At 69.2% G+C, this 54,663-nt stretch carries 56 protein-coding genes (2 of these 56 running past the window's edge); 36 read left to right on the top strand and 20 right to left on the bottom strand.

The annotated features are described in order from the left end of the window. The 4 genes in view from AC5RV6_RS13335 to AC5RV6_RS13320 are tightly spaced (at most 2 nt apart) and all read left to right on the top strand, a layout consistent with a single transcriptional unit that may run on beyond the window. A protein-coding gene (locus tag AC5RV6_RS13335) for an ABC transporter substrate-binding protein (protein WP_494007804.1) crosses the window boundary here: on the top strand, nt 1-450 show its end. The gene continues 765 nt to the left of window position 1, outside the view; 450 of the gene's 1,215 nt are visible here — the last part of the coding sequence; its start codon lies off the left edge, out of view; the stop codon is at nt 448-450. Then, complete coding sequence (locus AC5RV6_RS13330; RefSeq protein ID WP_494007803.1) at nt 450-1,598, top strand: ABC transporter ATP-binding protein; 1,149 nt, start codon at nt 450-452, stop codon at nt 1,596-1,598. The genes AC5RV6_RS13335 and AC5RV6_RS13330 overlap by 1 nt, the downstream gene beginning before the upstream one ends. Continuing rightward, entirely contained in the window at nt 1,598-2,527 is a 930-nt protein-coding gene (locus tag AC5RV6_RS13325) for an ABC transporter permease (RefSeq protein WP_494007802.1), read from the top strand. The genes AC5RV6_RS13330 and AC5RV6_RS13325 overlap by 1 nt, the downstream gene beginning before the upstream one ends. A gap of 2 nt (nt 2,528-2,529) precedes the next feature. Beyond that, a complete protein-coding gene (locus AC5RV6_RS13320) occupies nt 2,530-3,333 on the top strand; it encodes an ABC transporter permease (RefSeq protein WP_494007801.1) in 804 nt (267 codons plus the stop codon). Nucleotides 3,334-3,343: 10 nt separating this feature from the next. Here the strand turns inward: AC5RV6_RS13320 and AC5RV6_RS13315 are convergent, their stop codons facing one another. Further along, on the bottom strand, nt 3,344-3,805 hold the full coding sequence (locus AC5RV6_RS13315) for a universal stress protein (protein WP_494007800.1): 462 nt from the start codon (nt 3,803-3,805) through the stop codon (nt 3,344-3,346). Between the two features lie 242 nt (nt 3,806-4,047). Between AC5RV6_RS13315 and AC5RV6_RS13310 the strand changes: the two genes are divergently transcribed. The 14 genes from AC5RV6_RS13310 (at nt 4,048) to AC5RV6_RS13245 (ending at nt 17,805) form a co-directional block, all read left to right on the top strand. Continuing rightward, nucleotides 4,048-5,595: a DUF4389 domain-containing protein gene (locus tag AC5RV6_RS13310; protein ID WP_494007799.1), complete on the top strand. Its 1,548-nt coding sequence runs from the start codon at nt 4,048-4,050 to the stop codon at nt 5,593-5,595. Between the two features lie 38 nt (nt 5,596-5,633). Further along, the gene (locus AC5RV6_RS13305) at nt 5,634-6,131 is read left to right on the top strand and encodes an SRPBCC family protein (protein WP_494007798.1); all 498 of its coding nucleotides are present in this window, start codon (nt 5,634-5,636) and stop codon (nt 6,129-6,131) included. Nucleotides 6,132-6,278: 147 nt separating this feature from the next. Next, nucleotides 6,279-7,268, top strand: coding sequence for an LLM class flavin-dependent oxidoreductase (locus AC5RV6_RS13300; protein ID WP_494007797.1), 990 nt, complete (start codon nt 6,279-6,281; stop codon nt 7,266-7,268). An 85-nt stretch (nt 7,269-7,353) separates the two neighbouring features. Further along, nucleotides 7,354-7,824: an acyl-CoA thioesterase gene (locus AC5RV6_RS13295; RefSeq protein WP_494007796.1), complete on the top strand. Its 471-nt coding sequence runs from the start codon at nt 7,354-7,356 to the stop codon at nt 7,822-7,824. A gap of 142 nt (nt 7,825-7,966) precedes the next feature. Beyond that, a complete protein-coding gene (locus AC5RV6_RS13290; protein WP_494007795.1) occupies nt 7,967-8,512 on the top strand; it encodes a DUF421 domain-containing protein in 546 nt (181 codons plus the stop codon). Between the two features lie 224 nt (nt 8,513-8,736). Continuing rightward, on the top strand, nt 8,737-8,940 hold the full coding sequence (locus AC5RV6_RS13285; protein ID WP_494007794.1) for a cold-shock protein: 204 nt from the start codon (nt 8,737-8,739) through the stop codon (nt 8,938-8,940). A 383-nt stretch (nt 8,941-9,323) separates the two neighbouring features. Continuing rightward, a complete protein-coding gene (locus tag AC5RV6_RS13280) occupies nt 9,324-9,527 on the top strand; it encodes a cold-shock protein (RefSeq protein ID WP_494007793.1) in 204 nt (67 codons plus the stop codon). Between the two features lie 112 nt (nt 9,528-9,639). Then, nucleotides 9,640-10,092 (top strand): HhH-GDP family DNA glycosylase, encoded by a 453-nt coding sequence (locus AC5RV6_RS13275; protein WP_494007792.1) that lies wholly within the window; start codon nt 9,640-9,642, stop codon nt 10,090-10,092. A gap of 208 nt (nt 10,093-10,300) precedes the next feature. Then, nucleotides 10,301-11,611 (top strand): Nramp family divalent metal transporter, encoded by a 1,311-nt coding sequence (locus AC5RV6_RS13270; protein WP_494007791.1) that lies wholly within the window; start codon nt 10,301-10,303, stop codon nt 11,609-11,611. Nucleotides 11,612-11,806: 195 nt separating this feature from the next. Continuing rightward, nucleotides 11,807-13,192, top strand: a complete 1,386-nt coding sequence (locus AC5RV6_RS13265; RefSeq protein ID WP_494007790.1) for a serine/threonine-protein kinase — start codon at nt 11,807-11,809, stop codon at nt 13,190-13,192. Between the two features lie 41 nt (nt 13,193-13,233). After that, the gene (locus tag AC5RV6_RS13260; RefSeq protein ID WP_494007789.1) at nt 13,234-13,641 is read left to right on the top strand and encodes a YchJ family protein; all 408 of its coding nucleotides are present in this window, start codon (nt 13,234-13,236) and stop codon (nt 13,639-13,641) included. 176 nt (nt 13,642-13,817) lie between these two features. Further along, on the top strand, nt 13,818-14,873 hold the full coding sequence (locus AC5RV6_RS13255; protein WP_494007788.1) for a zinc-dependent alcohol dehydrogenase family protein: 1,056 nt from the start codon (nt 13,818-13,820) through the stop codon (nt 14,871-14,873). Between the two features lie 277 nt (nt 14,874-15,150). Then, nucleotides 15,151-16,170, top strand: a complete 1,020-nt coding sequence (locus AC5RV6_RS13250; RefSeq protein WP_494007787.1) for a zinc-binding dehydrogenase — start codon at nt 15,151-15,153, stop codon at nt 16,168-16,170. Nucleotides 16,171-16,344: 174 nt separating this feature from the next. After that, the gene (locus tag AC5RV6_RS13245) at nt 16,345-17,805 is read left to right on the top strand and encodes an SLC13 family permease (protein ID WP_494008094.1); all 1,461 of its coding nucleotides are present in this window, start codon (nt 16,345-16,347) and stop codon (nt 17,803-17,805) included. A gap of 32 nt (nt 17,806-17,837) precedes the next feature. On the opposite strand, the gene AC5RV6_RS13240 is transcribed toward AC5RV6_RS13245, so the two are convergent. Next, nucleotides 17,838-18,776: an alpha/beta fold hydrolase gene (locus AC5RV6_RS13240; RefSeq protein WP_494007786.1), complete on the bottom strand. Its 939-nt coding sequence runs from the start codon at nt 18,774-18,776 to the stop codon at nt 17,838-17,840. Nucleotides 18,777-18,915: 139 nt separating this feature from the next. On the opposite strand from AC5RV6_RS13240, the gene AC5RV6_RS13235 reads away from it, so the two are divergent. Continuing rightward, nucleotides 18,916-19,737 (top strand): hypothetical protein, encoded by an 822-nt coding sequence (locus AC5RV6_RS13235; RefSeq protein WP_494007785.1) that lies wholly within the window; start codon nt 18,916-18,918, stop codon nt 19,735-19,737. Here AC5RV6_RS13235 and AC5RV6_RS13230 read toward each other — a convergent pair. From AC5RV6_RS13230 to AC5RV6_RS13195, 8 genes are all read right to left on the bottom strand, one after another. Continuing rightward, nucleotides 19,734-21,014, bottom strand: coding sequence for an MFS transporter (locus tag AC5RV6_RS13230; RefSeq protein ID WP_494007784.1), 1,281 nt, complete (start codon nt 21,012-21,014; stop codon nt 19,734-19,736). The genes AC5RV6_RS13235 and AC5RV6_RS13230 overlap by 4 nt on opposite strands. A 137-nt stretch (nt 21,015-21,151) precedes the next feature. After that, on the bottom strand, nt 21,152-22,087 hold the full coding sequence (locus AC5RV6_RS13225; RefSeq protein ID WP_494007783.1) for an urease accessory protein UreD: 936 nt from the start codon (nt 22,085-22,087) through the stop codon (nt 21,152-21,154). Then, nucleotides 22,068-22,808, bottom strand: a complete 741-nt coding sequence (ureG, locus tag AC5RV6_RS13220) for an urease accessory protein UreG (RefSeq protein WP_494007782.1) — start codon at nt 22,806-22,808, stop codon at nt 22,068-22,070. The genes AC5RV6_RS13225 and ureG overlap by 20 nt, the downstream gene beginning before the upstream one ends. Then, nucleotides 22,801-23,496, bottom strand: a complete 696-nt coding sequence (locus AC5RV6_RS13215) for an urease accessory protein UreF (RefSeq protein ID WP_494007781.1) — start codon at nt 23,494-23,496, stop codon at nt 22,801-22,803. Before AC5RV6_RS13215 ends, ureG begins: the two co-directional genes overlap by 8 nt. Nucleotides 23,497-23,498: 2 nt before the next feature. Next, on the bottom strand, nt 23,499-25,205 hold the full coding sequence (locus AC5RV6_RS13210) for an urease subunit alpha (protein WP_494007780.1): 1,707 nt from the start codon (nt 25,203-25,205) through the stop codon (nt 23,499-23,501). A gap of 3 nt (nt 25,206-25,208) precedes the next feature. Further along, nucleotides 25,209-25,553 (bottom strand): urease subunit beta, encoded by a 345-nt coding sequence (locus AC5RV6_RS13205; RefSeq protein ID WP_494007779.1) that lies wholly within the window; start codon nt 25,551-25,553, stop codon nt 25,209-25,211. Continuing rightward, complete coding sequence (locus tag AC5RV6_RS13200) at nt 25,550-25,852, bottom strand: urease subunit gamma (RefSeq protein ID WP_494007778.1); 303 nt, start codon at nt 25,850-25,852, stop codon at nt 25,550-25,552. The genes AC5RV6_RS13205 and AC5RV6_RS13200 overlap by 4 nt, the downstream gene beginning before the upstream one ends. Before the next feature lie 71 nt (nt 25,853-25,923). Continuing rightward, complete coding sequence (locus AC5RV6_RS13195) at nt 25,924-26,973, bottom strand: LacI family DNA-binding transcriptional regulator (RefSeq protein WP_494007777.1); 1,050 nt, start codon at nt 26,971-26,973, stop codon at nt 25,924-25,926. Nucleotides 26,974-27,145: 172 nt separating this feature from the next. Here AC5RV6_RS13195 and AC5RV6_RS13190 point away from each other — a divergent pair, with 172 nt between their 5' ends. The 4 genes from AC5RV6_RS13190 to AC5RV6_RS13175 are packed head-to-tail and all read left to right on the top strand — an operon-like array spanning nt 27,146 to nt 31,905. Next, nucleotides 27,146-28,474: an ABC transporter substrate-binding protein gene (locus AC5RV6_RS13190; protein WP_494007776.1), complete on the top strand. Its 1,329-nt coding sequence runs from the start codon at nt 27,146-27,148 to the stop codon at nt 28,472-28,474. Next, the gene (locus AC5RV6_RS13185) at nt 28,474-29,427 is read left to right on the top strand and encodes a carbohydrate ABC transporter permease (RefSeq protein WP_494007775.1); all 954 of its coding nucleotides are present in this window, start codon (nt 28,474-28,476) and stop codon (nt 29,425-29,427) included. Before AC5RV6_RS13190 ends, AC5RV6_RS13185 begins: the two co-directional genes overlap by 1 nt. After that, nucleotides 29,424-30,269, top strand: coding sequence for a carbohydrate ABC transporter permease (locus AC5RV6_RS13180; protein ID WP_494007774.1), 846 nt, complete (start codon nt 29,424-29,426; stop codon nt 30,267-30,269). Before AC5RV6_RS13185 ends, AC5RV6_RS13180 begins: the two co-directional genes overlap by 4 nt. Nucleotides 30,270-30,279: 10 nt before the next feature. After that, a complete protein-coding gene (locus tag AC5RV6_RS13175) occupies nt 30,280-31,905 on the top strand; it encodes a glycoside hydrolase family 13 protein (RefSeq protein ID WP_494007773.1) in 1,626 nt (541 codons plus the stop codon). Between the two features lie 110 nt (nt 31,906-32,015). On the opposite strand, the gene AC5RV6_RS13170 is transcribed toward AC5RV6_RS13175, so the two are convergent. Beyond that, nucleotides 32,016-32,585, bottom strand: coding sequence for a hypothetical protein (locus tag AC5RV6_RS13170; protein WP_494007772.1), 570 nt, complete (start codon nt 32,583-32,585; stop codon nt 32,016-32,018). A gap of 181 nt (nt 32,586-32,766) precedes the next feature. Here AC5RV6_RS13170 and AC5RV6_RS13165 point away from each other — a divergent pair, with 181 nt between their 5' ends. After that, nucleotides 32,767-33,687, top strand: a complete 921-nt coding sequence (locus AC5RV6_RS13165) for a phosphodiesterase (protein ID WP_494007771.1) — start codon at nt 32,767-32,769, stop codon at nt 33,685-33,687. On the opposite strand, the gene AC5RV6_RS13160 is transcribed toward AC5RV6_RS13165, so the two are convergent. Continuing rightward, on the bottom strand, nt 33,675-34,106 hold the full coding sequence (locus tag AC5RV6_RS13160) for a pyridoxamine 5'-phosphate oxidase family protein (protein ID WP_494007770.1): 432 nt from the start codon (nt 34,104-34,106) through the stop codon (nt 33,675-33,677). The genes AC5RV6_RS13165 and AC5RV6_RS13160 overlap by 13 nt on opposite strands. A 141-nt stretch (nt 34,107-34,247) precedes the next feature. On the opposite strand from AC5RV6_RS13160, the gene AC5RV6_RS13155 reads away from it, so the two are divergent. Together AC5RV6_RS13155 and AC5RV6_RS13150 are read left to right on the top strand one after the other, a co-directional pair. Then, nucleotides 34,248-35,921: a catalase gene (locus AC5RV6_RS13155; protein ID WP_494007769.1), complete on the top strand. Its 1,674-nt coding sequence runs from the start codon at nt 34,248-34,250 to the stop codon at nt 35,919-35,921. A gap of 142 nt (nt 35,922-36,063) precedes the next feature. Further along, nucleotides 36,064-36,843, top strand: coding sequence for a gamma-glutamyl-gamma-aminobutyrate hydrolase family protein (locus AC5RV6_RS13150; protein WP_494007768.1), 780 nt, complete (start codon nt 36,064-36,066; stop codon nt 36,841-36,843). Here the strand turns inward: AC5RV6_RS13150 and AC5RV6_RS13145 are convergent. Continuing rightward, complete coding sequence (locus AC5RV6_RS13145) at nt 36,821-38,422, bottom strand: stealth family protein (protein WP_494007767.1); 1,602 nt, start codon at nt 38,420-38,422, stop codon at nt 36,821-36,823. The two genes, AC5RV6_RS13150 and AC5RV6_RS13145, sit on opposite strands and share 23 nt — an antisense overlap. A 279-nt stretch (nt 38,423-38,701) precedes the next feature. Here AC5RV6_RS13145 and AC5RV6_RS13140 point away from each other — a divergent pair, with 279 nt between their 5' ends. From AC5RV6_RS13140 to AC5RV6_RS13120, 5 genes are all read left to right on the top strand, one after another. Next, complete coding sequence (locus AC5RV6_RS13140) at nt 38,702-39,226, top strand: hypothetical protein (protein WP_494007766.1); 525 nt, start codon at nt 38,702-38,704, stop codon at nt 39,224-39,226. Between the two features lie 231 nt (nt 39,227-39,457). Further along, nucleotides 39,458-40,123: a DUF6318 family protein gene (locus AC5RV6_RS13135; protein ID WP_494007765.1), complete on the top strand. Its 666-nt coding sequence runs from the start codon at nt 39,458-39,460 to the stop codon at nt 40,121-40,123. A 482-nt stretch (nt 40,124-40,605) separates the two neighbouring features. Further along, a complete protein-coding gene (locus AC5RV6_RS13130) occupies nt 40,606-41,001 on the top strand; it encodes a PKD domain-containing protein (protein ID WP_494007764.1) in 396 nt (131 codons plus the stop codon). A gap of 200 nt (nt 41,002-41,201) precedes the next feature. After that, nucleotides 41,202-41,693, top strand: coding sequence for a DUF6318 family protein (locus AC5RV6_RS13125; protein ID WP_494007763.1), 492 nt, complete (start codon nt 41,202-41,204; stop codon nt 41,691-41,693). A gap of 12 nt (nt 41,694-41,705) precedes the next feature. After that, entirely contained in the window at nt 41,706-42,380 is a 675-nt protein-coding gene (locus AC5RV6_RS13120) for a DUF6318 family protein (RefSeq protein ID WP_494007762.1), read from the top strand. A 114-nt stretch (nt 42,381-42,494) separates the two neighbouring features. On the opposite strand, the gene AC5RV6_RS13115 is transcribed toward AC5RV6_RS13120, so the two are convergent. From AC5RV6_RS13115 to AC5RV6_RS13105, 3 genes are all read right to left on the bottom strand, one after another. Continuing rightward, on the bottom strand, nt 42,495-43,412 hold the full coding sequence (locus AC5RV6_RS13115) for a sugar ABC transporter permease (protein ID WP_494007761.1): 918 nt from the start codon (nt 43,410-43,412) through the stop codon (nt 42,495-42,497). Beyond that, nucleotides 43,409-45,016 carry an ABC transporter permease subunit gene (locus AC5RV6_RS13110; protein ID WP_494007760.1) on the bottom strand — a complete coding sequence of 536 codons (1,608 nt, stop codon included), beginning with the start codon at nt 45,014-45,016 and terminating at the stop codon, nt 43,409-43,411. Before AC5RV6_RS13110 ends, AC5RV6_RS13115 begins: the two co-directional genes overlap by 4 nt. 72 nt (nt 45,017-45,088) lie before the next feature. Beyond that, nucleotides 45,089-46,378, bottom strand: a complete 1,290-nt coding sequence (locus AC5RV6_RS13105) for a sugar ABC transporter substrate-binding protein (RefSeq protein ID WP_494007759.1) — start codon at nt 46,376-46,378, stop codon at nt 45,089-45,091. A gap of 281 nt (nt 46,379-46,659) precedes the next feature. Between AC5RV6_RS13105 and AC5RV6_RS13100 the strand changes: the two genes are divergently transcribed. Next, nucleotides 46,660-48,384: a glycoside hydrolase family 13 protein gene (locus AC5RV6_RS13100; protein WP_494007758.1), complete on the top strand. Its 1,725-nt coding sequence runs from the start codon at nt 46,660-46,662 to the stop codon at nt 48,382-48,384. 5 nt (nt 48,385-48,389) lie between these two features. After that, nucleotides 48,390-49,445, top strand: coding sequence for a LacI family DNA-binding transcriptional regulator (locus tag AC5RV6_RS13095; RefSeq protein WP_494007757.1), 1,056 nt, complete (start codon nt 48,390-48,392; stop codon nt 49,443-49,445). 13 nt (nt 49,446-49,458) lie between these two features. Here AC5RV6_RS13095 and AC5RV6_RS13090 read toward each other — a convergent pair whose 3' ends face one another. Beyond that, entirely contained in the window at nt 49,459-50,262 is an 804-nt protein-coding gene (locus AC5RV6_RS13090; protein ID WP_494007756.1) for an MSMEG_6728 family protein, read from the bottom strand. A gap of 36 nt (nt 50,263-50,298) precedes the next feature. Next, nucleotides 50,299-50,940 carry a DUF1684 domain-containing protein gene (locus AC5RV6_RS13085; RefSeq protein ID WP_494007755.1) on the bottom strand — a complete coding sequence of 214 codons (642 nt, stop codon included), beginning with the start codon at nt 50,938-50,940 and terminating at the stop codon, nt 50,299-50,301. 22 nt (nt 50,941-50,962) lie between these two features. On the opposite strand from AC5RV6_RS13085, the gene AC5RV6_RS13080 reads away from it, so the two are divergent. Further along, on the top strand, nt 50,963-51,715 hold the full coding sequence (locus AC5RV6_RS13080; RefSeq protein ID WP_494007754.1) for a TSUP family transporter: 753 nt from the start codon (nt 50,963-50,965) through the stop codon (nt 51,713-51,715). Between the two features lie 124 nt (nt 51,716-51,839). Further along, entirely contained in the window at nt 51,840-53,123 is a 1,284-nt protein-coding gene (locus AC5RV6_RS13075; protein ID WP_494007753.1) for a cell division protein PerM, read from the top strand. A 42-nt stretch (nt 53,124-53,165) separates the two neighbouring features. Here AC5RV6_RS13075 and AC5RV6_RS13070 read toward each other — a convergent pair whose 3' ends face one another. After that, nucleotides 53,166-53,594 carry a hypothetical protein gene (locus AC5RV6_RS13070; RefSeq protein WP_494007752.1) on the bottom strand — a complete coding sequence of 143 codons (429 nt, stop codon included), beginning with the start codon at nt 53,592-53,594 and terminating at the stop codon, nt 53,166-53,168. Nucleotides 53,595-53,633: 39 nt separating this feature from the next. Here AC5RV6_RS13070 and purN point away from each other — a divergent pair, with 39 nt between their 5' ends. After that, a complete protein-coding gene (purN, locus tag AC5RV6_RS13065) occupies nt 53,634-54,212 on the top strand; it encodes a phosphoribosylglycinamide formyltransferase (protein ID WP_494007751.1) in 579 nt (192 codons plus the stop codon). Between the two features lie 30 nt (nt 54,213-54,242). On the opposite strand, the gene AC5RV6_RS13060 is transcribed toward purN, so the two are convergent. Next, nucleotides 54,243-54,663 carry the final stretch of an MFS transporter gene (locus tag AC5RV6_RS13060; RefSeq protein ID WP_494007750.1) on the bottom strand. It continues 932 nt past the right edge of the window, so the window shows 421 of its 1,353 coding nt (coding positions 933-1,353); the start codon falls outside the window, past its right edge — the gene reads right to left on this strand; its stop codon occupies nt 54,243-54,245.

Here is a 54,663-nt window from a genome sequence, read left to right as displayed (position 1 = left end):
GGGCAGATCCGCCAGGTCAAGGGCAACTCCTACAAGGAGGACCTGATCTCGGGCGACGCACTGGCGGTGATCGGCTGGTCCGGGGACATCACGCAGCTGAATTTCGAGGAAGGCGACAAGTGGGAGTTCGCCCTCCCCGACGCCGGCGGCACGCTGTGGTCCGACAACCTCATGGTTCCGGTGGGCGCCCGGCACAAGGCCAATGCCGAGAAGCTGATGGACTACTACTTCGACCCGGTCAACGCGGCCACCGTGGCCGCCTACGTGAACTATGTCTGCCCGGTGGAGGGGGCCCGCGAGGCGATGGCCGACATCGATCCCGAGCTCGTGGACAACCCGCTGATCTTCCCCGACGAGGAGTTCCTGGCCAAGGCACACGTGGTGCGCACCCTGACTCCCGACGAGGAAACCGACTTCAGCGACCGCTTCCAGACGGCGATCGGCAACTGATGAGCACCGCGGCCATCACCCGGGATCCCGGGGCGGCATCCGGGTCCGCGGGCGCGGACCTGGTGCTCTCCGGCGTCACCAAGCGGTTCGGCGACTTCACCGCCGTCGACAACCTCGACCTGGTCATTCCCTCCGGTTCCTTCTTCGCCCTCCTGGGCCCCTCCGGCTGCGGCAAGACCACCACCCTGCGGATGGTCGCGGGCCTGGAGGCCCCGACGTCGGGCACGCTCAGCATCGGCGGGAAGGACATCACCGGCACCGCCCCGCACCAGCGGCCGGTGAACACGGTGTTCCAGAACTACGCCCTGTTCCCGCACATGAGCGTGCTGGACAACGTGGCGTTCGGGCTGAAGCGGCGCAAGGTCCGCGACGCCGAGGCGCAGGCCCGTGCCGCCCTGGACCTCGTGGAGCTCGGGCACCTCGGCGCCCGCCGGCCGGCGCAGCTCTCCGGCGGCCAGCAGCAGCGCGTGGCGCTGGCCCGGGCCGTGGTGAACCGGCCCGCGGTGCTGCTGCTGGACGAGCCGCTGGGCGCCCTGGACATGAAGCTGCGCCGGCAGATGCAGGTGGAGCTGAAGAAGATCCAGACGGAGGTCGGCCTGACCTTCGTGCACGTCACGCATGACCAGGAGGAGGCCATGACCATGGCCGACACGGTCGCCGTGATGAACAACGGGTGCGTGGAACAGATGGGCCCGCCGCAGGAACTGTACGAACTTCCGCGAACCGCCTTCGTCGCGAACTTCCTGGGCAAGTCCAATCTGATGCAGGCCCGCGTCACCGGCGCGGCGGGGGAGTACCTGGAGCTGGACATCGCCGGCAACACGGTGGCCCTGCGCAGGGACCGCGCCACCGACCACACGGGCAGGGTACTGGTCGGCATCCGGCCCGAAAAGCTGCGGATGGAGGCCCCCGCAGCCGCCGGCACGGGCATCCGCGGCGTCGTCCTGGATGTCTCCTTCACCGGAGCCAGCACCGAATACCTGGTCGAGGCCGAGGGGATCGGCACCGTGGGCGTCTTCGCGCAGAACCACGGCGGCACACTGTTCGCCGACGGTGACCGGGTGCAGCTGGCCTGGGACGCCGAACACGCCTTCGGGCTGCGCGGCGACGAGGATTCCCGGGCCGGGGCCACGGACGGAGGCAGCTGATGGCGCTGCTCACCGGCCGCACCCGGGAGAGCACCAATCCGATCAGCGCCACCGAGGACGACGCCGCCAAGCGCCGCTCCCGGGTGGGCTACCTGCTGATCCTGCCCGGCTTCCTCTTCATGCTGCTGTTCTTCGTGCTGCCGGTGTTCTCGCTGCTGGCCACCTCGCTGTACACCAAGCCCGAGGGCGCCGACGTCGGCCAGTTCGTTCCGGCGCTGGAGTTCGGCAACTACCTCCGCGTGCTGACCGACTACTGGCCCGACGTCGCCCGCTCCTTCGGGTTCGCGCTGATCGCCACCGTCGCGGCGCTGCTGATCGGCTACCCGATGGCCTACCTGGTGGCGGTCCGGCTGCGCGAGCGCCGGCTGCTCAAGGGCATCCTGCTGGTGCTGATCATCGCTCCGTTCTTCACCTCCTTCATCCTGCGCACGCAGGCCTGGAAGCAGATCCTGGCCGACGAGGGGCCGGTGGTCGGGGTGCTGCGGGCGGTGTCCCTGCTGCCGGAGGACGGGCGTCTCACGGCCACCGCCTTCGCCGTGGTGTGCGGGCTGACCTACAACTTCCTGCCGTTCATGACGCTGCCCATCTACGCGTCGCTGGAACGGCTGGACACCCGGCTGATCGAGGCCGGCAGCGACCTGTACGCCTCGCCGTTCACCACCTTCCGCAAGGTCACCCTGCCGCTGTCACTGCCCGGCGTCACGGCGGGCACCCTGCTGACCTTCATCCCGGCCACCGGCGACTACGTCAACGCCGCGCTGCTGGGCAACAACCAGAACACCACCATGATCGGGCAGGTGATCGACTCGCGGTTCTTCCGGGTGGTCGACTACCCGGGCGCCTCGGCCCTGTCCTTCGTCCTGATGCTGGCCATCCTGGCCCTGGTGATCCTCTACGTCCGCCGGTTCGGCACCAAGGAGCTGATGTAGCCATGGCAGGAGCAACCCGGTTCGGACGCTGGCTGGTCCCCGCCTTCGGAGCGCTGGCCTTCCTTTTCCTGCTGGTGCCCATCGGCTACGTCTTCGCGTTTTCCTTCAACGACGCCGGCCGGACCAACCTCAGCTGGCGCGGTTTCACCCTGGACAACTGGGCGAATCCCTGCGGTGCGCCGGCGGTCTGCGAGGCACTGGGCAACAGCCTGCGGATCGGAGCCGTGGCCACCATCCTGGCCACCGTGCTCGGCACCCTCATCGCCATCGGCCTGGTCCGCTACCGGTTCCGGTTCAACGCCACCGCGAACATGCTGATCTTCCTGCCCCTGGCCACTCCCGAGGTGGTCCTGGGCGCCTCGCTGCTGGCCCAGTTCCTCAACGTGGGCGCCCAGCTGGGCATGGGCACGGTGATCCTGGCGCACACCATGTTCTGCATCTCGTTCGTCGTCGTCACCGTCAAGGCCCGGGTCGCCGGGCTGGATCCCAAGCTGGAGGAGGCCGCGGCGGATCTGTATGCCTCACCGCTGCAGGCGTTCTGGCGGGTGACGTTTCCGCTGCTGCTGCCGGGGATCACGGCCGCGGCCCTGCTGGCCTTCGCCATGAGCTTCGACGACTTCATCATCACGAACTTCAACTCCGGCAACGTCGACACGTTCCCCAAGTTCATCTATGTCTCGGCCACCCGCGGCATCCCGGCGCAGGCCAACGTCATCGGTTCGGCCATGTTCATCGTCTCGCTGCTGATCGTGATCGGCGGCCAGCTGCTCGCCCACCGGCGGCGGAAGATGCTGGCCGCTCGGTAGCAGGGGGGGCTCAGTCTTCCCCCGAGCCTGCCTGGTCGACGTCGCCGGGTACGTGCGTGACCAGCACGGAGGTGCCTGCATGGGCCGCGACCGCCGAGCTGACCGAGCCCAGCAGCAGCCCGGAGAACCCGCCGCGCCCGCGTGAGCCCACCACCACCAGGTCTGCGTCCCGTCCCGCATCCAGCAGCGCCCGGGCCGCCTGGCCCCGGACCACGGTCTGCTCCAGGTCCGGAGGAACGCCCTCCGGCCAGACCCGGTCCACGGCCTGCTTCACCGCCTCCCAGGCTGCTTCCTCAGGGTCCCAGGTCATGTCGTAGGCTCCGAGCAGGGCCGGGTACTGCCAGGCGATGACCGCCTGCACCCGTGCGTTCATCGTTTCGGCGGCCCGCCGTGCCATCCGAAGCGCGTGCACCGCGTTGTCGGAGCCGTCCACTCCGACCACGACCTTCGCCCTGCCCGTGTCCGTGCTCATGGGGTCTTCCTTTCGGTTGGCGTCCCTCGTTGCCGCTGCTCCGGGACCGCATCCCTTCCCTGCCTGCCGTCATAGCACGGCGCCCGGCCGGTGGGCCAGACACCGGCGCCGAGCCGGGCGGCAACAGCAGACGATCGCGATGCCCGCGCGTCGGCGGTAATTGGCAGCAGCCCTTCCCGGCGGGCCGACGCCGTCACTAGATTGGTTGCGCACGGCCCGGTCCGCGGTCGAAAGGACAGGACATGGCTGAATACCCGGCGTCCGCTTCCGCCTACGTCCCCCCTGCCCGGATGAAGCCGGGGCACTGGGTGCTGCTGGTCCTTGGGGTGCTCCTTGCCCTCACCGGCTCCGGTCTTGCCGCCGCCGGGGCCGCGCTGCTGGCCGGGAACGCCGCCCAGGGGGACAACGCCTACATCACCGCACCCCGGGAACGCTACGAAAGCACCGGCTACGCCCTGCTCAGCGGACCGGTGCTCTTCGAGTCCGGTCCGACGTCGGCCGTTCCCGCCGGGGAACCGGCAGGAGTGCAGGTCCGGGCCCGGCCGGTGATTCCCGGCCAGGAGGTCTTCGTCGGGATCGGGGACGCCGACGCGGTGGACGACTACCTGCAGGGCGTGCCGACGACGCCGTTCAGCCGGGCGGACAGGCCGCAGCCGGGGCCGTACTGGAATGACCCGTGGTCGGAGGACGACGACGTGGTCACCGGGGGCAGCCGGGTTCCCGCTCCGCCGGGGGAGCAGGACTTCTGGGTGGTCTCCGGCTCGGGTGCCGGGCAGCAGGAGCTGACCTGGGACCTGGAGCCGGGTGACTGGTCGCTGGTGGTGATGAACGCCGACGGCAGCCGGCCGGTCTGGATGGATGTTCAGGTCGGGGGCCGCTCGGACCTCCTCGGGCCGCTGGGGTCCGGCCTGCTGACCGGGGGATTGATCGCCCTGGTCATCGGTCTTCCACTGCTGCTGTTCGGAACGGCCGGGCTGGGGCGCGACGTGGACCCGGCGCGGGCCGCCCCCTCCGGCGGCGGCCCCGACGCTTCCGGATGGCCGTATCCCGCCCGCCTGGCGGGATACCTTGATGCCCGGCTCTCCCGCGGGCTGTGGCTCGTGAAATGGCTGCTGGCCATACCTCACTACTTCATCCTGGCGCTGCTGTGGGTAGGGCTGGCGGTCACCAGCGTGGCCGCCGGGGTGGCCATCCTGTTCACCGGGCGCTATCCCCGGCCCTGGTTCTGGTACACGGCGGGAGTGCTGCGCTGGTCCTGGCGGGTCGGCTTCTACGGCTACTCGGCCCTCGGCACGGACCGGTACCCGCCGTTCACCCTGGCCGCGGCCGACTACCCCGCGTCCTTCGACGTGGTCCGGCCCGAGCGGCTCTCCCGTGGGCTGGTCCTGGTCAAATGGTGGCTGCTTGCCATCCCGCATCTGCTGGTGATCGGCATCTTCACCGGAGGCACCGGGTTCGGCTGGCGGAACGGATGGGACGGCGGAGAGGACGTCTGGGAGGGTCGGGGCGGCGGCCCGGGCGGCTGGTCCGGGGGATGGGGCTGGTCGCTGCTTGGCCTGCTGGTGCTGATCGCCGCCGTGATCCTGCTGTTCACCGGCCGCTACCGGCATGAGCTGTTCAACCTGATCATCGGCATCAACCGATGGATCTACCGGGTGGCCGCCTACGTGCTGCTGCTGCGCGATGAATACCCGCCGTTCCGGCTGGACCAGGGGCCGGAGGAACCGCAGGCCCGCCCGGTTGCGGCACCCGCTCCGCCCGGTTCCGGCGGCGTCGAACCGCCGGGCTGAGCCGAGGCACAAGGAGAGGCACAAGGAAAGGAACCGGCATGGAGGACCGGAGCGGAAGCCCGGGAGAGACCCCCGGCGGCCTGGACCTGGAGATCACCAGGTCCCTCGCCGCTTCGCCCGGGGACGTCTACGCCGCCTGGGCCAGCCTGCAGGGCCTGGCCGGCTGGTGGGCGCCGGAGGGCTTCGTTGTTCCCGCGGACCGGGCCAGCTTCCAGCCGGTTCCCGGCGGCAGCTACCGCGCCTGCATGGTGGATCCCGCAACCGGCACCGAGCTGTGGTGGACCGGCAGCTTCGGGGCCGTGCGGCCGCCGTCGCACCTGTCCTTCAGCCTGCTCTGGGAGGCCGACGACGGGCCGGCCGGGCCGCGCAGCCAGGTGGAGGTGGACTTCAGGGAGCACGACGGCGGCACCCGCCAGGAGTTCCGGCAGGGCACCTTTCCATCCCGGAGCGCCCGGGACGGCGCCGCCGCCCAGTGGCAGGATGCCTTCGACCGGCTCGCCCTCTATCTGGCCCGGCAGCCGGGGGTGCGCCGCTGAGGGGCCGGAGGAGAAGCCCGGTCCGGGCCGGACGCCGGCGGCCGGGCGGGAGGGACACCGGAAATAACTGCCGGTCAGCTGTCGTTGCAGAAGGCACAGCGGCTCGACGGGCCGCCCTTGCTTCGCTACGAAAGGCCGCCACAGCAGATGAGTGTTCCCCTGTCCATCCTCGATCTCGCCACCATTGACGAGGGCAGGACGGCCCGTGATTCCTTCCAGGCCAGTGTCGAACTGGCGCAGCTGGCCGAGCGGCTGGGCTACCGGCGGATCTGGTACGCCGAGCACCACAACATGCCGACCATCGCCTCCTCCGCCACAAGCGTGCTGATCAGCCACATCGCCGCGCACACCGAACGGATCCGGCTGGGTGCCGGCGGGGTGATGCTGCCCAACCACTCGCCGCTGACCATCGCCGAGCAGTTCGGCACCCTGGAAACGCTGTACCCCGGGCGCATCGACCTCGGCCTCGGCCGGGCACCGGGCAGCGACCAGAAGACCTTCCGGGCCCTGCGCCGGGATCCGATGTCCGCCGACTCCTTCCCGCAGGACGTGCTGGAGCTGCAGGGCTACCTGACCGGTGAATCCCGGATCCCCGGCGTCGACGCCACCCCCGGCAAGGGCACCAACGTGCCGCTCTACATCCTCGGCTCCTCGCTCTTCGGCGCCCGGCTGGCGGCGGCACTCGGGCTGCCCTATTCCTTTGCCTCGCACTTCGCCCCGCAGGCGCTGCAGGACGCCGTCGCCCTCTACCGCCGTGACTTCAAGCCCAGCGCACAGCTGCAGGAGCCCTACGTGATCGCCGGCGTGAATGTCCTCGCCGCCGACACCGAGGAGCAGGCCCAGGCCGAGTTCCTGCACGCCCGCCGACGCCGGGTGGCCCAGCTGCTGGGCCGGGACCGGGCGTTCACCGACGAGGAGGCCGACCAGATCCTCAAGTCCCCGGCCGGACTGCAGATCGAACAGATGGTGCGGTACTCCGCCGTCGGCACCCCGGACCAGGTCCGTGAATACCTGGACTGGTTCAGCGGCCACGCGCAGGCCGACGAACTGATCGTTGCCAGCCAGGCCTCCAGCCACCAGGCATGGCTCCGCTCCTACGAGCTGCTCGCGCAGGCCATGGAGCTCACTGCCGTCTAAGCAGGCGGCATGCCGGTTCGGCAGCGCCCCGGGGCCCGGGTTTCCGTTTCCGGCCCCGGGGCGCTGCTGTGCCAGAATCAAAGCCATGCCGACAGAACCGCAGGTCATCACCTGCTCCGTACCCATGCGCTGGGGCGATATGGACGCCTACGGCCATGTGAACAACGTTGAGGTGCTGCGCCTGCTTGAAGAGGCACGGATCCATGCGTTCGGGCCTCCGGGCGGAACCGGCGCTCCCGGGAGGGAGCCGGTTGCGGCGCTGTTCAGCGACGTGCCCGACGGCGTGCAGGCCCTGGTCGCCGAACACCGGGTCAAATACACGGCGCCCCTGGAATACCGGAACATTCCGGCCCGGGTCGATGTCTGGATCTCCGCGCTGAAACCGGCCAGCCTCACCATCGCCTACCTGGTCCGGGACCCGGTGACGGAGCTGGTCTGTGCCCGGGCGGAAACCACCCTGGCCTTTGTCCAGGCGGGCAGCGGCGCCCTGCAGCGCCTCACCGCCGCACAGCGGGAACGTGTGGCCCCCTACCTCGGCGCCGCGGTCTTTCCCTGACCGCCCGCGGCCCCTTCCCGCCGCCGCCTTCCGCCGCGCTGCCCCCGGTCGTTACGATCATGGCCTGGCCCGGTCGCTTCCAACCCTGCGCCGGCCGCCCTGCCGCGTCCCTCGTGTGCCGGCGCCGGCTAGGAGGAACAGCATGTGGGAAAACCTCGGCATTACCCCGCTGGCCGCACTGCTCGTGGTGATCAGCGCCGTTGGCATCTACACCGCCTGCTACCTGATGATCCGGGTGCTGGGCCAGCGGGCGCTGGGCCGATGGTCCACCTTCGACACGGCCATCGTCATCGCGCTCGGATCCGTGCTGGGCCGCGTCGTGCTCGGGTACACGCCGTCGCTGGCAGCCGGCATCATCGGCCTGGCAACAATGTTCGGCATGATGCGCCTGGAGAATGCGCTGCGCCGCACCCGCTGGGGGCCGATGCTCTCCGTGCGCCCCATCCTGCTGATGGCCGGAGCGGAAATCCTGCATGAAAACCTGCCCCGTGCCGGAGTCCAAAGGACCGAGCTGATGTCCAAACTGCGGGAGGCAGGCATCCGGGACTTTTCCGAGGTGGCCGCGGTGATCATCGAGCCCACGGGAGATGTCAGCGTGCTGCGCCGGGGCGTGCTGCTGGACCCGGCGCTGATCGCAGACATCCCGATGGCTCATCTGATCCCGTCGGACCTGGTCAGGCGGGGGTGAAAAGCGGTGGTTCCTCCCCGCCGCGGACAGTGCGGCGCCCCGCTGATTAGGTGAAACCCGGCTGTGTGTGTATAGTGGAACGCAGTTGTTGTGTTGCGCATTTTGTATTACAAAGCGGCGAACCCATCCGGGCCAGCCGTTTTTTCTGTAGAAGCGGCAAAGAGACACCGCGACTGAGACTGCCCCGAAGGTCGGGGCCGGTTTCGAGCAGAAAGAAGAACAAAATGGCTACAGGTACCGTGAAGTGGTTCAACGCTGAAAAGGGCTTCGGCTTCATCGAGCCCGACGACGGCAGCGCCGACGTCTTCGCCCACTACTCCGCCATCAACTCCAATGGCTACCGCTCCCTCGAAGAGAACCAGAAGGTCTCCTTCGACACCGAGCAGGGCCCCAAGGGCCCGCAGGCCGTGAACATCTCCGGTCTGTAAGCATCCGCTTACCCGTTGGGCAGGACGCTTTCGCGTCCTGCCCTTCGTGTTTTAAGGCGCGGCCCCGTTCCGGGTCCACCCGGTGCCTCATCGACCTTGCCGTCCCCGCCGTGGCCGAGGACGCGGGATATGGCCGAGGCGGCGAGGAAATGAACGGATGAAGGACAATCCGCGAACAACCGGCGCAAACCGTCCGCGGGGGTGTTGCGCTCCGCGGCCCGTCGGTAGACTCACGGACAAGTTGTTGCGCGGCATGTAAGCAGTTCCAGCGGCGATACCCGGCAGCGGGTGCAGCCGCTTTTTCATATGGATGGCCGGCGGAACCGCAGCAGCTTGGGAGCCTTCCGAAGGTCGGAGGGCTCGCACAGAAGGATGAAAAGAACATGGCAACAGGCACCGTGAAATGGTTCAACGCTGAAAAGGGCTTCGGGTTCATCGAGCCGGACGACGGCAGCGCCGACGTCTTCGCCCACTACTCCGCTATCAACGCCACCGGATACCGGTCCCTCGAGGAGAACCAGAAGGTCTCCTTCGACACCGAACAGGGTCCCAAGGGCCCCCAGGCAGTAAACATCCAGGCCATCTGAGCAGGGACTGTCAGAGGCGGGGCGGCGGCCGGAGGGCCGGTGCCCCGCCTTTTCCCTGTCCCGCCAGGCGCTGCACCTGTCGCCTGCGGCCGGCCGAACGTACCGTGAAGAAATGACAACGGCCAAGAAGCGCATGACACCCGCGGACCTGGGCATCGACACCGCCGGCGGAGACCCCGAGGCGCTCTACCGCTGGTTCCTGGCCAGCCTGCTGTTCGGAAACCGCATTGAACAGGCGACAGCCGCGCGGACCTACCACGTGCTCATCGACCACGGCCTGACCAGTCCCGAGGCATTCGCCGGCATCAGCCGGGAAGACCTGAGCGCCCTGCTGGTCGAAGGCGGATATCGACACTATCGGTGGCTCGAGGACGATGAACTGCATCGGACCATGGCCGCCGTTGCCAGCCGGTACGGCAGCGTCAAGTCAATGCTGCGCAGCTCCGGTTCCGCCGGGGACCTGGAACACCGGCTGCTGGCCTTCGACGGGGTCGGACCGACCACGGCCCGGATCTTCATGCAGTGGATACCGGCCTCCCTGCACGGCACCATGCCGGCGGCCTGACCCGCACGGCACCGTCCACGGAAATTTCCGACCTCTTTGGCCCCACCAGTCGACCCGGGTATCGGCAGGCTCAACCGGCCACAGCGACGCCTGCTCCCGGAACGGCGGCGAAGTATGCATGTGAGAGAATGCATACGGTCCGGTGACGGCAGCCACACTGCCGAAAGGAGTACGCCGGACGCACCCTTATTGAGTTAGGAACTCTGCAGTGTCTGTGGACAGCAATTACCCCGGCGGCCCCTCCGCGGCCCCCGAGCGGGTCGACAACGACGGCGGCCGGCCCGCCAAATGGAAGATCATCGGCCCCGGCCTCGTCGTGGCCGCGACCGGCGTCGGCGCCGCGGACATGGTCGCCACCCTGGTGGCGGGATCCCGGTTCGGCTACGGCCTGCTTTGGGCCGTGGTGCTCGGCGTGATCCTGAAGATCATCCTGGTGGAGGGTGCCGGCCGCTACAGCCTCGCCACCGGCCGCACCATCTTCGAAGGCTGGCGTTCCCTGGGACGCTGGACCACCTGGTACTTCGGCCCCTACATCATGATCTGGGGCTTCGTCTACGGCGCGACGGCGATGTCCTCCGCGGCGCTGCCCCTGCACGCGCTCTTCCCGGTCATGCCACTCTGGGCCTGGGCCATCCTCATGGGCCTCGGCGGCTTCCTGATGGTCTGGTTCGGCCGTTACGCGACCTTCGAGAAGATCACCGCCGTCCTCGTCGGGCTGATGTTCGTCACCGTGGTGGGACTCGCGGTGATCGCCGTGCCGAACATTCCGGAGATGCTCACCGGCCTGGTGCCCATGATTCCCTCGGGCGACGGCGCTGTCTTCTACACCCTCGCGCTGGCCGGCGGTGTGGGCGGCACCATCACCCTGGCAGCCTACGGCTACTGGCTGCGCGAGAAGGGCTGGCACACGCCGAAGTGGATGCGCGTCATGCGCATCGACAACTCGGCGGCCTACATCATGACCGGCATCTTCGTCATCGCGATGCTCATCGTCGGTGCAGAGGTTGTCCGCAGCGCGGGGGTGGCCCTGAGCGCCGGTGACGCGGGCCTGCTGGACCTCTCCAAGGTCCTCAACGAACGCTACGGCGAGGTCATCGGCACCGGGTTCCTGATCGGCTTCTGGGCCGCGTCGTTCTCCTCCATCATCGGCGTGTGGAACGGCGTTTCGCTGATGTTCGCAGACTTCTGGGGCAACATGCGGGGCAAGGAATCCGGCCACCCCGACACCCGCGTCGGCGGCCGGTACTTCAAGTTCTACCTGATCTGGCTCACCTTCCCGCCCATGCTGCTGTTCATCCTCGGGAAGCCGATCGCCCTGATCCTCATCTACGGCGTGCTCGGCTCGCTGTTCATGCCCTTCCTGGCGGTCACCCTGATCGGCCTGCTCAACGGCCGCCGGATTCCCAAGGAATGGGCCAACCGGCTGCACACCAACATCGCGCTGGGCCTGACCGCAGCGCTGTTCGTGGTGCTGGGCGTCTACCAGGTGGTGGATGCCATCCTCGACGCCGTTTCGTAGCTGTCGAACCGCTGTCCGGAAAGCCCCCTTCCACCGCCGGTGGAAGGGGGCTTTCCGCGTTCGGCGGCCGGGCAGTTTACCGCAGAACACGGCCCCGCACGAGGGGGCGGAACAGGGCAAAAAAAAGAGGTTCCGGCCCATCTACGCTGCTCAATTGCTCGGCTACGCTTTAAGGGCCGAGAGAGGGTTGCAGCTATGGAATCAAGCTCAGCAGATGGCCTGACAAGGCTTATCGCAGGCCGTTACCGGCTCGTCGAACCCATTGGCCACGGGGGCATGGCCACCGTCTTCCGGGGGCAGGACGAAGTCCTCGGACGCCATGTGGCGGTCAAGATGTTCCGGGCAAGCGCCGTCGATCCGGACGACGTCGGCAGGCAGGAAACGGAGATGCGGCTCCTGGCTTCGCTTTCCCACCCCGGCCTGGTGACGTTGTTCGACGCCGGCAAGGACGACGCCGGCCGGGATGACGGGGCTGCCGGAGAACCCCGGGCCTTCCTCGTCATGGAGCTGGTGGACGGGCCGGACCTGCGCAAGCGCCTGCGGGAGGGCCCGCCGATGACGGCCTTCGAAGCCGCACACGTGGGGGCGGAGCTCGCCGGTGCCCTGGCGTACATCCATGCCCGCGGCGTCATCCACCGCGACGTGAAGCCGGCGAACATCCTGCTGCCCGCCACGGTTCCCGGCATGCCGCCGCGCGCCCAGTTGACCGACTTCGGCATCGCCCGCATGATCGACGGCGCCCGGCTGACCGCCACCGGGGCCACCCTGGGCACAGCCAACTACCTCAGCCCCGAACAGGCCTCCGGCTCCTCCGCCACGACGGCCAGCGACGTGTATTCCCTTGGACTGGTCCTGCTGGAATGCCTCACCGGGCGGGTTGAGTTCAGCGGCAGTGCGGTGGAATCCGCCGTCGCCCGGCTCAGCCGGGACCCGGCCGTTCCGGAGGGCCTCGCGGAACCCTGGCGGCGCCTGCTCCCGAGCATGACCGACCGCGATCCTGCCCGGCGGCCTGAGGCAGCGGCGGTGGCCGCCGAACTGCTGGGCTTCCGCTGGGAGGAAGCCGAGTCCCCGGAACCCCGGGCAACAACGCCGCCCGGCCCCTCGTCGAACGCCGCGCCAGGGGCAGGCCGGGCCGCCGAAGATCCTGCCGGTGCGGCGGCTGCGGATGCCGCCGGGCTGGTGCCGCTGCCCACCCTGACCACGGCCGACGGGATCAGGCAGGGGATCAGCCGCGCCGTCCCGCCGCCGCCCACGCCTCCGTCAATCGGCCGCCTTCCCGGGGCCGGCGGGGCCGCCGGGGCACCGGGTGCCGGCCGGGCCATCGGCCGGGGACCCGGCCCGGCTGCCTTCAGTGCCATGCTTCCGGCGGGCCGGCTGTCCATCGCTTCGGCGGCCCTGCCCGTGCCTGCCGGACGGCGCACCGCCGGGCGCACCCTGCTGGCCCTGCTGGCCGTTACGGTGCTGACCATGGCCGTCATCCTGGCCTCCGGGCGGATCGGCCAGGCAGCCGACGCAGAGCCGGTGCCCGGCAGCAGCGGCTGGACCGGCAGTTCCCTCGACCGGCCGCCGGCCTCGCCCTGAGCCGCGGCCGGCGCCGCTGAGCCGCGGGGGATACTGGAACGGTGACCGACGCCGCCCTGCCACCCGCCCTGCCCCCTGAACCGAGCCGCTGCCCCTGCCTGAGCGGTGAGGACTACCCCTCCTGCTGCGGGCGGTTCCATGCCGGTGCACCGGCCCCCACCGCCGAAGCGCTGATGCGGTCCCGGTACAGCGCCTTCGCCCTCGGCGACAGCGACTACCTCCTGCGGACCTGGCATCCGGATACCCGTCCCCGGGAGCTGGACCTGGATCCGGACCTGCAGTGGCGCCGGCTGGACATTGTCGGGGCTGCTTCCGGCGGGCCGCTGGACACGGAGGGAACGGTGCACTTCAAGGCCTATTGGCGGTCTCCGGAGGGCCGGGGCGTGCAGGAGGAATTCAGCCGGTTCCTCCGCCGCGACGGACGATGGTATTACCTCGACGGACGATAACCGCGCCCGGGCGGGCAGTGCCCGCGGCATCCCTTCCGGTCCCCACAGCCCCGCCCTACGCTGGAATGAGCCGACGTCGCCCCGCATCCGGCGGGCAACCGTCACCATCCCGATGCCCGAACGGCGCCGCGGGTGGCCCCGGCGGAGTCGGATTCCGCAACGAGACAAGGACTCCCATGAAAGCGCTCGTTTACGAAGGTCCCGGCCAGAAGTCCTGGAAGGACGTCCCGGATCCCACCCTCCAGCACCCGCGGGATGCGATCGTCCGCATCGACACCACCACCATCTGCGGCACCGACCTGCACATCCTCAAAGGGGACGTGCCCGCCGTGACCCCCGGCCGCATCCTGGGACACGAGGGCGTGGGCACCATCACCGAGCTGGGCGACTCGGTCACCAACTTCAAGGTCGGTGACAAGGTCATCCTCTCCTGCGTGTGCGCGGACGCCCAGTGCACCTTCTGCCGTGACGGGCTGTACTCGCACTGCCTCGGCGAGGAAGGCCAGGTCGGCATCGGCTGGATCTTCGGCCACCTGATCGACGGCACCCAGGCCGAATACGTCCGCGTTCCCTACGCCGACACCTCCATGTACGCGCTGCCGGAAAACGTCAAGGGCGAGCACGGCGTCCTGCTCAGCGACATCCTGCCCACCGGGTTCGAAATCGGCGTCGAATACGGGAAGGTCAAGCCCGGCGATGTCGTCGCCGTCGTCGGCGCCGGGCCGGTCGGACTCTCCGTCATGCTCACCGCCGGGCTCTACGGCGCCAGCAAGGTCATCGCCGTCGACCTGGACGACAACCGCATCGAGCAGGCCCGGAAATTCGGCGCCACCCACGGCGTCAACTCCGGCGGCCCCAACTGGCGCGAACAGGTCCTGGCCGAAACCGACGGATGGGGAGTCGACGTCGCCGTTGAGGCGGTGGGCATCCCGCAGACGCTGCAGATGTGCACGCAGATCGTCCGCCCCGGCGGCAATGTGGCCAACGTCGGCGTGCACGGATCCCCGGTGTCGCTCGATATGCAGGACCTCTGGATCCAGAACATCAACATCAGCACTGGGCTGGTGAACACCAACACCCTTGCCACACTGCTGCGGCTGGTGGCGGAGGGGAAGCTGAACGCCGATCCGTTCATCAGCCACCGCTTCCCCCTGCAGGACATCATGCAGGCGTATGAGACCTTCGGAAATGCGGCGGAGACCAAGGCGCTGAAGGTGATTTTGGAGGGGTAGGTCCGGCAGGTTCCCCGTCCGGGGCTCACGTTTCGGGCCGGGTCGCCCCGGGAGGGCTCGGAACGGCGGCAACGAAATTCTTTGCTCGCAGGGCTCGCAAAGAATATTAAAGCCGCCTTCCTCCGAGCCCTCCCGGGGCTTTCACTTTTGCTCGGGCCGTTTGCTGAGACGGGCCCCGGGTGGGAGGTGAGGCGTTGTGATGCTCCGCTTGGCCAGACGCTTAAGGGAGTAGCCTCGGGCTTACAAAGTCCGGATCGTCTGGAGAAGGGGAGATTGCGTGTCTGCAGCAACCATGATGGCAGGGCGGCTGAACGTCGAAAGCGGGACGTTCGCGATGGTGGAGGTACCCGTCCCGGAGCCGGGGCCGGGGTTCGTGCGGGTCAAGGTGGAGGCTGCCGGAGTGTGCCTCTCAGATGTCCACCTGATCCAGGGGCTGCTGAAGCCGCAGTTCCTCAAGGGCAGCGAAGTCACCCTCGGGCATGAGGTCGCAGGGACGGTGGACCTGCCCGGCCCGGGGACCCAGCATCGGGTGAGCCCCGGTGACCGGGTGGTGATCCAGGCCGGATACGAGCACAACGGCGCCACGCTGACCATGGGCGTGGACTACGACGGCGGCTGGGCCGAGTATGTCTGCGTGCCGGCCGGCGTGCTGGTGCCGCTGGCGGATGAGATTCCCTTTGACCAGGCCGCCATCATTCCCGACGCCGTGTCCACGCCCTGGGGCGCCATCGCCGGAACCGCCGATGTGCGCGCCGGCGAAGCCGTGGGCGTCTGGGGCATCGGCGGGCTGGGAGCCCACGGCGTCCAGCTGCTCCGCCTGGTCGGCGCCGCGCCGATCATCGCCGTCGATCCGCTTCCCGAAGCCCGGCAGCGTGCGCTCGACTTCGGTGCCGACGTCGCGCTGGACCCGCTCGACCCGGGTTTTGCGACAGCGCTGAAGACCGCCACCGGCGGCCGGGGGCTCGACGTCGCCCTGGACTTTGCCGGGGTGGATGCCGTGCGCACGCAGGCGCTGGCCAGCCTCGGGCTCAAGGGCCGGCTGGTCCTGGTGGGGCTGAGCGGCACCCCCATCACCATCGCGGACAGCACCGGCTTCTCCTACGCCCGCCGGCAGATCTTGGGCCACTACGGATCCGAAGCCCAGCACGTGCCGCAGCTGGTCGACCTGACCCGGCTCGGCCGGCTGGACTTCGCCCGCTCAGTCAGCGGCCGCCTGCCCCTGGCCGACGCCGAGAAGGCCGTCATGGCCCTGGACCGCAAGGAAGGCAACCCGATCAGGCTGGTGCTGATCCCGTAAGCCGCGGCTGCACACCGGGCCCGTGCCCGCCGTTCCGAGCAGGACGGCGGGCACGGGCTTCTTTGCGCTGCGGGAAGTCCTGCGGTTGGATGGACGGACCCCCCGTGAACCCGACTGGAGGACTGCAACGTGGCAAGCCCTGCAACCGAGACCCACAACGAAACCGCGCCGGGGATGCTGGCCCCCGCCGAAGACCGCCGCGTCCTGCTGCGCAAACGCGCGGGGCTGGTGCTCGGCGTCGTGCTGGGAGCGGTGATCTATCTGGTCATGCCCCAGGACCTGGCCCAGCCCGCCCGGGCCACCGCCGCCGTCGCGGTGCTGATGGCCGTCTGGTGGATGACCGAGGCGATTCCGCTCGCGGCGACGGCGCTGTTGCCGCTGGTGTTGTTTCCGGCGCTCGGGGTGTCTCCCATCAAGGAGACGGCCGCTCCGTATGCCGACCCCATCATCTTCCTGTTCATGGGCGGATTCTTCCTCGCCTTGGCACTGCAGCGCTGGAACCTGCACCGGCGCATAGCACTGGCCACCGTGCTGCTGGTCGGCACCAAACCCCGGCAGCTGATCGCCGGCTTCATGGTCGCCACCGGGTTCCTCAGCATGTGGGTCTCCAACACGGCCACGGCGGTCATGATGCTGCCGATCGGCCTGTCCGTGCTGACCCTGGTCGCCAACCTCAACGAGGAGAAAAAGGCGCCCCGGAACTTCAGCATCGCGCTGATGCTCGGGATCGCCTACGCCGCGTCCATCGGTTCCCTCGGCACCATCATCGGCACCCCGCCCAACGCCCTCATGGTCGGCTACATGGCGGACGCCCACGATGTGAACATCGGCTTTGGCCAGTGGATGCTGGTCGGGGTTCCGCTCGCGGCCATCTTCATGGCGTTGGCCTGGTACCTGCTGACCTTCGTCATCTTCAAGCCTGAAATCACCGAGATCCCCGGCGGCAGGGAGATGATCCAGAGTGAATACCGCAAGCTCGGCCGGATGTCCGTGGGGGAGCGCCAGGTCCTGGCCATCTTTGTGCTGGCCGCCGCCTCCTGGATCACGGTCCCGCTGCTCTGGCCGGACTCGCTGATTGCCGACGCCGTCATCGCCATGGGCGTGGCGGTGCTGCTGTTCATCATCCCCGCCAACATCCGCAAGGGCACCCCGCTGCTGGACTGGTCCAGCGCCAAGGAACTGCCGTGGGACATCCTGATCCTGTTCGGCGGCGGCCTGGCCCTGTCCTCCCGGTTCACCGCGAGCGGGCTCAGCGAATGGATCGGTACCAAAGTCTCCGGGCTGGAACCGCTGCCGCTGGTCCTCATCGTCCTGCTGATCGCCGCCCTGGTGCTGTTCCTGACGGAGCTGACCAGCAACACCGCGACGGCGGCCACCTTCCTGCCGCTGATCGGCGGCGTGGCCCTGGGCCTGGGCGTCGATCCGCTGCTCCTGGTGATTCCGGTGGCCATCGCGGCGACCTGCGCCTTCATGCTGCCGGTGGCGACCCCGCCGAACGCCATCGCCTTCTCCTCCGGGCACGTGCAGATCGTGGACATGGTGAAGGCCGGCGTATGGCTGAACCTCATCGCCCTGGTGCTGACCACCCTGGTGACCTTCACCCTGGCCGTGTGGGTCTTCGGCATCATCTACTGACGTCCGGAAGCACGCCTTGACGGGCGAGGTGATTACCGGCCCGGGAAGAAGTCCAGGATCTCGGCAAGCACCTCCTCCGGGGCCTCCTCAGGGAGATAGTGCCCGGCGTCCACGGCCCTGCCGGTGGCGCCGGGCACCGCCTTGCCCCACAGGGCCAGCGGATCAAAGAGCGCTTCGATGACGCCGTGCCTGCCCCACAGCACGCGCAGCGGGACGTCCGGAGCGGTACCGGCGCCGCGGTCGGCCCGGTCGTGCTCCAGGTCGATGGTGGCGGAGGCCCGGTAGTCCTCGCACATGGCGGCCACGGCGCCGGGGGAGGAGAGTGCCGCGACGTAGGCGTCCAGGACCGGCGCGGGGAAGGGGCCCAGGCCGGCGTAGCGGGAGCCGATGATGTTCTCGATGTAGGCCCGCGGGTTGGCTTCGATCAACGCCTCGGGCAGCGGTGCGGGCTGGATCAGGAAGAACCAGTGGAAGTACGCTTCTGCGAACTCGCGGTTGGTGGCGGCGTACATATCCAGGGTCGGGGCGATGTCCAGGAACATGGCCCGGGTGACCACGCCGGGATGGTCGAGCAGCAGCCGGTGGCCCACCCTGGCACCCCGGTCGTGGGCACATAGCGCGAACCTGCTGAATCCCCGTTCGGCGCCGAAGTGCTCCATGAGGGCCACCGCGTCCCGGGCCATCTCCCGCTTGCTGTAGGTCGAGTGGTCGGCCGCGCCCTCCGGTTTGGAAGAGCCTCCGTAGCCCCGCAGGTCCGGGGCTACGACGGTGAAGTGCTCTGCCAGGTCATCCGCAATCCGGTGCCACATCAGGTGGGTTTCCGGGTGCCCGTGCAGCAGCAGCAGGGGCGGCTTGGCCGGGGAGCCTGTACCCGGCGCCGGTCGATCCTGGCGGCTGATCCGTCCGGTGACGGTGATTCCGTTGACCGGCACGGCGAACTCCTCGTAACGGGTGAAGCCGGGCATGCTCATCGTGCGGTCCTTTCGCGGCGGAAGCTGTGTGCACCCAGCCAACCATGCCCTGCCCGACGGCGCAGCCGCCGTCCGGCGCGCGCAGGCCCTGCACCTGCCTCGCTTGCGGCTGCGTAGAGTCCGGAATAGCCTCCGCGCCATGTCCCGGATCCGGAAGCTGCAGCTGCTCGGCCTGGTGCTGTTGCCGGTCGCGGGCGGCGTCGGGTATCTGCTCGGCCTGGGCTATCAATGGCTGGGATGGGGAGACAAAGACCCTTGGTTCACCGCCTTGGCGCTGGCTCACGGGGCAGGGCTCGCTTGTGGAATCGTCGTGGAGAACGAGCGGCGGTACATCAGGCTGGCTCGCATTCCCGCCGACTACGTGCGCGACCGAGGGCTTGATAAGGACAACGACAGACTGTTGTGGCTGCTGATCGCTGCCAACGCGTTGATCACCGTGACACTGGCTGCCGTTGCGGTGTGGCTCGTACCCGGTCCGCCGGACCCTGTCTTCCTGGGCATTGCGGGTCTGACGGCGGTGTTTCTCTGGGGAGGGGCCGCCTGGGCGGGGTGGAGCGCACGGCGGAGGGTGCAGAAAACAGGGCGGCACGTCGCTGCCTCCGGCCGTCGGCAGGTGGCCCGCGCGGAACTGCCCGTGGCGACGGGCCCGGAGGACACGCAGACGGCGGTGTCCCGGGCGGCCAGGGAATTGGGCTTCAGCATCCTCGCGGAGCGGGGGCGCACGCTTTGGCTGCGTCCGCCTCTGCGGACCAAGGGGGTTGCCCTCGCCGTGCGGCTTGACCTGGAGCCCTCGCCGCGCGGGACCGTGCTGCGCGCTTGCTGCTTTCCCACCAGCCGCTGGGCGGGAAAGTCAGCCGCCGTCGGCGTGGACGTCCTGGTGGCCCTGCTGGACGGGACCGCCGAGCAGGCAGCCTGGCTGCCCCGGCAGTGGTTCACCCGTCCGGCAACCGCGGACGGCTAGCCCGACGTCGTCGAGCCGGCGCCGTCGGCCGGTTCGCCCACTTCGGGAGCGGGCCGATAGAAGCGTACGGGGGAGGCCAACAGGTAGAGGCCGGCGACCAGTACCGGAAGCGCGGCGAACAGGTAGGTCAGCTGGACTCCGGCCACGGAGGCCGCGACGCCGCCGAGGAGGGTGCCAAGGGGCATGCCGCCGAGGGAGATGAGCCGCCCGGTGGTGTTGACCCGTCCCTGCAGCGCGTCCGGAGTGAGCTCCTGGCGCAGCGTGATCGCGTTGGCGACGGCGAGGGTTCGAACACCGGACCACAGCACCCAGGCGCCCACCGCGATCCACACAGTGGCCGTCCACGCGAGCACCAGGGTCAGGGGAACCAGGGCGAGGAAGGCGCAGACGGCCAGCCGACCCGGCCCCAACAGGGCTCCGAGCCGCGGCATCGCGAGGGTCAGGACGAACGCGCCCGCTGCTCCGGCCGCAAGCATGAACCCCAGGAGCCAGTCGGCGCCGCTGTCGAGCTGCCGGTCAACGTAGACGACGAGGATTCCGATGACCGCGCCCGACGACAGGGTGAGCCCTGCCGTTGCCAGACTCAGGGCCCGGACGCGGGGCTCGTGCCACACGTAGGCGAGCCCCTCTCGGATGTCAGCGGACAGCCCCGTCCGGTGCCCCCCGCGTGGTGCGCGTTCTTCACCGGGTTCGGACAGCGCCGTGCGCACCCGCAGGAGCAGCACGGCCGAGGCAAGGCAGGTCAGGGCGTCCGCCAGAAGCACGGCTTCGGCGGAGGAGAACGCAATGACCGCTCCGGCCAGGGCCGGGGCGATCGCTCCCGCGGCCGCACCGGAGGACCAGACGAGGGAGTTCGCCGACGCCAGGCCCTCCCGGCCGACCAGGCGGAACAGCCCGCCGAACGCGGCGGCGTCAAACCATACCGAGCAGGTCCAGACGACAAATGTCACCGCAAGCACCGCGGCCGGGGAGTGCAGGCCGAACACGGCCATGACCGGAACCACGGCCAGGGCGGCTGCGGCCACGACCTCCGCCGTGACCAGGATCCGTCGTCGGTTGGCCCGGTCGGCGACCGCGCCCGCGAACAGGCCGAACAGCAGGTGCGGCAGCAGCATCATGGTGGAGACGAGCGAGGTGAGGAATACGCTGCCGGACTGGCCGTACACCAGGATGGGAAGCGCGACGGCGCTCGCCTCGGTGCCGGTCAGCGACAGGGTGCGGCCGGAAAACCACAGCCGGAAGTCCCGGTCTGCCAGTATCGTGCTTCGGTCGGCCATCAGCGGCAACCCTTCCCCCGGAGGTGTCCGCCGGCGTGCCGGTTGCCGCCGAGCGGAGTGATGCTGTGCGCCGAGGATAACGGGGAACACCGCTTGGGGCGAAGGACACGGCCTCCGGCACCTGCGGTCGTGCGGGGTCAGGCCGGGCCGGACCGACCCAGCAGCTCGTCCTTCCAGGCGTTCCAGCCCGCGTCCAGCTGACGGTCCACGGCGTGGCCGGTGCCCGTCAGGGCCCGCAGTACGGCGCCGTCCCCGGCCAGGTCGAAGCGCCGCGCCGTGCCGCCGTCGACGATTCCCGCGGCGGGATGGCTTCCTGCCGCCGGCCCCTCCGGGAGGGGAGCGGGACGCCAGCCGGCAGCGGTGGCGCCCGCGAGGACCTTGGCGTCGCCCAGGACGCCGACGGCGCGGCGTCGCGGCCCGGTCAGGTCCAGGTCCTCATACAGCAGGTCGCCGTCGGGCCCGGTCAGCCGGGTGATGCTCCGCAGGGCCCCGCCCTGCTCGCCCGAGCGGCCCAGCACCAGGGTCTCCCTGATCAGGGCACGGGCTCCGGCGGCCTGGGTGATCCGGGTTTGGCGCTGCACGTTGGCCCCGTTCGCAACGATGAACGGGGCGCCCTCCCAGATCAGCGCCGCACCCGGCTCCAGATGCGCGTCGAGACTCCAGCGGGAGGCGACGCCGTCGGCGTTGTAGGCCACCATCCCGGCGGGCTCGACGACCTCCAGGACGGTCCCGGGCCCTACCCGGACCTGCAGCCGCACGTCATCGCCGCCCAGCAGCATCATGTGGATGCCGATCAACGCCACTCTCACGTGGTTGGGGGCGGGCGGAAACGCGCCGCGGACCGGCCGCGGCGCGAGGTAGTGGCCCTGGTCCAGCTCCGTGAACCTGGCCCTGCCGCCGTGGCACTCGGCGGTGATCCGGGTAGGCCGGAACGACGCCGCCGGGTCGGGCCCGGTGCCCGGGAAGGCACCGGCTCCGCAGGCCTGTTCCGCACCCGGGCCCGTGCGCTGGTCGGCGCCGGCCGCCGTCGGGCGGTCCGCCGTGAGCCCGGTATCAGTGGCTGTGGAGGGCACCGGGCTCCCCGTCGTGGCTGTGCATGTACCCGCCGTCCTCATCGGCGTGGAAGTGCGGGGCCATCGGTCCCGGATCCTGCGGCACGTGTGCACCGGCGCGGTGGCGCTGCACCATGCCGCGCACCCAATCGGCCAGCTCCGCGACGGTGGCCTCGCGCTTGCGGGACAGCGCCAGCACAGGCCCGCCCTCCCGGGCGGCCGTCGCGTCGGCGACCATCTGCTCCACGTCGACGTCCACGTGCTCAGCGAGGTCGATCTTGTTGATCACCAGCAGATCCGCCCGCGCGATGCCGGGCCCGCCCTTGCGTGCAACGTCACCGCCGCCGGCGACGTCGAGCACGAAGATCTGCGCGTCCACCAGCGCGGGGGAGAAGGTGGCGGTGAGGTTGTCGCCGCCGGACTCCACCAGGACCAGGTCCAGCGGGGAGAAGTCCGCCTCCAGGTCCTCCACGGCGAGGAGGTTGGTGGTGACGTCGTCACGGATGGCCGTGTGCGGGCACGCACCGGTCTCCACGGCACGGATGCGTTCGGCCGGAAGCACACCGGCGGAGCGCAGGAACCGGGCGTCCTCGTCGGTGTAGATGTCGTTGGTGATGACGCCGATCTGCAGTTCACCGGACATGGCCCGGCAGATGGTGGCGATCAGCGAGCTCTTGCCGGTGCCCACGGGGCCGGCAACGCCGAGGCGCAGGGAACGGGCGGGTGTGGTGTTCTCAGGCAACGAACAGCCTCCTTGTTCTTTCGGTGTGGTCTTCGGCCCAGTGCTCCATCCAGGGAGCGCTGAGCGCCGGAATGTCCTCCGGCGTGCAGGTCTGCAGGGCGGCATGCGTGACGGCGTCCATCTCGGCGGCGGCGTCCAGAATCCAGCCGGTGCCGCGCATCGGATCCACCGGCAGCAGCTTCAGCGCGGCGGCGACCACGGACTGCGCGTCGTCGTAGCAGCACAGCCGGGCCAGCGGCTCGGCGCCCATGCCCAGCGCCGCGGCCGTGACGCCCAGCGCCACGGGCCGGGTGGGGCGCGGCACTTCGGCGCGCAGGGCCATCACCGCCGGATGCTCCGGCCGTACGGTTCCGGCCAGGCGCAGCATGCCGCGGCCCAGCCGCCGGGACGCATCCCGCTGGGCGGGGGAGGGGGTGCGCGCATCCAGCGCCCGCTCCACCTCCGGGTAGGAGCAGCCGGACTGCCCGGAGGCGATCCGGTGCGCCAGGACAGCGGCGGCGGTCTCCGTGCGCACCACCGTGTTCAGCCGGGCCAGCAGATACGGATAGACGCCGTCGACGTCGAGCCCGGCCAGGACCGCCGGTTCCAGGCCCGCGGAGTGCGAGTAAGCGCCCGAGGGCAGCCTCGAGTCGGCGAGCAGGAACCCGGCGAGGTATCCCGCCGGATCGGGAAGCGCGGTGGGACCCATGGCTAGAACAGCGCGTAGCGCTGGGTCAGCGGCAGCTCTGTGGCCGGCCGGGGCTCGATGACCTGCCCGTCGATGCTGACCATGAACGTCTCCGGGTTCACCCGGATGTCCGGCAGCGCCGTGTTGTTCGGCAGCGAGGCCTTTGTGACTCCGCGGGTGGAATGGATCGCCGTGAGCCGCCGGGTGAGGCCCAGCCGGTCCGCCAGCCCGTCCTCCAGCGCGGCCGGCGCGACGAAGGTGGTGGACAGATGCGGAGCCGACGACGGCGCCGCGGCCAGCGATTCGCGCATCCAGACCGGCTGCGGGGTGGGCAGGGACGCGTTGGGGTCACCCATCTGCCCGGCCACGATGGCTCCGCCCTTGATCACCACGTGCGGGCGGATGCCGAAGAACGCCGGGTTCCACAGCACCAGGTCCGCCATCTTCCCGACCTCCACGGAGCCGACCTCGTGGTCGATGCCGTGGGCCACTGCGGGGCAGATCGTGTACTTGGCGATGTACCGGCGCACCCGCTCGTTGTCCGCCGGGAGCGCGGACTCCGCCGGTCCCATGTAGTCCTTCATGACATGCGCCATCTGCCAGGTGCGGGTGATGGTTTCCCCGATGCGGCCCATGGCCTGCGCGTCGGAGGAGGTGATGGACATGGCGCCCAGGTCCTGCAGGACGTCCTCGGCCATCATGGTGTTCGCCCGGATCCGGGACTCGGCGAAGGCCAGGTCCTCGGGGATGCGCGGGTTCAGGTGATGGCAGACCATCAGCATGTCCAGGTGCTCGGCCACGGTGTTGACGGTGAACGGCAGCGTGGGGTTGGTGGAGGCCGGCAGGACGTTCGACGCCGCGGCCGCCGTGATGATGTCCGGCGCATGCCCGCCGCCGGCACCCTCGGCGTGGAAGATATGGATGCCGCGGCCGCCGATCGCCGCGAGGGTGTCCTGCACGTAGCCGGCCTCGTTGAGCGAATCGGCATGCAGCGCCACCTGGACGCCCCACCGGTCCGCCGCCGTGAGCGCGGCGTCGATGGCGGCCGGCGTCGAGCCCCAGTCCTCGTGCACCTTGTAGCCGGCCGCGCCGGCCAGCGCCTGTTCCTCCAGGGCTGCGGCGCTGACCGTGTTGCCCTTGCCGTAGAGCAGGAAGTTCAGCGGCAGCCCGTCCAGCGCCCGGTGCATGGTTTCCAGGTTCCAGCGCCCCGGCGTGACGGTGGTGGCCTTGGAGCCCTCCCCCGGGCCGGTGCCGCCGCCGCCGACGGTCGTGATGCCGGCGGCGAGTGCCTCGCGCAGCGCCTCGGGGCCGAGCAGGTGGACGTGGGTGTCAATGCCGCCGGCGGTCAGGATCCGCCCCTCGCCGGCGATGATCTCGGTGCCCGGCCCGATCACCAGGGCCGGGTCGACGCCGTCCATGATGTCCGGGTTGCCGGCCTTGCCGATCCCGGCGATCCGGCCGCTGCGGACGCCGACGTCGGCCCGGACGATGCCCCAGTGGTCCACGATGAGCACGTTGGTGATGACCAGGTCCGGAGCGCCCTGGTCGGAGGTGCGGGTGGACTGGGCCATGGACTCGCGGATGTTCTTGCCGCCGCCGAAGACGGATTCGTCGCCGCCGAAGGTGTAGTCCTTCTCCGGGCTGATCCACAGATCCGTATCGGCCAGGCGGATGCTGTCACCCACCGTGGGGCCGTAGAGGTGGGCATATTCGTGCCGGCTGATCTGCATGGCTCAGGCTCCTGACGGGTCGGTGGACGATGCGGCGGCCGGGCCCCCGGGCAGCCGCAGCCCCGGAACCGTGCCCGTGCCGGCCAGTCGCACGAGCAGGACCTCACGCGAGGCGCCGGGCTCGAACCGGACGGCGGTGCCCGCCGGGACGCCCAGCCGGAACCCGGCGGCGGCCTCACGGTCGAAGCGCAGGGCGGCGTTGACGTCGGCGAAGTGGAAGTGGGAGCCGATCTGCACCGGGCGGTCGCCGTCGTTGGTGACGACCAGGGTGCGCGTCTCGCGCCCGGCGTTGAGCTCCAACGCACCGGTGCCGGTGCGGATTTCGCCGGGGACCATCGGGGTGCTCATGAGATCGGATCCGTGATGGTCACGAGCTTGCGCCCGTCCGGAAAGGTGGCTTCGATCTGCAGATCGGGAATCATTTCGGGCACGCCTTCCATGACGTCCTCCCGGGCCAGCACCCTGCGGCCCTCGCTCATCAGGTCCGTGACGAGCGCCCCCTCGCGGGCGCGTTCGATAACCCAGCACGAGAGCAGGGCGACCGCTTCGGGATAGTTCAGCCTGACGCCGCGGCCGCGGCGGTCCCGGGCCACCATGCCGGCCACGCTGAGCAGCAGCTTGTCGGTATCTGACGGGGTGAGGAACATGGCCTGAATTTTGTCAGCGGCATGTTTCAGCCGTGTTGCCGCTGATGTACAGCCGCGTTTCGGATGCCGGCCTACCTGCCTCCGGGTGAGGCGGTGGTGCCGCGCACCACCAGCCGGGTGGGCAGCACGACCTCCGCCGGGTTGGCCTCACCCCGGCCCAGGGCTGCGAGCAGCATGTCCGCTCCGATGCGGCCCTGGTCCTGGACCGGCTGGGCCACGGTGGAAAGATCCAGCAGGTCAGCCATCAGGTGGTCGTCGAACCCCATCACGGAGAGCTCCCGGCCCGGCACCAGGTTGGAGCGCCGCAGCGTGCGCAGCGCCCCGATGGCAACCTCATCGGACTCGCAGAACACGGCCGTCGGCGGAGAGGAGGAAGCGAGCAGCTGCGCCATCGCCTCGGCTCCGCCCTCCACGCCCCAGGGCGCGGACGCCACATAGGCATCCGGCACCTCCAGTCCGCGTTCGGCCATGGCCTGCCGGTAGCCCCGGTAGCGCTCAACGGAGGCGGCTCCGTAGCTGCCGGTCATGGTGGTGGTGCGGATGACGGCGATCCGGCTGTGTCCCAGGTTGGTCAGGTGCCGGACGGCGGCCGCGGCGCCGGCGGCGTCGTCGATCCCCACCATCCGCTGCCCGGGCAGGCGGCAGCTGATGCCGATCACGGGAATGCCGTGGCCGGCCAGGGCGGCGGTTTCGGCGTCGGAGAGCGAGATCGCGACGACGGCCAGGGCGTCCACCCGGCGGCGGAAAGGCAGTGCGGAAAAGAAGGCGGACCGTTCCCCGGCGCTTTCGGCGCGGTAGAGCAGCAGGTCCATTCCCGTGTCCCGCAGCCCGTCCTCGAGTCCTGCCAGCACGGTGGAGTGGAACCAGCGGTCGATATGCGGCACCAGCACGCCTACGGCTCTCGTCCGGCCGGAGGCCAGCCCGGAGGCAGCCGGGGAGACGGCGTAGTCCAGCTCGCGGGCCACGGCCAGGATGCGTTCGCGCTGCTCGTCCGAGACGCCCGGCCTGCCGCCCAGTGCCCGGGACACGGTGGACAGGGCCACCTGGGCGGCGCGCGCGACGTCGGCCATGGTCACCGGACGGTGCTGCCGGTCCGGATGCTGGGGAGGGGGGAGAGGCACAGGACAATGCTAGACGGATTCGCAAACGCTTGCGTGCTGTTTTCGCCGCTGCAGGACGCTGACAGCGTGCTAGTTTGTGCTGTGCGGCATCAAGGGTGTGCCAATCACGGCCTGGCGCTCCCAATCATTATCCGTGAACTACGCAAGCGTTTGCGAAGGGAGCACGAGGGTTATGGCGCACAAGCGAAGCCTGCGGGCGGCGGCGGTGTTGGGGACGGCGGGACTCCTGCTGGGCACCGCCGGCTGTTCGCCGCCGGGCAACGAGGACCCGGTCGCCGGGCAGAGCACATCGGAACCGACCTCCCCGGTCACCATCACCTGGCAGGCCTCCCCGTTCGGCAACCGCGCCGACGACGCCCGGGTGTGGCTTGTCGAGCAGTTCGAGGCGGAGCATCCGAACATCGATGTCGAAGTCATCAGCGCTCCGACCAACACGGACACCAACCGGGCCAGCCTGGCCACCCAGATCATGGGCGGCGCCGCCACCCCGGATGTCTACAACGGAGACATCTCCTGGGCGGCCCAGCTGGCCGACGCCGGGCTGGCGCTGCCGATTGACAGCTACCTGCCCGAGGACTGGTTCGAAGGGTTCGACGAGGCGATCGTGGCGGGCGCCAGCTATGAGGGACAGGTGTACGGCATGCCCCTGACCCTGGACCAGGCGTTCCTCTACTACCGCACCGATCTGCTGGAAAAGCACGGCCTGCCCGTGCCCACCACCTGGCAGCAGGTGGCCGAGCAGGCCCGGACGCTGCAGGAGGCCGGCGAGGTCAGCGACGGCATCGCCTGGCCCGGCGCCTCCTACGAGGGGCTGACCGCCGTGACCAACGAGTTCGTGGCCGCCGCCGGCGGCACCCTGGTCGCCGAGGACCTCAGCGGACCGGGCACCGACAGCCCCGAGGCCGCCGAGGCCGTGGACTTCATGCGCGGGCTGATCGAGGACGGGGTCAGCTCCCGCGGCGTGCCCACTTATCAGGAACCCCAGGCCCTGCAGACCTTCACCAACGGCGACGCGGCGTTCCTGCGCAACTGGGCCTACGCCTACGCCAGCGCCGAGAACCCCGAAAGCTCCGCCGTCGCCGGCAACGTGGGCGTCACGGCCATGCCGGCCTTCGGAGACAACGACGTCCGTGCCTCCACGGTGGGCGGCTGGAACGTGTACATCAACCCCCACACCGAGCAGCTGGGCGCGTCGCTGGCCTTCCTGACCTGGCTGACCAGCGCGGAGACCCAGCAGCAGCTCGCCGAGCGCTCCACCGTGGTTCCCGCCCTGGATGCGGTGCGCACCTCGCCCGAGGTGCAGGAGCTCTCGCCGGTGATCGCGGCCAGCGTGGACAACGACCTGGTGCCCCGGCCCACCGCCTCGCCCTACTACGCCCAGATCTCCCAGTCGGTCTACGGCAACGTCAACGGCGTCCTGGCCGGCAGCACACCCGCCGCCGACGGTCTGGCGGCGGTGACCCGCGGCATCCGCTCCGCGCTGGATGGAAGGAGCCTCTGATGGCCGTCACCGCCCCCGCCCGCCCGGAGCCGGCCCGCGGGCCGGCGTCCCCGCCGCCGCGCCGCCGCCGGCTCTCCAGCTCGGCCGCCCGCACCGGCTGGATCTACCTCAGCCCCACACTGGCCGTGGTGGGTCTGGTGACCCTGTTCCCCATTGCCTTCTCCATCGCGATGAGCTTCTCGAAGGTGGAACTGGGCTACACCGGCTTTGCGCTCACCGGGTTCACCACCGACAACTACGCGGCGCTGTTCAGCAGCGGCCGCTGGGCCTACGCGGCCCTGTTCACCATCTTCTACACCGTGGTCACCGTGGTCATCGAACTGATCCTGGGCACCCTCGTGGCGCTGGTCCTGGAGCGGCTGACCAGCTGGCGGGGCTGGATGATGGCCCTGCTCCTGATCCCCTGGGCCATGATCACGGTGATCTCAGCGCAGCTGTGGTCCTATCTGTACAACTCCGCCTATGGCGCCATCTCGTGGGTCTTCGATCTCTTCGGCGGCGACCCGGTGATCCTGGGCGAACCGGCCTCGGCCATCACCGCAATGATGGTCGCCGACATCTGGAAGACCACGCCGTTCGTGGCGATCATCGTCCTCGCCGGGCTGGTGGCCATCCCGGGGGATATCTATGAGGCCGCCGAACTCGACGGCGCGAACACCTGGCAGACCTTCTGGCAGGTGACCCTGCCGCAGCTGTCCGCGACGCTGGCGATCGCCGTCCTGTTCCGGGTGCTGCAGGCCTTCGGCGTCTTCGACCTGCCGTTCGTCCTCACCGGCGGAGGCCCGGGAACATCCACGGAGTCGCTGGCCCTGCTCGGCTGGAAAGTCATGTTCCAGAGCCTGAACCTGGGCACCGGCGCCGCCGTGGCGGTAACCACCGGGGCCCTGGTCCTGATCGCCTGCCTGCTGTCGCTGCGGGCCTTCCGCTCCCAGGTCAACGAGGAGAAGCCATGAGGAACCGCACCCGCAGGGGCTGGCGCCGCTATATCAACACCATCAACATCAGCGCCGTGGTGATTGCCGTGCTCACCGCCGCGCCCATCTACTGGCTGTTCGCCAGCTCGTTCAAGCCTTCCGCGGAGCTGGGCTCGCTGCCGCCCACCCTGCTGCCCCGCGAGCCGAGCCTGGAGCACTACCGTGAGGCGTTCGGCCAGTATTCGTTCGGTACGTACATGTTCAACAGCGTCCTGATCGCACTCACGGCCACGGCCGTGGTGCTGCTGCTGGCCCTGCTGGCCGGGTACGCCCTGGCCCGGCTGCCGGTGCGCGGCAAGGGTCCCATGCTGGTGGGCCTGCTGGTGATCTCGGTGTTTCCGACGATCGCCGTGGTCACCCCGCTGTACCTGCTGGAGCGGTCGCTGGGCATGCTGAACAGCTACCAGGGGCTGATCCTGCCCTACATCGCCTTCAACCTGCCCTTCGCGGTGTGGATCATGCGCAACTACCTCAAGGACCTGCCGTTCGAGCTGGAGGAATCGGCGCGGATGGACGGCGCCTCGGTGACGCGCACGGTGTTCTCGATCATCCTGCCCGCCGCCCGGCCGGGCCTGTTCACCGCCGGGATCTTCACCTTCACGGCCTGCTTCACGGAGTTCCTGATGGCGATGACCTTCAACGCCGAGGACCGCTTCCGGACGGTGCCGGTGGGCATCGCCCTGTTCGGGGCAGAGTTCGAGGTTCCGTACGGGACCATTTTCGCGGCATCCGTGGTGGCGATCCTGCCGGTCGCCATCCTGGTGCTGGTATTCCGCAGGGCCGTGGTCTCAGGCATGACCGCCGGCGCCGTCAAAGGCTAGGAGCAACACAATGAACAGCACATGGTGGCGCGACGCCGTCATCTACCAGGTCTACGTCCGCAGCTTCGCCGACTCCAACGGAGACGGCACCGGTGACCTGCCCGGGGTCGTGTCCAAGCTGGACTATCTGGAGGAGCTGGGCGTGGACGCGCTCTGGCTGACCCCGTTCTTCCCTTCGCCGCAGGCCGACGGCGGGTACGACGTCAGCGACTACCGCGACGTCGATCCCATGTACGGAACCCTTGATGACTTCCGGACGCTGCTGGCCGAGGCGCATGCGCGCGACATCCGGATCATTGTCGACATCGTGCCCAACCACTGCTCAGACGCGCATCCGGATTTCCAGGCCGCGCTCGCGGCGGGGCCGGGCTCGCCGGAGCGGGACAAGTTTATTTTCCGGGACGGGCAGGGCGAGAACGGGGAGCTGCCGCCGTCGGACTGGCAGTCGAAGTTCGGCGGCCCGGCATGGGACCGGGTGCCCGACGGGCAGTGGTACATGCACATCTTTTCCCGTGAGCAGCCGGACTTCAACTGGCGCAACCCGGCGGTCCGGGAGGATTTCGACCGCACCCTGCGCTTCTGGTCGGACCTCGGCGTGGACGGGTTCCGCATCGACGTCGCCCACGGGCTGATGAAGGATCTGGACCTGCCGCTACGGAACACGTACGGCGCGGACATCGCCCCGCTGCTTTCGCCGCCGGAAGGGGACAACCACCCCTTCTGGGACCGGGACGAGGTCCACGAGGTGTACCGGGAATGGCGCAAGGTGCTCGATGAGTACGATCCGCCGCGGCTCGCGGTGGCCGAGGCCGGCGTCAGCCTGGACCGGCTGCCGCTGTACGTGCGGCAGGACGAGCTGGACCAGGCCTTCAACTTCTTCTACCTGCGCTGCCCCTGGCAGGCAGGGGAGTTCCGCCGGGTCATCGACGCGGCGCTCGCCGGCGTCGCGTCCGTGGGGGCCTCCACGTCCTGGGTGCTGTCGAACCACGACGTCGTCCGGCACCGGACCCGCTACGGACTGCCCAACGGCACCGACCCGGTCAAGTGGCTGGCCGGCAACGGAACCGAACCGCCCGCCGATGATGCGCTGGGAGAGAAGCGGGCCAGGGCCTCGGTGCTGCTCACGCTGGCCCTGCCCGGCGCCGCCTACCTGTACCAGGGGGAGGAACTCGGGCTGCCCGAGGTGCCGGACCTTCCGGCGGAGGCCCTGCGCGACCCCATCCACGAACGGACCGGCGGCCTGGAAAAGGGGCGGGACGGGTGCCGGGTGCCGCTGCCCTGGAATGCGGACGAAGCGGGCTTCGGGTTCGGGGCGGAGGAGCCGTGGCTGCCGCAGCCCCAGGGGTGGGGCCGGTACGCCGCTTCGGAGCAGGAGGGTGACGAGGGATCGTTCCTGGCGCTGTACCGCCGCGCCGTCCGGGCCCGCCGGCAGCTGCTGGCGCTGGCACCGGGCGACGGCATCGAATGGATCGATGCCGGGCCGGACGTGCTGGCCTTCCGCCGCGGCCCGCTGCAGTGCCTGCTCAACTTCGGACCGGCCCCGGTGCCGGTACCCGCCGGCCGGGTGCTGTTGTCCAGCACCGGCGGCGAACCGCATGAGCTCGGTTCCGACGAATCGGTGTGGGTACTGACCTGAGCCGTGGCTGCCGGCCGGGCCGCGGCCCGGCCGGTACAGTACAGCGCGGCGGCCGGCGTCATCCCCTCGGGGACCACGCCGGCCGCCGCGCCGGTCTCAGCTTCAGATGATCAGGACTTGACCGACTTGGCGGCCTTGGCAGCCTTTGCCGCCGTCCCGGCGGCCTTGCCTGCGGCCTTCTGGGTGGCCTTCTGAGTGGCCTTGCCGGCTCCCTTGACGGCGGCAGCGGCCGCTCCGGCCTTGGCCGGAGCAGGCGCCTTGACGACCTTGACCTTCGTCCGGGCCTTCTTGGCCATCAGCAGCGAAGCGGCGATGCCGGCCATCCAGACGTCCTTGGCCAGCGACGTGCCCTGCTGGGTGGGGCGGATGCCGTCCGCCTCGGTCATGCCCGGCGTCTTCAGGTACATCGCGATCATGCCGCCCGAGAACGCGCCGAGCACCAGTCCCGCGAGCCGCCCGGGAACGAACGGTGCCAGCAGGGTGGCGCCCACGCCGATCTCCGCGGCGCTGATGAGCCTGCCGAACTTTTCCGGCTCCATCTCTGCGGCCTGCGGGAAGGCGTTGGCGGCCATCGCCTGCAGACCTGCGGCGCTGTCCGCGTCGAGGTTGCGCTTGTTCAGGCCCGAGTTGAGGATGAAAGCGCCGGTGGTCAGGCGCAGCGGGATCTGGCTGAGCTTCATGGAAAGTCCTTCCTTCGAAAGTAAGGGTGCTTCTTTCCCTGAGCCTAATGCCGTTTTGCCCGCAAACGCCAGACGGGGCCACAGGAGGAACACGCGCCGCGGCACCGCTTAGCCTTCCGGATGTGTTTCTGCTTACATGGAGGCAGGTAGCCAGCACCTGTCGAGACGAATAGGAAATCCCATGGAATTCCTCCCGGCCGAGCATCCCCGGCCGCGACATTTCATCCTCCATCTCAGCGACACCCACCTGGTGGGTGGGAACCGGCTGCTGTACGGCGACGTCGACAGCCGCGCCCGCCTGCACCGCCTGTTCGAGCGGCTGCGCAGCTCGGGGATGCGCCCGGACGCCCTGGTCCTGACCGGCGACCTCGCCGACCGCGGGGAACGCGACGCCTACGCCGCCCTGCGGGAGCTGGTGGTGCCGGCGGCCCGGGAGATGGGCGCGCAGCTGATCTTCGCAGTGGGAAACCACGATGACCGTGCCGGATTCAAGGCCGAACTGCTGGGGGAGGCACCGGACCTCCGCCCGGTGGACCGCAGCTATGACGTGTCCGGGCTGCGGATCATCACGCTGGACTCCAGCGTGCCGGGATACCACCACGGCGAGCTGGACCCCGCGCAGCTGCAGTGGCTGCGGAACGAGCTAGCCGTCCCGGCGCCCCACGGCACCATCCTGGCGCTGCACCATCCGCCGATGCCCAGCGTCCAGGACCTCAGCGTGCTCGTGGAGCTGCGGGACCAGGAGCGGCTGGCCGAGGTGCTGGAAGGCTCCGATGTCCGGGCCATCATTGCCGGACACCTGCACTATTCGACGTTCGCCACCTTCGCCGGCATACCCGTCTCGGTGGCTTCCGCCACCTGCTACACCCAGGATTTGGCGACGCCGGGGACCCGGGGACAGGACGCGGCGCAGGGCTTCAACATGGTGCACGTGTACGACCACACCGTGGTGCACTCGGTGGTGCCGCTCGACGAGGCCCCGACCGTGGGGGAACAGGTGGGCCCGGAGGAGGCGGGCAGGCGCCTGGACCGGGCCGGCGTCCGGATCCCGGAGCCGCGGCAGATGGCAGGGGCGCCGGGCTATCCGCCTCAGATGTCGTAACGCGCAGGTTCCCGGCCGAGGTTGAAGAACCGTCCGGTGATCCGCTCCGGCCGGATTTCCACGTATTGGTACTTCAGTGTGCGGACCCACGGCTCCAGCGGCAGCGCGTCCGCTGCCTCGATCTCCGCGGAGCGCTCCAGCAGCCGCGAGGTACCGGTGACCACCACGGACCAGGCCTGGTCGCTGGTGATGCCGTCCGCTTCGAAGGCGACGTTCGAGTTCACGGCCAGTTCGGCGAGCTTGGTGCCGGGAGCGGTCCGGAACACGATGCGACCGTCCCGTGCAACGTAATTCAGCGGATAGATGTGCGGGCGGTTCTGCACACTGACCGCAAGCCGTCCGTGGGCCGTGTGCTCGAGGTATTTCCACGACTCCTCGGCGGTGAGTTCCACGACGGGAGGGAGGTCATCGTTTCTCATGCTCCCAGTGTGCAGCGTTGCCCCCTGCCGCGCCAGCCCGGCCTTTCCAGCCAACTTGACGGTCCCGGGAACCGGCCATAAGAGTGTAGATGGGCAGTTGTTTACCCTGATCAGCTCAATACTCTACTCAGAGAGAACGTGATGACAGACGCAGAGCAGAACCCCAATCCCTCCAACGCCGGGCAGAGCGAACCCGCCAACCACCTGACCACGCGGCAGGGCCACCCGGTGTACGACAACCAGAACACCCGCACCGTCGGCTCCCGCGGTCCGGCCACCCTGGAGAACTACCAGTTCCTGGAAAAGATCAGCCACTTTGACCGTGAGCGGATTCCGGAGCGCGTGGTCCACGCCCGCGGGTTCGTGGCCTACGGCGAGTTCGAAGCCAGCGGCAAGTGGGGCGACGAGCCGATCTCGAAGTACACCCGCGCCAAGCTGTTCTCGGAGCCCGGCAAGAAGACCGACGTCGCCATCCGCTTCTCCTCGGTGATCGGCGGCCGCGATTCCTCGGAGGCCGCCCGCGACCCGCGCGGCTTTGCCGTGAAGTTCTACACGGAGGACGGCAACTGGGATCTGGTCGGCAACAACCTGGGCGTCTTCTTCATCCGCGACGCCATCAAGTTCCCGGACGTCATCCACTCCCTGAAGCCGGACCCCGTCACCTTCCGCCAGGAGCCGGCCCGGATCTTCGACTTCATGTCGCAGACCCCCGAGTCCATGCACATGCTGGTGAACCTGTTCAGCCCGCGCGGCATCCCCGCCGACTACCGCCACATGCAGGGCTTCGGCGTGAACACCTACCGCTGGGTGAACGCCGCCGGCGAGTCCAAGCTGGTCAAGTACCACTGGCTGCCGAAGCAGGGCGTGAAGTCCCTGACCGAAGAGGACGCCGCGAACATCCAGGCCCAGGACCTCGGCCATGCCTCCAAGGACCTCTACGAGGCGATCGAGCGCGGCGACTACCCGCAGTGGGACCTGTACGTCCAGCTCATGGATGACCACGACCACCCGGAGCTGGACTTCGACCCGCTCGATGACACCAAGACCTGGCCGGAGCAGGAGTTCGAGCCTAAGTACGTGGGCACGATGACCCTGAACCGCAACGTCCAGGACCACCACAACGAGAACGAGCAGATCGCCTTCGGCACCGGTGTGCTGGTGGACGGGCTGGAGTTCTCCGACGACAAGATGCTCGTCGGCCGCACCTTCAGCTACTCCGACACCCAGCGCTACCGGGTGGGCCCGAACTACCTGCAGCTGCCGGTCAACTCCGCCAAGAACGCGAAGGTGGCCACCAACCAGCGCGGCGGGCAGATGTCCTACGGCACCGACCTCGCGCCGGGCCAGAACCCGCACGTGAACTACGAGCCGAACATCACCGGCGGGCTGCAGGAGGCTCCGAAGCTGGCACAGGCCGAGGTCGGCCCCGAGCTGCAGGGCCGCCTGACCCGCGCCCGGATCGAGCGGACCAACGACTACATGCAGGCCGGCCAGCGCTACCAGCTGATGGAGCAGTGGGAGAAGGACGACCTGGTCGCCAACTTCGTTGCCAACATCTCCCAGGCCGTGCGCGAGGTGCAGGAGCGCATGCTCTGGCACTTCTACATGTGCGACGACGAGCTGGGCGCCCGTGTGGGCGAGGGCCTGGGCATCAGCCTGGACGAGGTCAAGGACCTCGGCCCGCTGGCCACCCAGACCCTGAACGAGGAGGAGACCGAGCGCATGAAGAACCTGGGCCACAACGGCCCGCGCAACGTCGAGGGCCTCACCATGACGCACTGCGTGCCCAACGAGCACGTGGTGGTCACCCGCTAGTCCCTGCCTGACCAACGACGGCGGCGGCTCGCTTCGGCGGGCCGCCGCCGTCGGCGTTAAGGCCCCGGTGCAGTGTCCCGGTTCCCGTTCCGCCGTTCCGCGGTGCCTCGAACCGCGCCGCGGCCCGGAGTAGGCTCGGGCCATGGCCGCTTCGCCCGCACCCCGCACCGCCGTCTCCTGGGCCCGGACCGCCGCGTCCCACAGCCCGCAGTTCTCCGCCAAGCTCGGGCGGCTGGCCGCCGCCGCCGTGGCGGGGCTGGCCGCTGCGGGCGCGGATCCGGTGGAGATCGACGCCGCCGCCGGCGGACCCGCCGGCGTGAACGGATTCGACGGCGTGCTGGTGCTCGGCGGCGGTGACGTGGACCCGCGGCTGTACGGCGGGGACGCCGGCCATCCGAGCCTCGGCAACGTCTGCCGTGACGCCGACGAGGCAGAGCTGGCGCTGATCCGGGACGCCGCGGAGCAGGGCCTGCCGGTCCTGGGCATCTGCCGGGGGATGCAGCTGCTCAACGTCGCCTTCGGCGGCACCCTGACGGAGGACCTGGGCCCCGGATCGGTGCATAAGGTCTTCGCCGACCACACGGACCGGGACACCGCCGGCATGGCGGCGCACGACGTCGTCGTCCGCCCCGGCACCCTGCTGGCGGCCGTCCTCGAGAAGGCGTCCGACGACGGCAGGGTTCCGGTGCAGTCCGGACATCACCAGGCGGTCCGCGGGCTGGGGGAGGGGCTCAGCGTCAGCGCCACCGCCGGGGACGGCGTCGTGGAAGGCATCGAGGGCCGGGACCCCGACGCCGGGTGGCTGCTGGGCGTGCAGTGGCACCCGGAGGCGCCGGGAACGGCCCCCGGCCAGTTCCCGGCCCTGCTGGAGGCCTTCCTGGCCGCGGCGCGTTCCCGGGCTACTTCTCCCAGGGTGCCTTGATCGGAAAGTAAGCCTCCAGGAACGCCGTCACCCGCTCGGCCCGCTCGTCGGCGGAGACCTCCGGGAAGGAGCCGTCGTTGAGGCAGAACATGTCCTTATTGCGCTTGGCCAGCAGCTTGTCCATGCTGCGCAGACCCGCACGCGTGGTGGTGTCCACGTACTTCACCTTCGCCGTCTCCTGCGTGACGGCGCGGCCGGTGAGCAGCGCGTAGTAGTGGTACAGCGAGTTGGTCACCGAGATGTTGTCCTGGGCGCGGAAGGTGCTGGCGGCGGTCGCGGCGAACTCATCCGGGAAGACCGCTTCCATCTCCAGCAGCACGCTGCGGCGCAGCGGCGCGGCGCAGTGCTCCAGGTGCCGGGTGGTGATCCGGCCGAACCGCTCCCAGAGCAGGCGCCGGTTCACCCGGGCGGCGTTTTCGAAGCCGCTGCGCTCCGGGTCGTTGGCGCCCAGGCCGATCCGGGTGCTGGCTTCGATGAACTTGGTGATCCCGCCGGGGGAGAAGAACATGTCCGGGCCCACCGGGCGGCCGAAGAACATGTCGTCGTTGGAGTACAGGAAGTGCTCGGCCAGGTCCGGAATGTGCTGCAGCTGGGACTCCACGGCCTGCGAATTGTGCGTGGGCAGCACCGAGGGGTCCTTGAAGTGCTCGACCGCCGGGACCAGGGTGACCGAGGGATGCTCCGCGAGCCAGGCGGGGGCGGCGGAGTCGGTGGCGATGAAGATCCGCCGGATCCAGGGGGCGAACATATACACCGAGCGCAGCGCGTACTTGAGTTCGTTGATCTGCCGGTACCGGGCTTCGTGATCGTCGCCCTCGCCCACCACGGCGTTCTTCATCCGCGCGGCGCGGGCCGCCTGGTACTCGGGGGAGCTGCCGTCAACCCAGGAGAAGACGAGGTCGACGTCGAACCGGATATCGGTGGCGTGGTCGGCGAACATGTTCTCGATGGTGGGCCAGATCAGCCCGTGCCGTTCGACCGTGCCGCGGACCACCTCGGAAGCCGGGAGGGTGCGGCGGGTGAGCGAGTTCTCCACCGGGAGGGTGATCTGTTCACCGGAGAGGTCCCAGAGCTCGAGCTGGACGCCGGCGGAGGCGCCGTAGACCAGGTTGGTGCCGCTTTCACAGCGCGGGCGGAAGACGCGGATGATGCGGCTTTCGGCCGGGGCGAGCTCGCCGTCGGCGATCAGGCGGGTGCGGGCCTTGCGGTCCACGCTGCGGGCATAGAAGGGCTCCTCGCGGCAGGCCTCGACCATGGCCTTGGCGAGCTGCATCCGGGCGCCGAGGTCCACGGCGAGTACCGGGCGTTCATCGTTGCCGCGCACGAGCAGGAAGGCGATGCCGGCGTCGTCGAGCACCCGGCGGACGAACAGCAGGTCCTCGACCATCGCCTGGTGCGGGGTGAGTCCGGTGTCCATCAGGGTCAGGCGCCCCTTGACCTTGGCCACGTCGGGCCGCTCGCCGACCCGGCGGAGGACGGCGAGCGAAGCGGTCTGCAGGTCCTCCGCTTCCGGGGTTTCCTCCGGTGTGCCGAAGTAGACGTCGTGTTCAGCTGAGATGTCGGTAATCGGAACCTCCAACAGTCACGGCGCCGCAGCGCCGGGTGGAATAAGGGGGCCTGTGCGGCGCTGCACGTGAAAGAGCCGGCTCCAGGCGTGAAAACGCCGTTGGTCTGGGATGCCCCGTGCTGTCTCGATAGCATGAGTGCCCGAGGCGGAGATCTCCGGGGAGCCGATGTGGGATACCGTAACACCAGCGCCGCCGCAGTGCTGATTGCCGTGATGACTGTGTCTTCATGCGCCGCACCGCCGGCACAGGAAGACCCGTCCGCACAGACGTCGCAGCCGTCGCAGTGGAGTATGTACACCACGGCCGACGGGCAGCTGGCCTTCGAATACCCGGGGGACTGGTCGGTGAGCGCCGTCGATCCGCTGGCCAACGATCCCGACGGCGGCGTGTCGGTCAGGGTGAGGGACGGTGCAGGCCGGATCGTCGCGGCGCTGGACACCGGCCTCATCGTGGGCCAGGAATGCAGCCCGCCCGCCGAACCCCCGCAGTACACGGAGTACGAGGCGCGCCCGATGCCCGAGCTGACCGCGACCGGGGGAACGCAGCAGCGGTTCGTGTACCACTCCGTGGATCCGGCGGAAGGCCCGTCCAAGGCTACCTATGCAGTAGTGAGCGGTGCGGAGGAGACCGGTCAGTGCGGGCTGTTCGACTTCTTCCGCTTTACCGAGAGCAGCGGCGGGCGGTTTATGGGTGAGTTCGTGAGCGGGCAGCCCCCGGAGAGCCCGGAGTTCCTGGAAGAGGCCGCGGCCTATCCGCAGACTGAGGAGTACCGGGACGTGGTGCGGATGCTCACCTCCCTGCGGAACGCCCGGTAGGAGCCGGTGCCGCAGGGCGGGCGGGGGCCGGTGCGCGGCGAACGCAGGCGAAAACTCCTCTTGTGGATAAGGAATGAGGGGGAGCCTGAGGGCCTAGGGTGGGTCCCAGTTGGGTGGCTGTAGAGGGTCGTTTTCCCGTCCACGCTGGCGTTTTCGGCGCAGGCGGGTACCTTCGGCGGCAGTCTCTGACCGTCGTTCGAGCAGGCGGTCCGTCTCCATCCGGGGGGTTGCATGGTTCCGTCTGGCAAGGTCCGTTCCCTGGCCGCGGCTGCCCTGCTGTCGTCGGTCCTGGCCGTCAGCGGCTGCGCCGACGGCGACGCGGGGGCTGATGACGCTCCGTCTGCCGGGGCAACGGAGACCGCAGGGACCGAGGCAACCAGCTCCGCCGGTTCCGTCGCAACCGCGTCATCCTCCCCGTCCGCCGCATATGTTCCGGCGTCCGCCGAGGGGCCGGCGCAAAACGTCCCGCTTCCCGTGATGCCGGAAGCGGCGAAACAGAACTCAAAGGAGGGCTTGGAGGCCTTTGCGAGGCACTTCTATGCACTGCTCAATTACGGATATGAAACCGGTGATACGCAACCAGTACGTGCGCTCAGTGGTCCGGATTGTTTCGGATGCAACAACTGGTATCCGGTCGTAGAAGAAGGCTTCGTGGAGGACGACTGGATGGCCGGTGCAAAGATTGAGGCCAGATCGGTGGTATCGGAGTTCATACGCACCCCAGAGGGGCGCTATCAAGTTCTCATTCAGATGACCCAGGAACCTTTGCAGTTTTATAGCCCTGAAGAATATCTGGGGTCAGAGCCGGGGAACGATCAGCTATACGTGCAGATGATGGAAGCCACGTATAGAGAAGAGGGCTGGTTCGCCGATGAGCTCGTCACTATCCAGCGCTAGCCGGGTATGCACGGCTCTCATGCTCATGGCGTGCATACTCCTCGGGGGATCAGGCACTGCCAAGGCAGGGAAGAATGCAGGCGGGGGGGTTCGGCGACGGTTCGGTAACCGCGGGTGTGTGGCAGCAGGATCCGGAGTCAGGCCTGTATACCGATGTCCCAATAGGCGCAGCTGACAACCTGAATGGTTTCCGGTTTGTTGCCCTGTGTTTTGAAGGAGACGTGGGAAGCATCAAGTGCTTCGCGGATCTGGGGTTCAGCTGTGATGAGGCTGAGGGCGGAACGGCAGTGCAGTGGTACAGCGGTCTGAAGTCAGCTGATCCGGCAACGTGGCTGCCATACGGTGGACCCACCTGCGTGTACTCGGAGGAACCAGAAAGCTTGGAAGAACAGATCCGTGCGGTCATTCTTTCCGAGTTTCAGCAGCGGCCGATCGCGGCGGCTGAGCTTGTCATTCAGCCCGGACCGCATTCATTGGTCGGAATGCACACCAACATGTTCGTGGATACCCGGGAGCAGGTCTTCGACATGACCCTGTTGGGTCAAAACCTGCGGATCGTGGCCACGCCGACCGAGTATGAGTGGAACTACGGCGACGGCACCTCATACGGACCGAGCCCTGTGCCCGGCGGTCCGCTGCCGGAGGAACGATGGGGTGAACCGACGCAGACCAGCCACGTGTACGCCGCCACTGGGGACTACCAGGTCTCAGTCACCACGTACTTCTCCGGCGAGTACTCGGTCAACGGCGGTCCGATGATCGCCATCGACGGACGGGCCCAGGTCGCTTCACCGCCGCAGCTGCTGAGCATCTGGCGGTCCGAGTCCCGAAACGTGGCCGACAACTGCTTGGTGAATCCCGCGGGCTTCGGCTGCTGAAAATGGAAGGCCAGGTCATCTCTGTGCGTCGAACCATCGGTAAGTCCGTGAGCTCGGCCGTCCTGCTGTCGTCCCTGATGCTGGGCGTCAGCGCCTGCAGTGACGGAGACGAGCGAGCCGAAGAACGGCCATCTGCCACGGGGTCCTCGTCCGGGGGCTCAACCTCCAAACCTTCGGCGGGACATCCCCCCGTATCCTCGATGCCTTCACCGACCGGCCGCTACGTTCCCGCTTCTGCTGCCGGCCCCGCGCAGAACGTCCCTCTTCCGGTGATGCCGGAAGAGGCGAAGGAGTTCTCCAAGGGTGGGCTGGAGGCCTTTGCAAGGCATTGGTTTGCCCTCGTAAATCACGGATATGAAAGCGGAGAAACCAGGTTGATCCGTGATATCAGCGGTCCTGCTTGTACAGCGTGCAATAGCTGGTATCTGGTCATTGATCGGGGGTACGCCGATGGAAAATGGCTGGTGGGAGGAGAGCTGGAGGTCATGTCCGTCGGCACGAAGTTTTCGCCCACGAACGAGGGGCGTTATCAGGTCCTTATTCAGCTGACTCAAGACCCTCTCGAGTTCCATGCCGAGACCGGGATCCTCGAATCAACTGCAGGAAGGAAAACACCAGCCGTCCAGATGATCCAAGCGGCCTACACCGGGTCTGGATGGATTGCCGAAGACGTCGTCACGATTGAATACTAGCCGGGGGTTCAAATGGTTTGGCGCGCCAAGCTTCGGTTGCTCGCCGGAGCTGCCCTGCTCGTGTCGCTCTTGCCGGGCCTAAGTGCTTGCGCTGGCAGCGACAGAAAATCCAACCTGCCTCCTTCAACGTCCAGCACGGGAACACAACGTGCTGTTTCCGACGAGTCCGGACCGGCAGCTGTCAGTGCAACCGCAGCGCCCTCGCCTCCTGGGGGATACGTTCGGGCGTCCGCTGAGGGGCCGGCGCAGAACGTCCCTCTTCCGATCATGCCTGAAGAGGCCAAGGAATTCTCCAAGGAGGGGCTGGAGGCCTTTGCACGGCATTGGTACGCGCTGGCGAACTACGGCTACGAGACGGGCGATACAGCCCCTCTCCGGGCTGTCAGCGGCCCTGCCTGCGTTGCCTGTAACAGTTACTATCCGCCCGTGCAAACAGGATATGCGGGAAACGACTGGATGGCTGGGGCACGCATCAACATACAAAGCTTGGCGTCTAATTTCGTCGAGACACCGGAGGGGCGGTTCCAAGTGCTGGTCCAATATATGCAGGACGACTTGGAATACCATTCGCCCGAGGGGCACCTCTCGACCTACCCCGGCGACGACCGGCCTGCCGTCCAGATGATTGAAGGTAGGCACGCCAACGGCACTTGGACAGCCGAAGACGTTGTCACGATCAGCCAGTAAAGCGGCCTGTCTTCTTCCTCTTTGCACCGCTTCTGCCGCTGTCAGGCGTCTGAGACGGCAGGGGCCGCGGAAAGCCGAAGCCCTCCGCGGCCCGCGCCGCCATGCCGAACCGCATCAGCCCTTCACGGCACCCGCCACCAGGCCGGAGGAAATGTAGCGCTGCAGGAACAGGAACAGCGCCATCACCGGAACCGCGGCCAGCACGGCGCCCGCGGAGAAAACGCCCCAGGTGCGGGACTGGTTGTCGCCCACGAACGAATACAGCCCCACGGCCAGCGTCTGCGAGTCCGGATCGTTCAGCACGATCGAGGCGATCATGAACTCACCCGTAGTGGTGATGAATGTCAGCAGCCCCACGATCGCGAGGATCGGAGTGACCAGGCGCAGGATGATCGTGAAGAAGATCTGGAAATGACCGGCGCCGTCGATGCGGGCAGCCTCATCCAGGGACTGCGGCACCGTGTTGAAGAACCCGTACATGAGGTACGTGTTCACGCCCAGCGCACCGCCCAGATACACCATGATCAGGCCCAGCTGGCTGCCCAGGCCCAGTGCCGGAATGACGTCGCTGATCCCCGACAGCAGCAGAAAGATCGCCACCACACCGAGCATCTGCGGAAACATCTGCAGCAGGAGCAGGCTCAGCAGGCCCATCCGGCGGCCCTTGAACCGCATCCTCGAGAAGCTGTAGGCGGCCAGCGCCCCCAGGAAGACCGTCGCGGCGCTGGTGACCAGTCCGATCACCAGGGTGTTCAGGAACCAGCGGGCGAACGGCTTCTGCGGATCCGAGAACAGTGCCTGGAAGTTGTCCAGGCCCACGTTCCGGAACAGCCCGCCGGAGGACACCAGCGTGCCGGTGGGGCTCAGCGCGGCCGACAGCACATAGACCAGGGGCAGCAGCGCGAAGGCTGCGGTCACCCAGCCCACGAGGTGACGCCACCCCGTATCGCGGAACCACGCTGAGAAGCGGCGTCGCCGGGGGCGCAGGTCCCGCTGCACGGCAGCGGGACGGGACTCTGTAGCAGCGCTCATGAGTTCACTTCCTCCAGCGACTTGGTCTGCCTGAAGCTGATTGCGGAGATAACGGCCACGATGATGAAGATCAGGATGGCCAGCGCGCTGGCCAGGCCGTAGTCACGGCCGGAGCCCTGGCCGAACGCCACCTTGTACACCACCGTGATGAGCAGGTCGGTGGCGCCGATGTCCTGGCTGGTATCCGGGAAGCGCGGCCCGCCGCCGGTAAGCATGAAGATCACGTTGAAGTTGTTGAAGTTGAACGCGAACGTGGAGATCAGCAGCGGTGCAGTGGAGACCAGCAGCAGCGGCAGCTTGATGGAGCGGAAGATCCGCCAGGCGCTCGCCCCGTCCATCCGGGCGGCCTCATTGACCTCCTCGGGCAGCGACTGCAGTGCCCCCGTGCAGACCAGGAACATGTAGGGGAAGCCCAGCCACGTGTTCACCAGCAGCACGCTGGCCTTCGCCAGCCACGGATCGTTCAGCCACGGAATCGAGGCTCCGCCCAGCAGAGCCTGGTTGATGAATCCGAACTCCTCGTTCAGCATGCCGGACCAGACCAGACCGGCCAGGAAGGCCGGGAAGGCGTAGGGCAGGATCATCAGGACCCGGTAGATCCGCTTGCCCCTGAGGGTGGGGTGGTTGAACGTGATCGCCAGGAACAGTCCGAGCCCGAAGCACAGGGCCACCGAGGCCACGGCGAAGGTGAAGGTCCACGCGATGACGCTCAGCAGGGGATCGCGCAGGTTCGGGTCGGTCAGCGCACGCTCGAAGTTCTCGAACCCGACGTTGATCTTCCAGCCCGTGGCGAGCGCCTCGCCGCTGTCGGACACGAAGGAGCCTTCGCCGCCGTCACGGTACACGGTCCCGGTTTCGATGTTCGTGAAGGTGTCCGCTGCCTCGTCGTAGACCAGCACCGGCGTGTAGACGTAGGCGTTGGATCCGTCGGCGGTCTGCAGGGTGCCGTCGTCGAGGTCGTCGCTGAGCGGCACCTGGAGCGCCAGGATCTCCGACTGCCGGTTGAGCAGCTCGTTGAACGTCAGCGTCCGGTAGCCGTCGACGCCCACGGCCTTGCCGGCGGACCCGACCTCGGCGTCGTCGACGGCGGCCAGGGGCTCCTCGCTGCCGCCCAGCTGCACCCCGCCGTCGGGATCGGTGACGAGCAGGAACAGGTCATCACCCTGTTCCAGGACCGAGACCTGGTAGGCGGGGGAGTCGGGGACGCGCTGCTGGGCGGTGAGGGAGATGGCCGCAATTGCGTCATCCTTGGTGCTGTTGTGCCCGTCGCCGTAGTTGGTGAAGGCAACGTAGCCGCTGTAGGCCACCACAAAGACCTGGAACACCATCAGGAACAGCACGCCCGGCGCCAGGTACTTGGCGGGCAGCCCGCCCCGGCGCAGGTAGATCCAGTTGATCAGCAGGGTGACCGAGGCGGCGATGGCCAGGATCAGCCACTTCTCCGCCATGAACAGCGTGATCAGGACGAAGACGGCGAACGCGTCCACCAGTCCGAGCAGCAAAATCTTGGCCAGGGTTCCGGCCACGGAGTCGGGGCCGCGGCGCGGCGGGCGCGGCGGAGCAGGTTTTGAGGGGCGGACGGCAGTGTCCACTGATGCGACCATGATTTCTTCCTTCGGCGCAGGCGGGCGGGGCACCGGCCCCGCCCGCCCGATGTCCGCCTGAGCGGAATACCGCTACTTGGCGATCTTGGATTCGATGTTGGAGACCATGGCGGCCCAGGCCGACGCCGGCTCGCCCTCGCCCTTGATCAGGGCCAGCTCGGTGCCGCCCCAGTCGGCCCACACGGCTTCCATTTCCGGGATCGCGGGCATGGGGACACCGTTGGCGCCGATCGCGCCGAAGGCCTCAACCACCGGATCCGAGGCGGCCTTCTCGAAGGAGGCGGTCAGGGCCGGAGGACGGCCGCCGGCCTCGAACATGGCGTCCTGCACGGCCTCGGTGGTGAGGTAGTTCAGGGCGAACTCATTGGCGGCCAGGGCGTTCTCGCTCTTGGCGCTGATGAAGAAGCCGTTGACGCCGATGAACGGCTGGGCCGGCAGGTCACCGGCGGTGGGCAGCGGATCCACGACGACGTTGATGCCGGCGTCGACGGCGTCCGGCACGTTCCACGGACCGGTCAGGAAGTACGGGGACTCGCCGGCGCTGAACTTCTCCTTGGCGATGTCCGGGGAGATGTTGGAGTTCAGGATGCCCTCGCCGGCCTCGCCCCAGGCGAGCAGCTTGGCGGCGAACTCGGCGCCGCCGGGGTTGCCCAGCTCGAGCTTGGAGGCGTCATAGCCGCCGGTCTCGTCGGTGCCGAACACCGGAGCGCCCAGGGAGGTCTGGAACGGGTACAGGTGGTACGGGTCGCCCTGCTTGGGATCCAGGCCCACCAGGAACGGGAACTCCGCGGCGCCGTCGGCCACCGCGGCCTTGCCGTTGGCGATGACCTCATCCATGGTGGCGGCCGCCTCGGGAACGAGGTCGGCGTTGCGCAGCAGCCCGATGTTCTCGATGGAGTAGGGGACACCGTAGGTGTTGCCCTCATAGGTCATCGCCTGGATGGCCGAATCCTGGAACAGCTCCGCCTTGTCGCCCAGCTCGACCGGCGCGACCACGCCGTTCTGGACAAACTTGCCCAGCCAGTCGTGCGGGCCCACGATCAGGTCCGGGCCCTTGCCGGTCGGAACCTGGGTGATGAAATCGTCCGAGACCTGCTGGAAGTCCTTGGTGACCAGCTTGACCTCGATGCCCGTGTCCTCCTTGAAACGGGCGGCGACGTCGGTCAGGGCCGGGGAGCGCTCCGCGTCGACCCACATGGTGAGCGTCGTGGCGCCGGCCGTGGCGAGGTCCTCGCTCTCGGCGTTTTCGCCGGCGTCGGATCCGCCGCAGGCGCTGAGGACGAGGGCTGCGGTGACGGACACCGCACCGAGAGCCAGGGTGCGGCGGCCGCGGGCAGCCCCACCCATTTTGTGCACCTTCATTGGTGTACCTCTTCTGTGTTGGGCCCCGTGATGGAACGGGGAAGTGTGGTTAGCCTGTCCGGTGGCCGGACGGCGGCATGGGGAAAGTGTAAGCGCGTGCACATCACTCGTCCAGTTCCTCAATGACGCGCCTCACGGTGGCGAGAAGGACGGCACGCACTGACCCCGTCATCAGCCCGGATGGCGCGGTCGGAACGCGCTTTGGCCCCGCGTCAGGACACGCTCAAACCGTTATGTAAGCGTTTGCACTACTGGCGAGCAGATCCCCTAGGATGCAAGGCATGCCTAGCTCTCTTGCCACTCCCACCGCATCGCTGCCGGGAGCCTCCCTTGTGCCCGTGCATGATGCGTGGGCCGAACGGGACCGCCACTGGTGGCGCTCCTCGGTCATCTACCAGATCTACCCCCGCTCCTTCCGCGACCTGCGCGGCGACGGCATCGGCGACCTGCCCGGCATCACCGCCGGCATTCCCGCCCTCGCCGAGCTGGACGTTGACGCGATCTGGCTTTCGCCCTTCTTCAAGTCCCCGCAGAAGGACGCCGGGTACGACGTCGCCGACTACTGCTCCGTCGACCCGATCTTCGGCACCCTTGAGGACTTCGACGCGCTCGCGGCCGAGGCGGCCCGGCACGGCATCCGCGTCATCGTGGACCTGGTGCCCAACCACTGCTCCGACCAGCACGCGCTCTTCCAGGCCGCCCTCGCCGCCCCGGCCGGCTCCCCGGCCCGGGACATGTTCATCTTCCGCGACGGCGCCGGCGAGCACGGCGAGCTGCCGCCCAACAACTGGCAGTCGCACTTCGGCGGCTCCGCCTGGACCCGCATCACCGAGCCGGACGGCACGCCGGGCCAGTGGTACCTGCACCTGTTCGACTCCTCGCAGCCGGACTTCAACTGGGACAACCCCGCCGTGCACGACGAGTTCGAGCGGATCCTGCGCTTCTGGCTGGACCGCGGCGTCGGCGGCTTCCGGGTGGACGTCGCGCACGCGCTGATCAAGAAGTCCGGGCTGCCGGACTGGGGCGGGCGCGCCGACGGCTCCTCCAGCGAAGGTTTCCCCGGCCATGAGGCGCCGATGTTCGGCCAGGACGGCATCCACGACATCTTCCGCCGCTGGCGCAGCATCCTGAACGAGTACGACGGCGAGCGGGTGCTCTGCGCCGAAGCCACCATCGATCCGTTGGACCGCCTGGCGGACTGGGTGCGCCCGGACGAAATGCACCAGACGTTCAACTTCGCCTACCTGCACCACCCCTGGAACGCCTGGGACCTGCGCCGGATCATCGAGTCCTCCCTGCGCGCCTTCGACCGCGTGGGTGCACCGACCACCTGGGTGCTGTCCAACCACGACGTCGTCCGGCACGTCTCGCGCTTCGGCATGACCTCCGGCCACGCCCGGCCGGGCGACGGCCTGGGCCCGGCGGATCCGCAGCCCGATTACGGTCTCGGCCTGGCCCGTGCCCGCGCAGCGACCCTGCTCATGCTGGCGCTGCCCGGCGGCGTCTACCTGTACCAGGGCGAGGAACTGGGCCTGCCGGAGCACACCACGCTCGACCACGGCCACCGCCAGGACCCCACCTTCCACCGCACCGCGGGGGAGCGCCTGGGCCGCGACGGCTGCCGCGTGCCGCTGCCCTGGACCGCCGACGCGCCCGCCTACGGGTTCAGCAGCTCCGGCGCGAGCTGGCTGCCCCAGCCCGGGGACTGGGCCGGACTGGCCCGCGACCGGCAGGCGGCGGACCCGGGGTCCACGCTGAACCTCTACAAGTCCGCGCTGCGGCTGCGGCGGAAACTGGCGCTGGGCCACGGCACGCTGGCCTGGTGGCCGGAGCACGACGACGCCGGCGTCATCGCCCTGGTGAACGGCGACGTGCTCGCCGTCATGAACATGGGCGGCGCCCCCGTGCAGCTGCCCGCCGGTGAGCTGCTGCTCGGCAGCCACCCGGAGGCGGGGCGGGACGGGGTGCTCCACCCGGATACGAGCGTCTGGCTTCGGCTAGCCTGACATCCGTGGAAAAACGTGCCCGGGGAGCCGGTATCAAGGAGGTCGCCGCCCGCGCCGGCGTCTCGGCGGCGACCGTCTCACGGGCGCTGAGCGGCAACGGGCGGGTCTCGGAGGCCACGCGCAGGAAGGTGCAGCAGGCAGCGGACGAACTGGGGTTCGTCATCTCCTACAACGCCTCCTCGCTGGCCTCCGGGCGCAGCCGCAACATCGGCATTGTCATGCCCAGCGTGGGCCGCTGGTACTTCTCGCAGGTCCTGGAGGGCGCGGCGTCGGCGCTCATCGAGGCGGGATACGACCTGACCCTCTACAACACCAGCGACGGTCCGGGCCACCGGGAAAGCGTGCTGAAGGAGATGCTGCGGCGCAAGCGGCTCGACGCCGTCATCACCGTGGCGCTGCGGCTCACCGAGGAGGAACTCGGCCAGCTGCGTGCCGTGGACAAGCCGATCGTGGCCATCGGCGGCCCGCTGCCGGACACCCCCACCGTCCGGGTCGACGAGTTCAGCATCTCCGCCCTGGCCACCCGGCACCTGCTGTCCCTGGGACACCGGCGCATCGCCCACATCGGCGGAGGCGAGGAACTGGAACGTGACTTCCGCATGGGCAGCACCCGGCAGGACGGCTACCTGCACGCCATGGCCGCAGCCGGCATCCAGGTGCAGCCGCAGTGGCTGGCGAGCTCCGAATTCAGCGTGGCCGGCGGCCGCACCGCTGCGAAGCGGCTGCTCGCCAACCCGGACACCCGGGTCACCGGCATCTTCTGCGCGGCGGATGAAATCGCCGTCGGAGCGCTGCTGGCGGCCCGAGAACTGGGCCTGCGCGTGCCCGAGGACCTGTCCGTCATCGGCATCGACGACCATGAGCTGGCGGAGGTCTTCGGCCTGACCACCATCGGCCAGGACCCGGCCGGCCAGGGCGCCGCCGCGGTCGAGGCCGTCCTGTCGCTGCTGCAGAACCGTGCCCCCGCCCCCGACCTTCTGCACGGCTACTATCCGACCGAGTTCGTGGTCCGCTCCAGCACCGCCGTGCCGCCGACGCCGTCGGCCGATTCCGACGGCTGACGCCGCCCGGACTTCAGTCCGTGCGGCCGCCGGCCGGCTGCGGGGCGGGAACCCGGAACAGCGTCCGCGGATCCTGCAGCAGCGCCGGGCTGGCGAAGTCGCTGCGGGCGGCCTGCCCGGTGAGGAGCACCTCACGCTCCGCGGTGTCGTTGGTTAGCCGCACCGGTCCGGCCGTTCCCAGCAGCACGACGGAGGGGTCCCCGGCCAGCACCGCCACCGGATCGCCGTCGGCCATGTCCTCCAGCAGCCGCGCGAGCTGGCGGCCAGGCTTCCCGGTGACCGGGGTGCCCTTGACCGAAAGCATCGGCAGCCGGATCAGCGCCCGGCCCCGCTCCGGCGGCCCCGTCCGCGCCGCCCAGATCCCCCCGGGGGGATCCTGCGGCCGGATCAGCGTGCGCGGTTCCGGCCAGACGTAGGGCAGCCCGCCCTCGATGTCCGGAAACCGCGGGCCGTAGAAGGCCGGGTCCTTGGCGATCAGGTTGGAGCGGTGGCTGCGGTGCACCCGCTCATCACCGACCCAGTACGGCAGGCCCACGTCTCCGGCCTCAGCCTCCGGAGCAAACTCCAGGATCTGCTCCCGGGTGCTATCCGCATGTCCGCGGCCGATCCATTCATCCGCCATCGCCAGGCCGTAGGCGACCAGGGCAGGCACATGGCCCATCCACATCAGCGTCGCCGGGTGGTTCTGCCAGCCGTAGTCCGGCACCACCAGCGCCCGCAGAATCTGCAGGGTCTCCACCCGCTGCTTGCCCAGCCGCGGCTGGTCCAGCACGGCCGCACTGCGCCCGAAGTCGGCGTAGGGGAGGAAGGTCTGCATCCCCCCAGTGTGCCAGCAGCCCCCGCCGGGGCGGGCTCAGTATTCCGCGGCCAGCTCTCCGGCCGTCAGCCGGGCCTGCACCCGGTTTTCCGGCCCCGGCAGGGGACAGGCCCAGGCCGGGTCGTAGGCGCAGGAGGGGTTGTACAGGAAGTTGAAGTCCAGGATCAGCGAGCCCTCCCGGGCGCCGGCGCCCAGGAACGCCCCCTTGACCGTGTCCAGCAGGTACCGGCCGCCGCCGTAGCTGCCGCCCTCATCTGCGGGCCGGCCGGAGCTGCCGTCATGCAGGGGCAGGAACAGCCCGCCGCCGTACGCGGCCAGGCGCCACAGCGCCACCCGGCCGACGCCGTCGGCCGCCAGCGTGCCCAGCCGCTCAAACCGGACGGTGCCGTCGGTGCCGGTGCGGACCTCGCGCACCTGGCCCGCGCCGTCGTCGTCGGGCACCGCCTGCACGCGCAGTTCCGGATCATAGGGCGCGACGGCGAGGCCCCCGAAGTCCGCGCGGGCCGCGGGGGAGAGGGGCGACGCCGGATGGTCGGCGAAGAGCCGGTTCCGCCCCTCGCACCAGATCCGGTGGGCCGCCGGCGGGGAGTCCGCGGCGGCCTCGCGCACCCGGGCGTAGAGCCCGAAGACGCGCAGGCGCCAGTCGGCCGTGTGAAGTGCCAAAAGCGGGGAAACCATGGAACCAGCCTAGGATGTGCTGGTGAGTGTGGGACTGCTGATCATTGTGCTGGCGGCGATTTTCCTGGGCGCCATGGCGCAGCGGATCGCGGGCCTTGGCTTTGCGCTGTTGATTTCACCGTTCCTGGTCATCATCCTGGGCGCCCACGGCGGGGTGCTGATGGTGAACGTGTGCGGAATGGTTTCCTCGCTGCTGATTCTGTTCCGGGTGTACCGGGACGTGGACTGGAGCATGTTCCGGTGGCTGGTGATTCCCGCGGTGCTGGGCAGCATCCCGGCCTCCGTGGCGGCGGTCTACCTGCCCGCCGCGCCGATGGCGGTCATCGTCGGGTCGGTCGTGCTGGCGGCCCTGTCCATCTCGCTGCTGCTGACCCGCACCAGCGTGGTCGTCAGGGGCAACACCGCCAAGGTCGTCGCGGGTTTCACCTCGGGAGTGACCAACGCCGTCGCCGGCGTCGGCGGGCCCTCCGTCAGCGCCTATGCGCTGCTGTCGCGCTGGCCGCAGCGGCCGTTCGCCGCGACGCTGCAGCCCTTCTTCGTCTCGATCGCGGCGGTCACGCTCGCCACCAAGCTCTCGCTGGACCCCGGGCACATGCCCCCGTTCGCGCCCTGGGCCTGGGCGCTGATCATCCTGATGATCGTCGGCGGCATCTACGCCGGTGAACGGCTCCAGCGCCGGATCCGGGATGAGCAGGCCCGCGCCGCCGTGATCGTCTTCGCGTTCTTCGGCGCCGGCGCGGCCCTGATCAAGGGCATCCTGGACCTGGCGGGCTGACCGCCCGGGCGGCGGCCGGCGGCAGCCGGCGCCGGCTGCCGTGGTTCCGCCGGGGAAGGCGGATGTGGAACTCACGCCGGCCTCCTCAACCGCGGGCCGGGCCGCTGGTGGCACGATAGAGGGGATGAAACTCTTTACCCGCCCCAAGGGGCCGGGCGTTCTACCCATGCCGCTGTGGCTGCAGGGCGCCTTCGAGCTTGGCCAGGCCGCCGTGATCTCCGCCCTGGTGGTCGTGCTGCCGCTGACCGGCGTCTGGTTTGCCGACGGATTCACCGACCGGGACTTCGGCTCACTGGCCCGCCTGGCCGGGCAGGCCTGGCTGCTGATCCACGGTGTACCGCTGACCCTGACCTTCGCCCCGGGAGAAGTCGCGCCCGAGGCGGCCTCCGGCCTGCTCTCGCTGGTTCCGCTCGGCCTGACCCTGCTGCCGTTCTTCCTGGCCTGGCGGGCCGGGCGCCGCCTGGCCCGCGCCAGCTACACGGACCAGCTCTGGCAGGCGCTGCTTGGCGCGCTCGGCATCTATGCGGCGGCCGGCGGCGTCACCGCCTGGTTCTCCTCCAACGCTGAGGTCAGCATCTCGCCGGTGGCGGGGGCGCTGGTGCCCCTGCTGGCCTCCGGGCTGGGGCTGGTCATCGGCCTGCGGCGGGAAGCCGGGTCCTGGGAACGGCTCTTCGGTGTGGACGTGGCCGCCTGGGTCTCCCGCACCAGCCAGCATTCGCGCTGGGCGGGCTCCTATCTGTGGGCGGTCGTGCGTGCCGGAACCGTGGGCGCCGTTGCCGCGGTGGGGCTGGCGGCGGCGCTGCTGGCCGTCTGCCTGGGCCTGCACTGGGCCGAGGTGGCCACCGTCTACCAGCACCTGGACGCCGGGCTGATCGGCGGCGTCGTGCTGACGGTGGCCCAGCTGGGCCTGATGCCCAACTTCGTGGGCTGGGCGCTGGGCTGGTCCTCGGGCGCAGGATTCGCGCTTGGTGTCGGCAGCGGCGTCAGCCCCCTGGAGACCGCCGTCGGCCCGCTCCCGGCGGTGCCGGTGCTTGCCGCGCTGCCCGGCGGGACCCTCGAATACGGGTATGCCGTCCTGCTGCTGCCGGTGCTGGCCGGGGTGCTGGCCGGCTGGTGGTTCCTGCGCGAGGGCGAGAACCACTTCGATGAATGGCTCTCCATCCGCATCCATGCCCGCTGGTTCACCGCCCCGGCCTCCACCGTGGTGCTGGGCATCCTGGTGGGGCTGGTCAGCGGCCTGCTGGCGGCGGCGGCGGCCCTGGTCAGCCGCGGTTCACTGGGAATCGGGCGTTTCACCGAGCTCGGGCCGGACCCGCTGTGGACCGGGCTGCTGATCGCCGCGGAGGTCGCGGTGGGCGTGGTCATCGGGTACGCGGCCGGTCCCTGGCTGGAGCGGGAGAAGCGGTAGCCGCCTCACCGGGGCCGGCGCGGCGTCAGGCCTGTAAAGGCCTCAGGGCATGCTGACGCCGGCGGACTCGCTCAACTCGGCGTCGCACGCCTCCTGCGCCTGCAGCGTCAGCGCGCCGGTACGGCACTGCTCCCAGGACGCGGTCAGCGGCCACGCGGCGACCATGACGGCCATCAGCAGCGTCATCATGGCGCTCATGCCCAGCAGCAGCACCGTGGTGACCGTCAGCAGCGGCCGCGACTTCAGGCGGACCAGCTTGACCAGCGTCATGATCCCGATCACGAGCGCCGCAACGCCGAGCACCAGCGGCACCAGCTTCCACGGCAGCACGAGGTTGCTGGAAAGGGCCAGCCCCAGGACCAGCAGCGTGAACAAACCGAGGTAGTTGCGGGCCTCCCGCGCCTGGTCCTCGGGAGGACGGCGAGGGGCCGAAGGGCGGGCGGGCGGCGGAGTCTGGCCGGGTGCGGTCATGGTTTAAGGGTAGGCGACGGGCTCGCCTAAGGTTGACGCATGCGCATCGTGGTCCTCGTTTCCGGCACCGGGTCCAACCTCCAGGCGGTCCTCGACGCCGTGACGGAGGGCAGCCTGGACGTGGAAATCGCGGCGGTGGGCGCGGACCGGCACGGCACCGGCGGGGTGCAGCGGGCGGCCGACGCCGGCTGCGAAACCTTCGTGGTGAACTTCCGCGACTACGCCGACCGGGCCGAATGGAACCGGGCCCTGACCGCACAGGTCGCCTCGTACCGGCCGGACGTGGTGCTGTCCTCGGGGTTCATGCGGATAGTGGATGCGGACTTCATCGACACCTTCGCCGGCCACTACCTGAACACCCATCCGGCGCTGCTGCCCTCCTTCCCGGGCGCGCACGGCGTGCGGGACGCGCTGGCCTACGGGGTGAAGGTCACCGGCTGCACCGTGCACTGGGCCGACGCCGGGGTGGACACCGGCCCGATCATCGCGCAGGCCGCCGTCGAGGTCCGCGACGGGGACACCGAGGAAAGCCTGCACGAGCGGATCAAGGTCCAGGAGCGGCGGCTGCTGATCGAAACCCTGGCCCGGTTCGCGGCCGACGGGCTGCCGGCTTCCTGAACCGGCCGTCCGGCCGATCCGGCCGGGCAGCTAGGACAGCGCCGCCTCGCGGGTCTCCGGGGCGCTCCGGGCCATCCACAGCACGGCCAGCAGCACCAGGCCCGCGGCCAGCGCGAAGGACAGCGGCAGGCCCAGGTAGGGCCAGAGCACGGAAACGAACAGCAGCGGGCCGAACCCGGCGGCAACCCGGGAGGCCGTGGACGCCCAGCCGAACCCCGCGGCGCGCAGGTGGGTCGGATACAGCTCCGAGACATAGGTGTACAGCACCGGGATGGCCACCTGGATGACCACTCCGAAGACGACCACGCAGGCCACCACGGCAGCGGGCACGTCCGTGACCAGCCCCAGCACGATCAGCAGCCCCGCGGCGGCCGGTGCCGAAAGGCCCAGCACCGGTTTGCGGCCGAACCGGTCCACGAGCAGGGTCGCCACGACCACGCCGACCAGCCCG

It is taken from the genome of Arthrobacter saudimassiliensis (genome assembly GCF_059090665.1).
This window is presented reverse-complemented; position numbering and strand designations above follow the sequence as displayed.

Excerpts from the sequence above, each read along its gene's own strand:
- AC5RV6_RS13310 (WP_494007799.1), top strand. The coding sequence starts at position 4,048 with ATGGCTGAATACCCGGCGTCCGCTTCCGCCTACGTCCCCCCTGCCCGG.
- AC5RV6_RS13130 (WP_494007764.1), top strand. The coding sequence starts at position 40,606 with ATGCACACCAACATGTTCGTGGATACCCGGGAGCAGGTCTTCGACATG.
- AC5RV6_RS13140 (WP_494007766.1), top strand. The coding sequence starts at position 38,702 with ATGTACACCACGGCCGACGGGCAGCTGGCCTTCGAATACCCGGGGGAC.
- AC5RV6_RS13155 (WP_494007769.1), top strand. The coding sequence starts at position 34,248 with ATGACAGACGCAGAGCAGAACCCCAATCCCTCCAACGCCGGGCAGAGC.
- AC5RV6_RS13230 (WP_494007784.1), bottom strand. The coding sequence starts at position 21,014 with ATGGCCGACCGAAGCACGATACTGGCAGACCGGGACTTCCGGCTGTGG.
- AC5RV6_RS13285 (WP_494007794.1), top strand. The coding sequence starts at position 8,737 with ATGGCTACAGGTACCGTGAAGTGGTTCAACGCTGAAAAGGGCTTCGGC.
- AC5RV6_RS13105 (WP_494007759.1), bottom strand. The coding sequence starts at position 46,378 with ATGAAGGTGCACAAAATGGGTGGGGCTGCCCGCGGCCGCCGCACCCTG.
- AC5RV6_RS13325 (WP_494007802.1), top strand. The coding sequence starts at position 1,598 with ATGGCGCTGCTCACCGGCCGCACCCGGGAGAGCACCAATCCGATCAGC.
- AC5RV6_RS13185 (WP_494007775.1), top strand. The coding sequence starts at position 28,474 with ATGGCCGTCACCGCCCCCGCCCGCCCGGAGCCGGCCCGCGGGCCGGCG.
- AC5RV6_RS13255 (WP_494007788.1), top strand. The coding sequence starts at position 13,818 with ATGAAAGCGCTCGTTTACGAAGGTCCCGGCCAGAAGTCCTGGAAGGAC.
- AC5RV6_RS13170 (WP_494007772.1), bottom strand. The coding sequence starts at position 32,585 with ATGAAGCTCAGCCAGATCCCGCTGCGCCTGACCACCGGCGCTTTCATC.
- AC5RV6_RS13120 (WP_494007762.1), top strand. The coding sequence starts at position 41,706 with ATGGTTTGGCGCGCCAAGCTTCGGTTGCTCGCCGGAGCTGCCCTGCTC.
- AC5RV6_RS13210 (WP_494007780.1), bottom strand. The coding sequence starts at position 25,205 with ATGCAGATCAGCCGGCACGAATATGCCCACCTCTACGGCCCCACGGTG.
- AC5RV6_RS13180 (WP_494007774.1), top strand. The coding sequence starts at position 29,424 with ATGAGGAACCGCACCCGCAGGGGCTGGCGCCGCTATATCAACACCATC.
- AC5RV6_RS13295 (WP_494007796.1), top strand. The coding sequence starts at position 7,354 with ATGCCGACAGAACCGCAGGTCATCACCTGCTCCGTACCCATGCGCTGG.
- AC5RV6_RS13265 (WP_494007790.1), top strand. The coding sequence starts at position 11,807 with ATGGAATCAAGCTCAGCAGATGGCCTGACAAGGCTTATCGCAGGCCGT.
- AC5RV6_RS13330 (WP_494007803.1), top strand. The coding sequence starts at position 450 with ATGAGCACCGCGGCCATCACCCGGGATCCCGGGGCGGCATCCGGGTCC.
- AC5RV6_RS13115 (WP_494007761.1), bottom strand. The coding sequence starts at position 43,412 with ATGAGCGCTGCTACAGAGTCCCGTCCCGCTGCCGTGCAGCGGGACCTG.
- AC5RV6_RS13085 (WP_494007755.1), bottom strand. The coding sequence starts at position 50,940 with ATGGTTTCCCCGCTTTTGGCACTTCACACGGCCGACTGGCGCCTGCGC.
- AC5RV6_RS13215 (WP_494007781.1), bottom strand. The coding sequence starts at position 23,496 with ATGGGTCCCACCGCGCTTCCCGATCCGGCGGGATACCTCGCCGGGTTC.
- AC5RV6_RS13090 (WP_494007756.1), bottom strand. The coding sequence starts at position 50,262 with ATGCAGACCTTCCTCCCCTACGCCGACTTCGGGCGCAGTGCGGCCGTG.
- AC5RV6_RS13205 (WP_494007779.1), bottom strand. The coding sequence starts at position 25,553 with ATGAGCACCCCGATGGTCCCCGGCGAAATCCGCACCGGCACCGGTGCG.
- AC5RV6_RS13235 (WP_494007785.1), top strand. The coding sequence starts at position 18,916 with ATGTCCCGGATCCGGAAGCTGCAGCTGCTCGGCCTGGTGCTGTTGCCG.
- AC5RV6_RS13150 (WP_494007768.1), top strand. The coding sequence starts at position 36,064 with ATGGCCGCTTCGCCCGCACCCCGCACCGCCGTCTCCTGGGCCCGGACC.
- AC5RV6_RS13275 (WP_494007792.1), top strand. The coding sequence starts at position 9,640 with ATGACAACGGCCAAGAAGCGCATGACACCCGCGGACCTGGGCATCGAC.
- AC5RV6_RS13165 (WP_494007771.1), top strand. The coding sequence starts at position 32,767 with ATGGAATTCCTCCCGGCCGAGCATCCCCGGCCGCGACATTTCATCCTC.
- AC5RV6_RS13110 (WP_494007760.1), bottom strand. The coding sequence starts at position 45,016 with ATGGTCGCATCAGTGGACACTGCCGTCCGCCCCTCAAAACCTGCTCCG.
- AC5RV6_RS13315 (WP_494007800.1), bottom strand. The coding sequence starts at position 3,805 with ATGAGCACGGACACGGGCAGGGCGAAGGTCGTGGTCGGAGTGGACGGC.
- AC5RV6_RS13125 (WP_494007763.1), top strand. The coding sequence starts at position 41,202 with ATGCCTTCACCGACCGGCCGCTACGTTCCCGCTTCTGCTGCCGGCCCC.
- AC5RV6_RS13305 (WP_494007798.1), top strand. The coding sequence starts at position 5,634 with ATGGAGGACCGGAGCGGAAGCCCGGGAGAGACCCCCGGCGGCCTGGAC.
- AC5RV6_RS13200 (WP_494007778.1), bottom strand. The coding sequence starts at position 25,852 with ATGTTCCTCACCCCGTCAGATACCGACAAGCTGCTGCTCAGCGTGGCC.
- AC5RV6_RS13280 (WP_494007793.1), top strand. The coding sequence starts at position 9,324 with ATGGCAACAGGCACCGTGAAATGGTTCAACGCTGAAAAGGGCTTCGGG.
- AC5RV6_RS13190 (WP_494007776.1), top strand. The coding sequence starts at position 27,146 with ATGGCGCACAAGCGAAGCCTGCGGGCGGCGGCGGTGTTGGGGACGGCG.
- AC5RV6_RS13290 (WP_494007795.1), top strand. The coding sequence starts at position 7,967 with ATGTGGGAAAACCTCGGCATTACCCCGCTGGCCGCACTGCTCGTGGTG.
- AC5RV6_RS13070 (WP_494007752.1), bottom strand. The coding sequence starts at position 53,594 with ATGACCGCACCCGGCCAGACTCCGCCGCCCGCCCGCCCTTCGGCCCCT.
- AC5RV6_RS13175 (WP_494007773.1), top strand. The coding sequence starts at position 30,280 with ATGAACAGCACATGGTGGCGCGACGCCGTCATCTACCAGGTCTACGTC.
- AC5RV6_RS13075 (WP_494007753.1), top strand. The coding sequence starts at position 51,840 with ATGAAACTCTTTACCCGCCCCAAGGGGCCGGGCGTTCTACCCATGCCG.
- AC5RV6_RS13100 (WP_494007758.1), top strand. The coding sequence starts at position 46,660 with ATGCCTAGCTCTCTTGCCACTCCCACCGCATCGCTGCCGGGAGCCTCC.
- AC5RV6_RS13135 (WP_494007765.1), top strand. The coding sequence starts at position 39,458 with ATGGTTCCGTCTGGCAAGGTCCGTTCCCTGGCCGCGGCTGCCCTGCTG.
- AC5RV6_RS13300 (WP_494007797.1), top strand. The coding sequence starts at position 6,279 with ATGAGTGTTCCCCTGTCCATCCTCGATCTCGCCACCATTGACGAGGGC.
- AC5RV6_RS13240 (WP_494007786.1), bottom strand. The coding sequence starts at position 18,776 with ATGAGCATGCCCGGCTTCACCCGTTACGAGGAGTTCGCCGTGCCGGTC.
- purN (WP_494007751.1), top strand. The coding sequence starts at position 53,634 with ATGCGCATCGTGGTCCTCGTTTCCGGCACCGGGTCCAACCTCCAGGCG.
- AC5RV6_RS13160 (WP_494007770.1), bottom strand. The coding sequence starts at position 34,106 with ATGAGAAACGATGACCTCCCTCCCGTCGTGGAACTCACCGCCGAGGAG.
- AC5RV6_RS13245 (WP_494008094.1), top strand. The coding sequence starts at position 16,345 with ATGCTGGCCCCCGCCGAAGACCGCCGCGTCCTGCTGCGCAAACGCGCG.
- AC5RV6_RS13320 (WP_494007801.1), top strand. The coding sequence starts at position 2,530 with ATGGCAGGAGCAACCCGGTTCGGACGCTGGCTGGTCCCCGCCTTCGGA.